The sequence below is a fragment of the Trinickia sp. Z7 genome (assembly GCF_056498045.1).
Genome location: NZ_JAUEQW010000007.1, coordinates 1 through 57,671, shown reverse-complemented (window position 1 = coordinate 57,671; position 57,671 = coordinate 1). Strand labels below are relative to the sequence as shown.

General features: G+C 64.4%; 50 protein-coding genes (1 of these 50 running past the window's edge). 31 read left to right on the top strand and 19 right to left on the bottom strand.

Features of this window, described 5'->3' with window-relative positions:
* The 8 genes from pgeF to QQS38_RS14195 all read left to right on the top strand — a co-directional run.
* Positions 1-364: the 3' end of a peptidoglycan editing factor PgeF gene (pgeF, locus tag QQS38_RS14230; RefSeq protein ID WP_479646200.1), read on the top strand. Its footprint begins 449 nt before the window's first position; 364 of the gene's 813 nt are visible here — the last part of the coding sequence; the start codon falls outside the window, past its left edge; the stop codon is at positions 362-364.
* 413 nt (positions 365-777) lie between these two features.
* On the top strand, positions 778-2,634 hold the full coding sequence (gene phaC, locus QQS38_RS14225) for a class I poly(R)-hydroxyalkanoic acid synthase (protein WP_479646199.1): 1,857 nt from the start codon (positions 778-780) through the stop codon (positions 2,632-2,634).
* Between the two features lie 87 nt (positions 2,635-2,721).
* Positions 2,722-3,903 carry an acetyl-CoA C-acetyltransferase gene (locus QQS38_RS14220; RefSeq protein WP_479646020.1) on the top strand — a complete coding sequence of 394 codons (1,182 nt, stop codon included), beginning with the start codon at positions 2,722-2,724 and terminating at the stop codon, positions 3,901-3,903.
* Between the two features lie 101 nt (positions 3,904-4,004).
* Complete coding sequence (locus tag QQS38_RS14215) at positions 4,005-4,745, top strand: 3-ketoacyl-ACP reductase (RefSeq protein ID WP_479646019.1); 741 nt, start codon at positions 4,005-4,007, stop codon at positions 4,743-4,745.
* 147 nt (positions 4,746-4,892) lie between these two features.
* Positions 4,893-5,462 (top strand): polyhydroxyalkanoate synthesis repressor PhaR, encoded by a 570-nt coding sequence (gene phaR, locus QQS38_RS14210; protein WP_479646018.1) that lies wholly within the window; start codon positions 4,893-4,895, stop codon positions 5,460-5,462.
* A 271-nt stretch (positions 5,463-5,733) separates the two neighbouring features.
* Positions 5,734-7,140, top strand: a complete 1,407-nt coding sequence (gene rimO, locus QQS38_RS14205; RefSeq protein ID WP_479646017.1) for a 30S ribosomal protein S12 methylthiotransferase RimO — start codon at positions 5,734-5,736, stop codon at positions 7,138-7,140.
* 152 nt (positions 7,141-7,292) lie between these two features.
* Positions 7,293-7,877, top strand: coding sequence for a hypothetical protein (locus tag QQS38_RS14200; protein WP_479646016.1), 585 nt, complete (start codon positions 7,293-7,295; stop codon positions 7,875-7,877).
* Complete coding sequence (locus QQS38_RS14195) at positions 7,874-9,061, top strand: cystathionine beta-lyase (RefSeq protein WP_479646015.1); 1,188 nt, start codon at positions 7,874-7,876, stop codon at positions 9,059-9,061. Before QQS38_RS14200 ends, QQS38_RS14195 begins: the two co-directional genes overlap by 4 nt.
* A 128-nt stretch (positions 9,062-9,189) precedes the next feature.
* Here the strand turns inward: QQS38_RS14195 and serB are convergent, their stop codons facing one another.
* A complete protein-coding gene (serB, locus tag QQS38_RS14190; protein ID WP_479646014.1) occupies positions 9,190-10,029 on the bottom strand; it encodes a phosphoserine phosphatase SerB in 840 nt (279 codons plus the stop codon).
* 374 nt (positions 10,030-10,403) lie between these two features.
* Here serB and QQS38_RS14185 point away from each other — a divergent pair, with 374 nt between their 5' ends.
* On the top strand, positions 10,404-10,964 hold the full coding sequence (locus QQS38_RS14185; protein WP_479646013.1) for a DUF6013 family protein: 561 nt from the start codon (positions 10,404-10,406) through the stop codon (positions 10,962-10,964).
* A gap of 11 nt (positions 10,965-10,975) precedes the next feature.
* On the opposite strand, the gene QQS38_RS14180 is transcribed toward QQS38_RS14185, so the two are convergent.
* Positions 10,976-11,785 carry an ABC transporter permease gene (locus QQS38_RS14180; protein WP_479646012.1) on the bottom strand — a complete coding sequence of 270 codons (810 nt, stop codon included), beginning with the start codon at positions 11,783-11,785 and terminating at the stop codon, positions 10,976-10,978.
* Positions 11,782-12,474 carry an ABC transporter ATP-binding protein gene (locus QQS38_RS14175; protein WP_479646011.1) on the bottom strand — a complete coding sequence of 231 codons (693 nt, stop codon included), beginning with the start codon at positions 12,472-12,474 and terminating at the stop codon, positions 11,782-11,784. Before QQS38_RS14175 ends, QQS38_RS14180 begins: the two co-directional genes overlap by 4 nt.
* A 241-nt stretch (positions 12,475-12,715) precedes the next feature.
* Here QQS38_RS14175 and QQS38_RS14170 point away from each other — a divergent pair, with 241 nt between their 5' ends.
* Both QQS38_RS14170 and QQS38_RS14165 read left to right on the top strand, forming a co-directional pair.
* Positions 12,716-15,064, top strand: a complete 2,349-nt coding sequence (locus tag QQS38_RS14170; RefSeq protein WP_479646010.1) for an AsmA family protein — start codon at positions 12,716-12,718, stop codon at positions 15,062-15,064.
* Positions 15,065-15,216: 152 nt separating this feature from the next.
* Positions 15,217-16,809 (top strand): ABC-F family ATPase, encoded by a 1,593-nt coding sequence (locus tag QQS38_RS14165; protein ID WP_479646009.1) that lies wholly within the window; start codon positions 15,217-15,219, stop codon positions 16,807-16,809.
* A gap of 46 nt (positions 16,810-16,855) precedes the next feature.
* Here the strand turns inward: QQS38_RS14165 and QQS38_RS14160 are convergent, their stop codons facing one another.
* Positions 16,856-17,266: a hypothetical protein gene (locus QQS38_RS14160; protein ID WP_479646008.1), complete on the bottom strand. Its 411-nt coding sequence runs from the start codon at positions 17,264-17,266 to the stop codon at positions 16,856-16,858.
* Between the two features lie 379 nt (positions 17,267-17,645).
* On the opposite strand from QQS38_RS14160, the gene QQS38_RS14155 reads away from it, so the two are divergent.
* On the top strand, positions 17,646-19,076 hold the full coding sequence (locus tag QQS38_RS14155) for an aldehyde dehydrogenase family protein (RefSeq protein WP_479646007.1): 1,431 nt from the start codon (positions 17,646-17,648) through the stop codon (positions 19,074-19,076).
* Positions 19,077-19,378: 302 nt separating this feature from the next.
* Complete coding sequence (locus QQS38_RS14150; RefSeq protein ID WP_479646198.1) at positions 19,379-20,023, top strand: OmpW/AlkL family protein; 645 nt, start codon at positions 19,379-19,381, stop codon at positions 20,021-20,023.
* Between the two features lie 69 nt (positions 20,024-20,092).
* Here the strand turns inward: QQS38_RS14150 and QQS38_RS14145 are convergent, their stop codons facing one another.
* Positions 20,093-20,296: a DUF1289 domain-containing protein gene (locus QQS38_RS14145; RefSeq protein WP_277427040.1), complete on the bottom strand. Its 204-nt coding sequence runs from the start codon at positions 20,294-20,296 to the stop codon at positions 20,093-20,095.
* Positions 20,297-20,676: 380 nt separating this feature from the next.
* Between QQS38_RS14145 and QQS38_RS14140 the strand changes: the two genes are divergently transcribed.
* From QQS38_RS14140 to QQS38_RS14125, 4 genes are all read left to right on the top strand, one after another.
* Complete coding sequence (locus tag QQS38_RS14140) at positions 20,677-21,774, top strand: polyamine ABC transporter substrate-binding protein (RefSeq protein ID WP_479646006.1); 1,098 nt, start codon at positions 20,677-20,679, stop codon at positions 21,772-21,774.
* Positions 21,775-21,866: 92 nt separating this feature from the next.
* Positions 21,867-23,030 carry an ABC transporter ATP-binding protein gene (locus QQS38_RS14135; protein WP_479646005.1) on the top strand — a complete coding sequence of 388 codons (1,164 nt, stop codon included), beginning with the start codon at positions 21,867-21,869 and terminating at the stop codon, positions 23,028-23,030.
* A complete protein-coding gene (locus tag QQS38_RS14130) occupies positions 23,027-23,956 on the top strand; it encodes an ABC transporter permease subunit (RefSeq protein ID WP_479646004.1) in 930 nt (309 codons plus the stop codon). Before QQS38_RS14135 ends, QQS38_RS14130 begins: the two co-directional genes overlap by 4 nt.
* A complete protein-coding gene (locus tag QQS38_RS14125) occupies positions 23,956-24,774 on the top strand; it encodes an ABC transporter permease subunit (RefSeq protein WP_479646197.1) in 819 nt (272 codons plus the stop codon). Before QQS38_RS14130 ends, QQS38_RS14125 begins: the two co-directional genes overlap by 1 nt.
* 44 nt (positions 24,775-24,818) lie before the next feature.
* Here QQS38_RS14125 and QQS38_RS14120 read toward each other — a convergent pair whose 3' ends face one another.
* The 4 genes from QQS38_RS14120 to QQS38_RS14105 all read right to left on the bottom strand — a co-directional run bounded on the left by QQS38_RS14120 (position 24,819) and on the right by QQS38_RS14105 (position 32,397).
* The gene (locus QQS38_RS14120) at positions 24,819-25,943 is read right to left on the bottom strand and encodes a hypothetical protein (RefSeq protein WP_479646003.1); all 1,125 of its coding nucleotides are present in this window, start codon (positions 25,941-25,943) and stop codon (positions 24,819-24,821) included.
* Positions 25,944-26,609: 666 nt separating this feature from the next.
* Positions 26,610-28,082 carry an efflux transporter outer membrane subunit gene (locus tag QQS38_RS14115; RefSeq protein WP_479646002.1) on the bottom strand — a complete coding sequence of 491 codons (1,473 nt, stop codon included), beginning with the start codon at positions 28,080-28,082 and terminating at the stop codon, positions 26,610-26,612.
* 2 nt (positions 28,083-28,084) lie between these two features.
* The gene (locus QQS38_RS14110; protein ID WP_479646001.1) at positions 28,085-31,297 is read right to left on the bottom strand and encodes an efflux RND transporter permease subunit; all 3,213 of its coding nucleotides are present in this window, start codon (positions 31,295-31,297) and stop codon (positions 28,085-28,087) included.
* Positions 31,294-32,397 carry an efflux RND transporter periplasmic adaptor subunit gene (locus QQS38_RS14105; protein WP_479646196.1) on the bottom strand — a complete coding sequence of 368 codons (1,104 nt, stop codon included), beginning with the start codon at positions 32,395-32,397 and terminating at the stop codon, positions 31,294-31,296. The genes QQS38_RS14110 and QQS38_RS14105 overlap by 4 nt, the downstream gene beginning before the upstream one ends.
* Positions 32,398-32,679: 282 nt before the next feature.
* Here QQS38_RS14105 and QQS38_RS14100 point away from each other — a divergent pair, with 282 nt between their 5' ends.
* Positions 32,680-33,312, top strand: coding sequence for a TetR/AcrR family transcriptional regulator (locus tag QQS38_RS14100; RefSeq protein ID WP_479646000.1), 633 nt, complete (start codon positions 32,680-32,682; stop codon positions 33,310-33,312).
* Positions 33,313-33,362: 50 nt separating this feature from the next.
* Here the strand turns inward: QQS38_RS14100 and QQS38_RS14095 are convergent, their stop codons facing one another.
* The 6 genes from QQS38_RS14095 to QQS38_RS14070 all read right to left on the bottom strand — a co-directional run bounded on the left by QQS38_RS14095 (position 33,363) and on the right by QQS38_RS14070 (position 39,338).
* Positions 33,363-33,578 (bottom strand): DUF2795 domain-containing protein, encoded by a 216-nt coding sequence (locus QQS38_RS14095; RefSeq protein ID WP_479646195.1) that lies wholly within the window; start codon positions 33,576-33,578, stop codon positions 33,363-33,365.
* A 92-nt stretch (positions 33,579-33,670) separates the two neighbouring features.
* A complete protein-coding gene (locus tag QQS38_RS14090; RefSeq protein ID WP_479645999.1) occupies positions 33,671-33,934 on the bottom strand; it encodes a hypothetical protein in 264 nt (87 codons plus the stop codon).
* Positions 33,935-34,068: 134 nt separating this feature from the next.
* On the bottom strand, positions 34,069-35,406 hold the full coding sequence (locus tag QQS38_RS14085; protein ID WP_479645998.1) for a C45 family autoproteolytic acyltransferase/hydolase: 1,338 nt from the start codon (positions 35,404-35,406) through the stop codon (positions 34,069-34,071).
* Between the two features lie 156 nt (positions 35,407-35,562).
* Complete coding sequence (locus QQS38_RS14080) at positions 35,563-37,296, bottom strand: ClcB-like voltage-gated chloride channel protein (RefSeq protein ID WP_479645997.1); 1,734 nt, start codon at positions 37,294-37,296, stop codon at positions 35,563-35,565.
* Positions 37,297-37,428: 132 nt separating this feature from the next.
* Complete coding sequence (locus tag QQS38_RS14075; RefSeq protein WP_479645996.1) at positions 37,429-38,163, bottom strand: glutathione S-transferase; 735 nt, start codon at positions 38,161-38,163, stop codon at positions 37,429-37,431.
* An 86-nt stretch (positions 38,164-38,249) separates the two neighbouring features.
* Positions 38,250-39,338: a YeiH family protein gene (locus QQS38_RS14070; RefSeq protein WP_479645995.1), complete on the bottom strand. Its 1,089-nt coding sequence runs from the start codon at positions 39,336-39,338 to the stop codon at positions 38,250-38,252.
* 112 nt (positions 39,339-39,450) lie between these two features.
* On the opposite strand from QQS38_RS14070, the gene QQS38_RS14065 reads away from it, so the two are divergent.
* From QQS38_RS14065 to QQS38_RS14035, 7 genes are all read left to right on the top strand, one after another.
* Positions 39,451-40,359: a LysR substrate-binding domain-containing protein gene (locus tag QQS38_RS14065; protein ID WP_479645994.1), complete on the top strand. Its 909-nt coding sequence runs from the start codon at positions 39,451-39,453 to the stop codon at positions 40,357-40,359.
* Positions 40,360-40,566: 207 nt separating this feature from the next.
* Positions 40,567-41,331, top strand: coding sequence for a sugar phosphate isomerase/epimerase family protein (locus tag QQS38_RS14060; protein WP_479645993.1), 765 nt, complete (start codon positions 40,567-40,569; stop codon positions 41,329-41,331).
* A 67-nt stretch (positions 41,332-41,398) separates the two neighbouring features.
* Positions 41,399-42,358, top strand: coding sequence for a sugar kinase (locus tag QQS38_RS14055; RefSeq protein ID WP_479645992.1), 960 nt, complete (start codon positions 41,399-41,401; stop codon positions 42,356-42,358).
* Positions 42,359-42,392: 34 nt separating this feature from the next.
* A complete protein-coding gene (locus QQS38_RS14050) occupies positions 42,393-43,682 on the top strand; it encodes an MFS transporter (RefSeq protein WP_479645991.1) in 1,290 nt (429 codons plus the stop codon).
* A 5-nt stretch (positions 43,683-43,687) separates the two neighbouring features.
* A complete protein-coding gene (locus QQS38_RS14045; protein WP_479645990.1) occupies positions 43,688-44,677 on the top strand; it encodes a 2-hydroxyacid dehydrogenase in 990 nt (329 codons plus the stop codon).
* A gap of 245 nt (positions 44,678-44,922) precedes the next feature.
* Positions 44,923-45,990, top strand: coding sequence for a LacI family DNA-binding transcriptional regulator (locus QQS38_RS14040; RefSeq protein ID WP_479645989.1), 1,068 nt, complete (start codon positions 44,923-44,925; stop codon positions 45,988-45,990).
* Positions 45,991-46,075: 85 nt separating this feature from the next.
* A complete protein-coding gene (locus QQS38_RS14035; protein ID WP_479645988.1) occupies positions 46,076-46,441 on the top strand; it encodes a DUF3022 domain-containing protein in 366 nt (121 codons plus the stop codon).
* A gap of 49 nt (positions 46,442-46,490) precedes the next feature.
* Here the strand turns inward: QQS38_RS14035 and QQS38_RS14030 are convergent, their stop codons facing one another.
* Entirely contained in the window at positions 46,491-46,931 is a 441-nt protein-coding gene (locus tag QQS38_RS14030) for a PGDYG domain-containing protein (protein WP_479645987.1), read from the bottom strand.
* A gap of 89 nt (positions 46,932-47,020) precedes the next feature.
* The gene (locus tag QQS38_RS14025) at positions 47,021-47,533 is read right to left on the bottom strand and encodes a Spy/CpxP family protein refolding chaperone (RefSeq protein WP_479645986.1); all 513 of its coding nucleotides are present in this window, start codon (positions 47,531-47,533) and stop codon (positions 47,021-47,023) included.
* 300 nt (positions 47,534-47,833) lie between these two features.
* Here QQS38_RS14025 and panE point away from each other — a divergent pair, with 300 nt between their 5' ends.
* The 3 genes from panE to QQS38_RS14010 all read left to right on the top strand — a co-directional run bounded on the left by panE (position 47,834) and on the right by QQS38_RS14010 (position 50,603).
* The gene (gene panE / locus QQS38_RS14020; protein ID WP_479646194.1) at positions 47,834-48,766 is read left to right on the top strand and encodes a 2-dehydropantoate 2-reductase; all 933 of its coding nucleotides are present in this window, start codon (positions 47,834-47,836) and stop codon (positions 48,764-48,766) included.
* A 36-nt stretch (positions 48,767-48,802) separates the two neighbouring features.
* Positions 48,803-49,267 (top strand): Lrp/AsnC family transcriptional regulator, encoded by a 465-nt coding sequence (locus QQS38_RS14015; protein ID WP_277427062.1) that lies wholly within the window; start codon positions 48,803-48,805, stop codon positions 49,265-49,267.
* Positions 49,268-49,505: 238 nt separating this feature from the next.
* On the top strand, positions 49,506-50,603 hold the full coding sequence (locus QQS38_RS14010; protein ID WP_479645985.1) for a saccharopine dehydrogenase family protein: 1,098 nt from the start codon (positions 49,506-49,508) through the stop codon (positions 50,601-50,603).
* 254 nt (positions 50,604-50,857) lie between these two features.
* On the opposite strand, the gene QQS38_RS14005 is transcribed toward QQS38_RS14010, so the two are convergent.
* Positions 50,858-51,448 carry a P-loop nucleotide/nucleoside kinase family protein gene (locus QQS38_RS14005; protein ID WP_479645984.1) on the bottom strand — a complete coding sequence of 197 codons (591 nt, stop codon included), beginning with the start codon at positions 51,446-51,448 and terminating at the stop codon, positions 50,858-50,860.
* 350 nt (positions 51,449-51,798) lie between these two features.
* Here QQS38_RS14005 and QQS38_RS14000 point away from each other — a divergent pair, with 350 nt between their 5' ends.
* A complete protein-coding gene (locus tag QQS38_RS14000) occupies positions 51,799-52,833 on the top strand; it encodes a glycosyltransferase family 4 protein (RefSeq protein WP_479645983.1) in 1,035 nt (344 codons plus the stop codon).
* Here QQS38_RS14000 and QQS38_RS13995 read toward each other — a convergent pair.
* Entirely contained in the window at positions 52,830-55,277 is a 2,448-nt protein-coding gene (locus QQS38_RS13995; RefSeq protein ID WP_479645982.1) for a penicillin acylase family protein, read from the bottom strand. The two genes, QQS38_RS14000 and QQS38_RS13995, sit on opposite strands and share 4 nt — an antisense overlap.
* A 179-nt stretch (positions 55,278-55,456) precedes the next feature.
* On the opposite strand from QQS38_RS13995, the gene QQS38_RS13990 reads away from it, so the two are divergent.
* The gene (locus QQS38_RS13990; RefSeq protein WP_479645981.1) at positions 55,457-55,906 is read left to right on the top strand and encodes a nuclear transport factor 2-like protein; all 450 of its coding nucleotides are present in this window, start codon (positions 55,457-55,459) and stop codon (positions 55,904-55,906) included.
* A 102-nt stretch (positions 55,907-56,008) separates the two neighbouring features.
* Complete coding sequence (locus tag QQS38_RS13985) at positions 56,009-57,499, top strand: FAD/NAD(P)-binding protein (protein WP_479645980.1); 1,491 nt, start codon at positions 56,009-56,011, stop codon at positions 57,497-57,499.
* Positions 57,500-57,671: the final 172 nt, after the last annotated feature.

The following is a 57,671-nucleotide window of genomic DNA, read 5'->3' as shown; positions in this document are numbered from 1 at the left end:
GAAGACGGCGCAGCGCGTTGCAGCGCTCGCGCAAGGCGATGCCGCCGATCTACACGCCTATCTGGGGCCGGCAATCGGCTCGAAGGCGTTCGAGGTGGGCGATGAAGTGCGCGAAGCGTTCCTCGCCGCGGCCGAGCCCGCCGAGCGCGAGGGGACTGCGCACGCTTTCGTCCCCCATCCGCATTCGCCCGGCAAGCATTGGGCGGATCTCTACGCCCTTGCGCGGCAACGCCTAGCACGGGTGGGTGTCACGCGCGTGACAGGCGGCGACGCGTGCACGGTGTCCGAGCCCGAGCGTTTCTATTCGTATCGCCGCGATCGGGTGACGGGGCGCATGGCGGCGTTGATTTGGCTTGCCCGGTGAAGGCGCCGATGCGACCCTGCGGCGCACAAGAACGGCGGTCCCGCGCGCCTACGTGGATGCCCAGGTGCGCCCGCCGCCGGGTTTGTGATAGGGCGCGCCTGCCCGCCCGGGCTTGGCTTGCGCGCGATCGATCGGCATCGGGAAAACGATAATAAAAAAGCTATCGCGCTGCGGCAAAATCGGTCCAAAGCATTGACATGCCTCATGGCGGGGAGCAAGAATGACCGCTCGCAAGGGTGAGCGCAGCGAGAGTCGCAAGGGTTCGCCCATGTGCGCTCGGTGCCCGCCTCTCATTCAGTCTTCCTAGACTCACGGCCAAAGCGGGTATGACTGCATCAAAACGTCGATCGACTTCTTCTCACACCGAAACTCATCAGAGCCGCGAGCAGCAAGCGCAAGCAGGCAATGCGGACATGCAGCGGATGTTCGAGGCTTGGATGGGCGCGTGGCGTTCGTTCGCCGATCCGAGCAAATGGCCCGCTGCGGCTCAGGCCGCCCAGATGCAGGGGATGGCCCAGCAGGCGTCGAACGGCAACGCGGGCGCCTCGCCGTTTCCCTTTTCGTTTCCCTTCGCCATGCCGCCGGTGCCGGCGGGCGGGTTCCCCGCGATGGGGCTGCCCGCGATGATGGCCGATGCGGGGCAGGCGTTCGCGGGCATGCATTTGCCGGCAGCGTCGATTCCGCCCGAACGATTGAGCCAGTTGCAGGCCGACTACTCGCGCGATTGCCTCGCGTTGTTGCAACAGGCGAGCGCGGCGGACAAACCGCCGCCCGAGCTGCCCGACAGACGCTTTAGCGCCGACGCCTGGAAAGCGACGCCGGCCTTCGCTTACGTGGCGGCGTGGTATCTGCTCAACGCGCGTTATTTGCAGGCGCTTGCCGACGCCCTCGACACCGATGTGAAGACACGCGAGCGAATTCGCTTCGCCGTGCAGCAGTGGACGGCCGCCGCCTCGCCCAGCAACTTTCTCGCGCTCAATCCCGAGGCGCAAAAGACCCTGCTGGAAAGCCATGGCGAAAGCTTGCGGCAAGGGGTGATGAATCTGCTTGCCGACATGCGGCGCGGCAAAATTTCGCAGAGCGACGAATCGCGCTTCATCGTCGGCAAGAACATCGGCTCCACCGAGGGCGCAATCGTCTACGAAAACGAGTTGATGCAGTTGATCCAGTACAAGCCGCGCACGCCGAGCGTGTTCGAGCGGCCGTTGCTGATGGTCCCGCCGTGCATCAACAAGTTCTACATTCTCGATTTGCAGCCCGAGAGCTCGCTCGTCGCGCATGCGCTCGAGTGCGGCCATCAAGTCTTCATGATTTCGTGGCGCAACGTCGACGCATCGCTCGCAGGCAAGACCTGGGACGACTACACGACCGACGGGGTGCTGGCCGCGATCGACGTGGTCAAGCGCATCAGCGGGCGCGAGCAGATCAATACGTTCGGCTTTTGCATCGGCGGCACGATGATCGCGACGGCGCTGGCGGTGTTGGCGGCGCGCGGCGAGCATCCCGCTGCCTCGATGACGCTGCTCACCGCGATGCTCGATTTCTCCGATACGGGCGTGCTGGACATCTTCGTCGACGAAGCTCACGTGCGCATGCGCGAGCAGACGATCGGCGGCCTCAACGGCGCGCCGCCGGGACTCATGCGCGGCGTGGAGTTCGCGAACGCATTCTCGTTTCTGCGGCCAAACGATTTGGTGTGGAACTACGTCGTCGACAACTATCTCAAAGGCCGCACGCCCGCTCCGTTCGACTTGCTGTATTGGAATAGCGATTCGACGAATCTGCCCGGGCCGATGTATGTCTGGTATCTGCGCAACACCTACCTCGAGAACCGGTTGCGCGAACCCGGCGCCGTCACGGTGTGCGGCGAGGCGCTCGATCTGTCGCGCATCGACGTGCCGACCTTCATCTACGGCTCGCGCGACGACCATATCGTGCCGTGGCGCACCGCATATGCTTCGGCGCCTTTGCTGACGGGCCCGCAGCGTTTCGTGCTGGGCGCTTCGGGACATATCGCGGGCGTCATCAACCCGCCGGCCAAGGGCAAGCGCAGCTTCTGGTGTCACGAGGGCAACGAAAGGGCGCTGCCCGAGAATCCCGACGACTGGTTCGAGGGCGCGGTCGAGAAGCCCGGCAGCTGGTGGCCCGAGTGGATGGCATGGCTCGACCAGTACGGCGGCAAGAAAGTGAAGGTTCGCGCGCAGCTCGGATCGGCCGAATATCCGGTCATCGAGCCGGCGCCCGGGCGCTATGTGTTGGAGCGGGATTGATCGGGCGATCGATCGGGGACGTTCGAAGGTTTTTAACTACGATGCGTGGCCTTAAGGGTTAAGGCCGCCTCATGCAAGGAGTCTCAAATGACTGACGTAGTGATCGTATCGGCTGCTCGCACCGCGGTCGGCAAGTTCGGCGGTTCGCTCGCGAAGATTGCCGCGCCCGAGCTGGGCGCTGCCGTGGTTCGCGCGGTGCTCGAGCGCGCGGGCGTCAAGCCCGAGCAAGTAAGCGAAGTCATCCTGGGGCAAGTGCTCGCGGCCGGCGCGGGCCAGAACCCGGCGCGTCAGGCGCTGATCAAGGCGGGCCTGCCGAGCGCGGTGCCGGGCATGACCATCAACAAGGTGTGCGGCTCGGGCCTGAAGGCCGTGATGCTGGCGGCGAACGCCGTCATCGCCGGCGACGCCGACATCGTCGTCGCGGGCGGCCAGGAAAACATGAGCGCGGCGCCGCACGTGCTGCCGGGCTCGCGCGATGGCTTCCGGATGGGGGACGCCAAGCTCGTCGACACGATGATCGTCGACGGCTTGTGGGACGTCTACAACCAGTACCACATGGGCGTCACGGCGGAAAACGTGGCCAAGGAGTACGGCATCACGCGCGAAGAGCAGGACAAGTTTGCGGCCCTCTCGCAGAACAAGGCCGAGGCGGCACAGAAGGCGGGGCGCTTCGACGATGAAATCGTCCCGATCGAGATTCCTCAGCGCAAAGGCGAGCCGCTGCGCTTTGCTACCGACGAATTCGTGCGCCATGGCGTGACGGCCGAGTCGCTCGCGGGTCTGAAGCCGGCGTTTTCGAAGGAAGGCACGGTCACGGCGGCCAACGCGTCGGGCATCAACGACGGCGCTGCCGCCGTGCTCGTCATGTCCGCCAAGAAGGCCGAGGCGCTGGGCTTGACGCCGCTTGCGCGGATCAAGGCGTATGCAAGCGCCGGCGTGGACCCGAAAGTGATGGGCATGGGTCCGGTGCCGGCCTCGCGCCGTTGCCTCGAGCGGGCGGGCTGGTCCGTGGGCGAGCTCGATCTGATGGAGATCAACGAAGCGTTTGCGGCGCAGGCGCTGGCAGTCCACAAGCAAATGGGCTGGGACACGTCCAAGATCAACGTGAACGGCGGCGCGATCGCGATCGGCCATCCGATCGGCGCATCGGGCTGCCGGATTCTCGTGACGCTGCTGCACGAGATGCAAAAGCGCGATGCGAAGCGCGGCCTTGCCTCGCTTTGCATTGGCGGGGGGATGGGCGTAGCGCTGGCCGTCGAGCGCATCTAAGAAGAAGCGCGCAAGCGTCGCCGCGCGGCCGCAGGGCGCGGCGACAAACACAAGGGGCGCCGCGAGGCGCCCCGCGAAAAATCAGGAATGGAGCGTGATTCATGACACAGCGTATTGCGTACGTAACGGGCGGTATGGGTGGCATCGGCACCGGTATTTGCCAGCGCCTGCATAAGCAGGGCTTCAAGGTGGTCGCCGGCTGCGGACCCAATTCGCCGCGGCGCGTCACTTGGCTCGAGCAGCAGAAAGCGCTCGGCTACGATTTCATCGCCTCCGAGGGCAACGTGGGCGATTGGGAATCCACGAAGGACGCGTTCGACAAGGTCAAGGCCGAAGTGGGCGAAATCGACGTGCTCGTCAACAACGCCGGTATCACGCGCGACGTCGTGTTCCGTAAAATGACGCACGAGGATTGGACGGCCGTCATCGATACCAATTTGACGAGCTTGTTCAACGTCACCAAGCAAGTGATCGACGGCATGGTGGAGCGCGGTTTCGGCCGCGTCATCAATATTTCGTCGGTGAACGGTCAAAAGGGACAGTTCGGCCAAACGAACTATTCCACGGCCAAAGCCGGTATCCACGGTTTCACCATGGCGCTGGCGCAGGAAGTGGCGACCAAGGGCGTGACGGTGAATACGGTGTCGCCCGGCTACATCGGCACGGACATGGTCAAATCGATCCGCGCGGACGTGCTCGAGAAGATCATCGCCACGATTCCGGTTCGGCGTCTTGGCACCCCCGACGAAATCGCGTCGATCGTCGCGTGGCTGGCCTCGGACGAATCGGGCTTCGCCACGGGGGCCGACTTCTCGCTGAACGGCGGTTTGCACATGGGCTAACGTGTTTGCGCCGGCGGCGATTCGGATGGCTGTCGGCGCAAAACGCGTTAAAGTGTATGGGTTTCAGGGGTCCGGTTCGCTGCGGGAGACGCGGTGGGCTTGAGGAGCGCCGTCATTGCGCTGCGTTGCGTTCATAAAAGGCATTACATGTCGACTACAAAGAAAACAGCCGAGCGATTCATCAAAAAGTACCCGAACCGTCGGCTTTACGATACGGAGACGAGCACCTACATCACGCTGAGCGACGTCAAGCAGCTCGTGCTCGATCAGGAGGACTTCAAGGTCATCGATGCGAAGACCAACGAGGACCTGACGCGCAGCATCTTGCTGCAAATCATCCTCGAAGAGGAGAGCGGCGGAATGCCGATGTTCTCTTCGTCCATGCTCTCGCAGATCATCCGTTTCTACGGTCACGCCATGCAAGGCATGATGGGCACCTACTTGGAAAAGAACATCCAAGCGTTCATAGAGATTCAAAACAAGTTGGCCGAGCAATCGAAGAATCTCTACGAAGGCAATGCGCTCAATCCCGAGGTCTGGTCGCAGTTCATGAACATGCAAGCGCCGATGATGCAAGGCATGATGACGAGCTACATCGAGCAATCGAAAAACATGTTCGTGCAAATGCAAGAGCAGATGCAGAACCAAGCCAAGACGATGTTCAGTTCATTCACGTTCAACAAACCTGGCACGGGTCCCGAGCCGGAAAAGAAGTAGCGCGTCGCGGCGGCGCGAGTCCACACCGCGCGTTCGTCCGCGGGTCGACGCCGCATCCGAGGTGAGCCGTCCTTGCACCGGCAAAGGGCGGTCGCAGTTGGCGCCGTGTCGTATAACGGCTGAGCGCGAATGTGCTTCGCGCGAGGTTCCGGCAGCGATCGTGCAAGCCGGCAGGGCCTCGCGGTACAATACGCGGCTATTCTGGGGCGTCGTGCACTAGTGCTTGCCGCGCGATCTGTCCCGTAGTCGTCGCCATTCGCCGGATCACCTCATGCCGCACACGCCCGCTTCCCCCGCCTCGACCTCCGCCGCAACTGAGCCGGCCGCACCAAAGGTCGGCTTCGTCTCCCTCGGCTGCCCGAAGGCGCTGGTCGATTCCGAGCAAATCATCACGCAATTGCGCGCCGAGGGCTACGCGATCTCGGGCACCTACGACGGCGCCGATCTCGTCGTCGTCAATACCTGCGGCTTCATCGACGAAGCCGTGCAGGAGAGCTTGGACGCTATCGGCGAGGCGCTCACCGAAAACGGCAAGGTCATCGTGACGGGCTGCCTCGGCGCGAAGAAGAGCGCGAGCGGCGAGGGGCTCATCGAGCAAGTGCATCCGAAGGTGCTCGCCGTGACGGGGCCGCATGCGCTCGGCGAAGTGATGCAGGCCGTGCATAGCCATTTGCCCAAGCCTCACGATCCGTTCGTCGACCTCGTGCCGGCGGCCGGCATCAAGCTCACGCCGCGCCACTACGCGTATCTGAAGATTTCCGAAGGCTGCAACCATCGCTGCACGTTCTGCATCATCCCGTCGATGCGCGGCGATCTGGTTTCACGGCCCGTAGCCGAAGTGATGCTCGAGGCCGAGGCTTTGTTCAAGTCGGGCGTCAAGGAATTGCTGGTCATTTCCCAAGACACGAGCGCCTACGGCGTCGACGTGAAGTTCCGCACGGGTTTCTGGGAAGGGCGGCCGCTCAAGACGCGCATGACCGAACTCGTCGGCGCGCTGGGCGAGCTGGCGGCGCGGTACGATGCTTGGGTGCGGCTGCACTACGTTTATCCGTATCCGCACGTCGACGAAATCATCCCGATGATGGCCGAAGGCGCGCTCAAGGGGCATGTGCTGCCCTATCTCGATGTGCCGTTCCAGCACGCCGACCCCGAAGTGCTCAAACGCATGAAGCGGCCGGCCAACGCGGAGCGCACGTTGGAGCGCGTCGCCGCGTGGCGTCGCATGTGCCCCGAGTTGACCATCCGCAGCACGTTCATTGCCGGGTTCCCCGGGGAGACGGAAGCCCAGTTCGAAACGCTGCTCGAGTTCATTCGCGCGGCGGAACTCGATCGTGTCGGCTGCTTTGCGTACTCGCCCGTGGAAGGTGCGACGGCCAACGAACTCGACGGTGCGCTGCCCGACGAGGTGCGTGAGGCGAGGCGCGCGCGCTTCATGGAAGTCGCCGAGGAAGTGTCCGCGCGGCGGATGAAACGCAAAGTCGGCAAAACGCTCAAAGTGCTCATCGACGAAGTCAATGCCGACGGCGGTATCGGCCGTACGGCGGCCGATGCGCCCGAGATCGACGGTGTGGTCTATGTCGCTCCCGCGACAAAGGCGTCCAAGCGCTACAAGGCGGGCGAGTTCGTCTCCGTCCGAATCACGGGCGCCGACGGCCACGATCTTTGGGGCGAAGTCTGACGACGTGCCATGGCGGTTCAACGCCACGCCTCGCCTTTCGAGGGGAATCGGCGCGAATTTCGAAACGAGGGTATGGACGGATGATCGGGTGGTTCGATAGGCAATCTCGAGAGCGAAGCACGGCGCGCAAGCGGGCAGGATGTGCGATTGCGATGTGGCTCGGGATGGCGGCGCCGATCGGACTCGCGTCCGGTCCCTCGTGGGCCCAAAAGCCACCGACTCGGGCCGCCGTCGCCGTCGCGCAGCAGGCCCAGGACGCGGCCGCCTGGGTGGGGCAAGGCGCCTCGGATGCGGCCGAAGCGGTCTCGCAACAGTCGGCGGACGCGGCGGGGGCCATGGCAAGGCAATCCGCCGATGCGGCAGCCGAAACCGTGCCGCGCGCACCCGCTGCACTCGCACCCAATCCCGAATTCGCACGATTTCCGCGTTACAGCGGGATGCTCGGCTCGCGCCGCATCGTCTTGCGTCTCGGCAAGAAGACGGACGAACCCTCGGGCGTGCATGGCGAATATCAGTTCGCCGATACGGGCCAGGTCGTGCTCGTGGCCGGCGACCGTGAAGGCGACGTCCTAGAAATCGAGGAATCGACCGACGGCACGTCGATCACCGGCAACTGGGTCGGGCGCTTCGCCGCCGACGGCTCCCTCGCCGGAGAGCGCATGAACCTCGACGATTCCGATTCCCAGCCGTTCGATCTCCGCCCGCTAGCGGGCTCCTCATCGACACCCTTACCATGACCGACTCCGCTTCCTCTCGCGCACGCCAAACCCGTATCGTTCATCCCGACCTCGAACTCGCGCCCGGTTTCGAGTCGTTCTCGACACCGGTGATGCGCGCATCGACGGTCGTTTTCCCCGATTTGGCCGCCGTGCGCGGCGCCGATTGGCGCAATGATGCGCAGTGGCGCTACGGGCTGCATGCCACACCCACCTCGGCGGCGCTCACGCAGCGTCTGGCGCAGATCGAAGGCGGCAAACATGCGCTGCTGCAGCCGTCGGGCTTGGCCGCGATTTCGAACGTGTACTTCGGCATCGTCAAGGCCGGCGACGACGTCTTGATTCCCGATAACGTCTATTCGCCCAATCGCGAGCACGGCAATTGGCTTGCGCATGACTTCGGGCTATCGGTGCGCTACTACGATCCGATGATCGGCGCCGGCATCGCCGATATGATTCGCCCGAATACGCGGCTCATCTGGATCGAGGCGCCGGGATCGGTGACGATGGAGGTGCCCGACGTACCGGCGATCGCGGCCGCGGCGCGGGCGCGCAATGTCGTGACGGCGATCGACAACACCTATTCGGCCGGCCTCGCGTTCCGGCCGCTCGAGCATGGCGTCGACATCTCCGTGCAAGCGCTCACGAAGTACCAGTCGGGCGGCAGCGACGTGCTGATGGGCGCCACGATCACCGCCAGCGACGAGCTTCATCACGAGCTCAAGCGCGCGCGCATGCGGATGGGGATCGGGGTGTCGGTGGACGATTGTTCGCTCGTGCTGCGCAGCTTGCCGAGCATGAAGGCTCGGTTCGAAGCGCACGATCGCAGCGCTTTGGCCCTTGCCCATTGGCTCAAAACGAGGCCGGAAATCGCAGCGGTGCTGCACCCCGCGCTAGCGGATTGCCCAGGCCATGCCTGCTTCATGCGCGATTTCTCGGGCGCGGGAGGGCTATTTTCGGTCGTGTTCGACGAACGCTACAGCGCGACGCAGATCGATACCTTCGTCGAGGCGCTCGAACTGTTCGCCATCGGCTGGAGCTGGGGCGGCGCACATAGCCTGGCGATGCCCTACGACGTGGCGTCGATGCGCTCGGCGTCGCAATGGCCGCATCGCGGCACACTGGTGCGTTTTTATGTCGGGCTCGAGGAAGATGCGGATTTGCGCGCCGATATCGAACATGCCATGGTGGCCGCGCTAGGCTGAGATGCCTGCAACGAGCGCGGGCCTCGTTCGCCCTCGCGCGACGCGGGGCGTCGCGCCATCGGTTCAGAGGCTATCGGTTCAGAGGCTATCGGTTTAGGGGCTATTAGCGAGCGCCGGCGCGCGGGCGCTCAAAACAAGCGCAGCAGCCCGTCCAGGCCGACGTAATTGAACGCCACGTTGGCCGCCGCGCGCACGACGGGCTTCGCGCGAAAGGCCACCGAGAGGCCGACCTGCGCCATCATTTCCAAGTCGTTGGAGCCATCGCCGAGCGCGATCGCGCGAGAGGTCGGGATGCCGAGCTTCGCGCAGGTTTCGCGCACGGTTCGCGCTTTGACGCTTGCGTTGACGATCTCGCCCGTCACTTTGCCGGTCAGCTTGCCATCGACGATTTCGAGCGTATTGGCGTGCGCGAAGTCGAGCCCAAGTTGCGCTTTGAGCCGCTCGGTGAAGAACGTGAAACCGCCCGAAACGAGCAATGTGCTCAAGCCGGCGGCTTTGGCGCCTGCCAGCATCGCCTGCGCGCCGGCCGACAAACGCAGCCGCTCGGTGAACACGTGTTCGAGCGCCGAGGCGTCGAGCCCCTCGAGCAGCGCGACCCGGGCACTCAAGCTTTCGTTGAAGTTCTTGATCTCGCCGCGCATGGACGCTTCCGTGATGGCCGAGACCTCGGCCTTGAGCCCGCAGAAATCGGCGATCTCGTCGATGCATTCGATCGTGATCAACGTGGAGTCCATGTCCATCGCGATCAGCCCGAAATCTTCGAGCGAACGGCCCGGCGGCACGTAGGCGTAATCGAGCGCGTGGGTCGCGCAGTACGATTCGACATCGAGACGCTGGTGCGGGTCTGCATCGTCGATGCGCACCGCATGGGCGTCGATCGGATGCACTTGGGCGCCGCGAGCGAGCGCGACGAGCGGCTTGACATGGGCTGCCGCGAGCGGCTCGGGGCTTTGGACGACGAGATTCATGGAAGATGACGATGCGCTGAAGGAAACCGGCCGCCGCCGCGGGCGGAAAATCCGGCTATTGTAGCCGGTCATTGTAGCCGGTCGAGGCCCGCGCCGGCTCTTGTTGGCCGTTGCCCGCAAGCCCTTTAGCGAACCGATACCGTGCTTGCGTCATGCCGCCGCGATGCTAGGCAAGAGGCGAGGCAAGCGCTTTGCCGCGGAATCGTCCATGCCGGTCACGCAGCGCTCGCCTCTGAACTCGATAACGATGCCGGACGCAAGCGGGGCAACCCCCGAGCCTCGAAAGCAGTCTTTCGCGCGAGTTGGGATTAGACTGACGAAGCGTCGTTGACCAGTCGGCGTGCGCGGCTTAGCCGAGCGCGCCCAGCCAGGAGATGAGCATGAGGGTTCGTTTGAAGCCGGTAGCCGTTTTGCTTTCGGCCGCAGCATTCGCGGCTGCGGGTCTCGCCACGCTCGCACAAGCGGCGCCGCCCATTACCGTGACATCGAAGACGCCGGCCGATGGGCCGATTCAATACACCGTCAAAATCGCTTCGAAGATCTATGGCAACGCTCAGGAGACGCGCACCATCCGGTCGGGCCAAACGGACGATTACACCTGGATGACGGCGCCGCCGGGCGGCGCCGTCGCCGTACCTGAGCGATGCCCGAACTACAGTTCGTTCTCACTCGATGGCAACGGTTCGGCGCAGCGGGCGGTGCGCATTCGGCTGGCGCCCATCGTGGCCGAGAACGGCACGGCGAACGTGCAACTCAGTGTCCAAGCCAGCACGCCGCACGGCAAAACGAATGCGAAAGTGGCCGGCAAGACGATTCAATGCCCCGGCATTCAAACGTTGAGCCAGATCGTGCGCTTTACGATGTCGACCAACGGCAGCGCCAAGACCGTAACGCTCAGCGACGGATCGCAGGTCACGGTTTCGGCCAAACGCTAGCACACGCGTGATCACCGGGAGCGGGTTCGCTCGACGAGCTCGCCGGCGTTGAATCGATGGTCGGGACTGAATAGCCGCCGGTAGGTGAACAGCACCGCCGCGACCGTACCCAGGGCGGATGCGGCGGCGATGAGGAACATGATGACGATCTGATAGCGCACGGCTTGCAGCGGCGACTGCCCGGCAAGCACCTGGCCGGTCATCATGCCCGGCAAGCTGACCACGCCCACGACGGCCATCTGGTTCAGCGTCGGTATCATGCCCGCTCGAGCCGCTTGACGCGCGGGGCCGCGCGCGGCCTCCCAACGCGTAGCCCCCAAGGCCAGCGCCATTTCGACGCGATCGCGCCGCGCCGTCAGTTCCTCGGTCATGCGCTCGATCGCAAGCGACACGCCGGTCAGCGTATTGCCCAGGATCATGCCCAGTATCGGGATCGCGTATTGCGGTTGGTACCACGGATGGATCCGCATGACCGCGAGGAGGCCGACGGCGGTCACGAGCCACGCGCTCATCCATATGGATGCGAGGCTGTCCAGCCGCTGCCCGCGATAGGTGCGAGCGCCGCGCGCGGCGCCTGCAAAGCCTGCTACGACGGTCATGAGCGCCATCAGCCCAAGGACCAGATACCAGCGATCGACCGCGAACACCCAGCCGAGCACATAGCCGATCGCAAGCAATTGCACCACGGTGCGCACGGCGGCCAGCGCCAACTGACGCCCAAGGCCAAGCGAGAGCGCGACGGAAAGCGCGCCGTTCACGACGATGAGCAGCGACGCAATGCCGACGTCAACTAGGCTCAGTGTGTGCAAGACGGGGTTCAAGCGAGATTCTCCTGACGCCCCGCGAGACGGCCCGCGCAAAGCGTGAGTTGGCGTCGACCGACGCGGGCCGCTTGCGCCGGATCGTGCGAAACCCAGATGAACGCGCGCGCTGCACTAGCGGTTGCGAACCAATGGTCCACGAGGGTTTCGATTGCAAGCACCGTTTCGGGGTCGAGCGAAGCGGTGGGCTCGTCGAGCAGCAATACTTCGGGATCGAGTTGAAGCACGCGAACGAGCGCGGTCACCTGGGCCTCGCCGCCCGACAGTTCGCTCGCTCGCTTATCTAGAAAGTGCGCGCCCCGGCCTGCTGCGCGGGCAAGCTGTTCGGCGCGTGCCCGGTCGAAGCGCAAATCTTGGTAGGCATGGAGCGTGTAGGGGTAGCGCAGATTGTCTTCGACCGTGCCGTCGATTACGGCCGGGCGCTGCCGGACGTAGGCGACGCAGCGTCGAAAGCGCGGGATCTCGCGGCGCTCGATGGTGCGCCCGTGCCATAGCACTTCGCCGCCGTCGAGCGCATCGAGCAAGGCCAATGCGCGCAGGAATACGCTTTTTCCGGAGCCGGAAGGACCGGAGATCACGACGCGCTCGCTTGCGGCGAGCGAGAAATCGGTTTGCGCCAGCAGTGTGCTGGCCGTATGCGGGTCGCGGCGCACGACGCCGCGCGCTTCCAACAGGATCGGAGCGGTCATGGGGCAAGAATCGTCGACGAGACAATGTGGCGCAAAATATTTCCCTTTCGGCAGCTGCCGCGAGTGAGGGAGAAACGCTCTCGCTCGCGGCGCGCGCAGCCGGCGCAACGGCGCTGAGCGGCGAGCCTAGCACAGCGGGCGGCACGAGTATTGCTGCTTCATTGAGCTAGGAGGGCACGGCACGCCGCAGGAGGCCGCCTGTCACGCTGCCGCAACACGAACAATCATCCAGAAGAACCGCATGGCGCACCCGTCTACCGTCGCTCGCACCACCGGCAAAATCCTCGCCTGGATCGTCGTCGCAGTGCTCGTGCTGTGCGCGGCGATCGCCGTGTTCGTCGTCACGTTCGACTGGAATCGAGCGCGGCCCTGGGTGGACGACAAAGTCTCGCAGGCAATCGGGCGGCCCTTCGCCATCCACGGCGACTTGCGCCTGAACTGGCAGCGCCCCGTAAGCGAACACGGTTGGCGCGCATGGGTGCCCTGGCCGAGATTCTCGGCCTATGACGTGACGGTCGGCAACCCTTCGTGGGCGGCCTCGCCGACATTCGCCAAGCTCGATAAGATCAGCTTCGATGTCGAGGTGCTGCCGTTGCTGGGGCACGTTATATCGGTCCCGTCGATCGACCTCGTCAACCCCTCGATCGATCTCGAACGACTCGAGGACGGACGCGAGAACTGGACGTTCGATTTGCCCAAGTCGAAGGGGCCGTCGCGCTGGACGTTGCGTCTGGCCGATCTCGGGTTCGCGCAAGCGCACATTGCACTGTCCGATCAGATCAAGCAAGTGGACGTGCATGTCGACGTCGACACGCTCGGCAAACCGCTGGCGATCGGCGATGTGTTGAAACAGCAGGAGAGTGCGTCGCACGGGGCGGCCGGCGAGATCATCGGCCAAAGCGGCGCGCGCCGGCTCGCCGCGCAGACGCAGAGCGCGGCGGCTGCTCAGCCAGCGTCGGCGCAGATCGCCGCGTCGAGCCTGGCCGGTTCGGCGAGTTCAGCCACTTCGGCCCGTCCGACGATTGCGCCGAATGCATCGAGCGCTGCGGCCACGTCGAGCATGCCGCCGGTTTCGAGCGCCGCACGGGCGCAGGACGTTTCACCGGCAGCGGCCGCTCCGGGCCCGACTGCCCCTAGCGCCGCACCGCTCATCTACACGCTCGCCTGGCAGGCCAAGGGGAGCTATCGCAAGACGGACATCTCCGGTTCGGGCAAACTGGGCAACGTGCTTGCACTGCGAGACCCGCAGCGGCCGTTTCCGCTCCAAGCGGATGTGAAAATAGGCGACACGCGTCTCGCGCTCGTCGGCACGTTGACCGATCCGGTGCATCTATCGGCGCTCGATCTGAGGTTGTGGCTGCAGGGTCAAAGTCTCTCGCATCTTTATTCCATTACGGGCGTTACGCTGCCGCAAACCCCGCCGTATGCCACCGACGGGCATCTCGCCGGGCGCCTGCAAACCGGCGCCAACGTCTTCACCTATAGCGGTTTCACGGGCCGCGTGGGCCACAGCGACGTCGAAGGCACGCTGACGTACGAATCGCGGGCGCCGCGCCCCTCGTTGACGGGACACGTCTCGTCGAAACTGCTGCAGTTCTCGGATTTGGGTCCCATCATCGGCGCCGATTCCAACGCGAATAAGGTGCGGCGGGGCGAAGCCGTCAAACAGCCGGCGGATCGCGCAATTCCGGTGGAGCCGTTTCACACGGACCGCTGGAAGGCGATCGATGCCGACGTCGTTTTCAAGGGCGAGCGCATCGTCAAGAGCCCCTCGTTGCCGATCACGGACGTCGATGCGCACATCGTGATGAAGGATGGCGTGCTGTCGTTCCATCCGCTGCGCTTCGGGGTTGCGGGCGGTACGCTGGCATCGGATTTCGATCTGGACGGCGGGAAGGCGCCGCTGCGCGCGCGCATGCAGTTATCGGCGCGGCATTTGAAGCTCAAGCAACTGTTCGCGACACAGAAGCCGATGCAATCGGCGCTGGGCGAAGTGAACGGCGATGCGCAACTGTCGGCCACCGGCAACTCGCCCGCCGCGCTTGCCGGGACGCTGAACGGCGAGGCGAAAGCGCTCGTCACGCAAGGCAAGGTCAGCCTCTTGATCATGGAGGCGGCGGGACTGAACGTCGCCAACGTCGTGTATGAAAAGCTGTTCGGCACGCGCGATATCGACATCAACTGCATGGCGGCCGACTTTACGGCGACTGACGGCGTGCTCGATACGCGCACGTTTGCGCTCGATACGACCGACGCCGTGATCGGCATGGACGGCAAGATCAATTTACGCGACGAGAGCATGGACCTGACGATCCATCCTCATACGAAAGGGTTCCGCGTCTTTACCCTGCGCTCGCCGCTGTACGTGAAGGGCACCTTCAAGCATCCCGACGTCGGGGTCAGCAAAACCGCGATCGCTTTGCGGGCCGGTGCGGCGGTGGGGCTCGGGCTGCTCAACCCGTTCGCGGCGTTGATTCCGTTGATCGCGCCGAGTCGCTCCGAGCCGACGCCATGCGCCGCATTGCTCGCGCAAATGCGTCAACCGCCGCACGCGCCGCCGCCGGGCGTGCGGCCGGGGCCGGCGCATTGAGCCCATTGAGCCGCATTGAGCCGCATTGAGCTTATCCACGCAGCGACGCGAGCCGCGCTCGGCTGACATTCCGCTGGCGCGAACCGGTGAAGTCGGCGAAAGCTTGGTAAAATACGCGGTTTTTCGCCGATCACCATTCAAAGGGACGCGCTGTGCTGTCTACCGCCAATATCACCATGCAATTCGGGCCGAAGCCCTTGTTCGAGAATATCTCGGTCAAGTTCGGCGAAGGCAACCGCTACGGTCTCATCGGCGCGAACGGCTGCGGCAAGTCGACGTTCATGAAGATTCTCGGCGGCGATCTGGAGCCGAGCTCCGGCACGGTCATGCTCGAGCCGAACGTTCGCCTGGGCAAGTTGCGCCAAGACCAATTCGCTTACGAAGACATGCGCGTGCTCGACGTCGTCATGATGGGCCACACGGAAATGTGGGCCGCGATGAGCGAGCGCGATGCGATTTACGCCAATCCCGATGCGACCGACGACGACTACATGCACGCGGCCGAGCTCGAGGCCAAGTTCGCCGAGTACGGCGGCTATACGGCCGAGGCGCGCGCGGGCGAGTTGCTGCTCGGCATCGGCATCGCCATCGAAGATCACAACGGCCCGATGAGCAACATCGCGCCGGGCTGGAAACTGCGCGTGCTGCTCGCTCAGGCGCTGTTCTCGAACCCCGACGTGCTGTTGCTCGACGAGCCGACCAACAACCTCGACATCAACTCGATCCGCTGGCTGGAAGATATCCTCAACGAGTACAACTCGACGATGATCATCATCTCCCACGACCGGCACTTCCTGAACCAGGTCTGCACGCATATGGCGGACATGGATTACGGCACGCTCAAGATCTACCCGGGCAACTACGACGACTACATGCTCGCGTCGACGCAGGCGCGCGAGCGTCAAGCCGCCGCCAACGCGAAGGCCAAGGAGCGCATCTCCGATCTGCAGGATTTCGTGCGCCGCTTTTCGGCGAACAAATCGAAAGCCCGTCAGGCCACGAGCCGCTTGAAGCAGATCGACAAGATCAAGATCGAGGAATTCAAGCCGTCGTCGCGCCAGAACCCGTTCATTCGTTTCGAGTACGAAAAGAAGTTGTACAACATCGCGGTGGTGGCCGAGCGCATCACGAAGCGCTACGAGCGCACGATTTTCGAGAACTTCGATTTGAGCGTGCAGCCGGGCGAGCGCATTGCGATCATCGGGGAAAACGGAGCGGGCAAAACCACCTTGCTACGTGCGCTTTACGGCAATTTGACGCTCGACGGCGGTTCGGTCAAATGGGCGGAAAATGCGAACGTCGGTTACATGCCGCAGGACACGTATGAAGAGTTCCCGAACGACGTCACGTTGACGGAGTGGATCGACGATTACCGCAAAGAGGGCGACGACGAACAAATGGTGCGCGGCACGTTGGGGCGGTTGCTGTTCAACGCCGACGACATCAAGAAGTCCGTCAAGGTCCTTTCGGGCGGCGAGAAAGGGCGGATGATCTGGGGCAAGCTCATGCTGGGCCGCCATAACGTGCTGCTGATGGACGAGCCGACGAACCACATGGACATGGAGTCGATCGAGTCGCTGCAGATTGCGCTCGACAAGTACGACGGCACGCTTATTTTCGTATCCCATGACCGCGAATTCGTGAGCGGTCTGGCCAATCGCATCATCGAAGTGCGCACGGACGGTACGCTGTACGACTTCGGCGGCAATTACGAGGAGTTTCTCGCGAGCCAAGGCGTGCAGTAAAACGCAGCGCCGTTGGATTGTTCGTACCCGGGGCACACGCGATTGGCTAAGGCGCCAGATAGAGGACTTTCTGCTCACGTGCTCGTTTCAACGATTCCTCTTTGATTTTCGGGAAGTGGCGGTGGGCGTGGCTCAAAGCTTCGCGCTCCTCGTCGCTTCGTACCGACACGAAAGGGTGACGAGACAGATGAATGACTTCGGCTCGCACCCGTTCCTCCAGTGCTCCTTTCGGACCTGTGTTGGCTAAGGTGTACTGAGCGTGACGTCTCGGCACTTCGCGACCGACGTTCTCGGCAAGCGCATGGAACTGCGTGATATGTCCGAAGGTGCCGCTGTTGCTGCGATAGTAGACGCTCGGCCGTTGACCGGGGCTCCCGGTGCTGCCGATGATGTTGTGCGTTCGGCATAGCTTTGCCGCATTGGCTTCGATGCGGGCTTTGAGCTCATTCCATTTCACGGCTCGATCGATGGCAGCTTTGCGCTCGGGGCCGAAACTGTTTCGAAGAAAGAACGTTTTGAAGCGCGCCCATCTTCCGCGCGTTCTCCCCATCGCGGCGTCTACCTCTTCTCTGAATTGGGCATACTGCGCTCTGTACGATGGCATCGTCGCCTTGCTCCGGTTCTGCCGATCCTAGCGGTCGCTTTATCGAGCGAGATGTCCAATCTGGCATACGCGAATCTCGAGCGTCAACATCGCGACGATCCGACCCAGCGCGCGTTCGGCCGACCTGCCGCTCACGCGCGAATCTTGGGATCGGCATTGGCTCGCGAGGCCGCGCGCGCCTCACCCTGCCGCGTAGAATAGGCGAGTCGAAACCCAATCGGTGAGAACTCGCATGAAGACCTACGATCACCTGTACATCGGCGGCAAATGGCTCGCGCCTTCGGGCACGGGCACGATAGACGTCGTCGATTCCGGCACGGAAGTTATCATGGGCCGCATTCCCGAGGGACTGGCCGCCGACGCCGAAGCGGCCGTCGAAGCGGCGAAGCTCGCATTCGACGGCTGGGCTGCGACGAGCGCATCGCAGCGCGCCGAATGCCTCGAAAAGATCGCCGCGAATTTGAAGGCGCGCACCGACGAGCTTGCCGCGACGATCTGCGGCGAAGTGGGGATGCCGCTCAAACTGTCGCGCGCGATTCAAGTGGGCAGCCCCGTCTATAACTGGAAGGCTTACGCCAAACTCGCGCGGCAGTTCCCATTCGAAGCACGGGTCTGCAATTCGCTCGTGGTGCGCGAGCCGGTCGGCGTAGTGGCCGCGATCACGCCGTGGAATTATCCGCTCAACCAGATCACGTTGAAGGTCGCAGCGGCGCTCGCGGCCGGTTGCACCGTGGTGCTCAAACCCTCGGAGATCGCGCCGCTGAACGCGTTCATGCTGGCGCAAGCGATACACGAGGCGGGGCTGCCGGACGGCGTGTTCAATCTCGTGAGCGGCTACGGGCCTGTCGTCGGCGAAATCATCGCGAGTCATCCGTTCGTCGATATGGTTTCGTTCACGGGTTCGACGCGCGCGGGCAAGCGCGTGGCCGAACTGGCGGCGGCCAGCGTCAAGCGCGTGGCATTGGAATTGGGCGGCAAGTCGGCGTCGGTCGTGCTCGACGATGCGGATCTCGAGAGCGCGGTGAAGGGCACCGTCGCGGCGTGCTATCTCAATTCAGGGCAAACCTGCTCGGCGCATACGCGGCTCATCGTGCCCGCCGCGCGCTACGAACAAGCGCGCGAACTGGCGAAGGCGGCCGCCGAGACATATGTGGTCGGCGATCCGCGCGATGAAAACACGCGCTTGGGACCGCTGGCCTCTGCCGCCCAATTGAAGCGCGTGCGCGATTACATCGAACGGGGCATCGCTGAGGGCGCCGAACTCGTGACGGGTGGCGCCCAGATGCCGGACGGATTGTCCAAGGGCTATTTCGTGAAGCCGACCGTGTTTGGCCGCGTGCACCCGAAGGCAACGATCGCGCAAGAGGAAATCTTCGGGCCGGTCCTGTCCATCCTCACGTACACGGACGAGGAAGAAGCGATCCGCATTGCCAACGATACGCCGTATGGCCTTGGCGGCGCTGTATGGGCAGGCAGCGACGAGCGCGCCGAGCGTGTTGCCCGGCGGATTCGCACGGGGCAGGTCGACATCAACGGGGGAGCCTGGAACATGGAGGCGCCGTTCGGCGGGTTCAAACAGTCGGGTTACGGTCGCGAAAACGGCGCTTACGGCCTCGAAGAATATCTCGAATACAAGTCGATGCAATACAAAGCGGCGAACTAAGCGGCGAACTAAGGCGACCCGTTAGCGCTGCGCCGTGCCGCCATGCGGCGCTGGCCAGCCTGTTCGTTGCCGGCAGCGGCCGATGTTGGGGCTGCCGGACGACATCGACGTCCGTCGTCATGGGTGAAGAAGGGCCGCATGTCCGCGCGGCCCGCTGTCGCAGGCTAGCGTTAGCCCTAACTTGACTAGGGTCAAATTCCCTCGTCGATAACCCCTAAATCATGTAGGGGTTTAGACGACAGGGAGTTGATATGCAAACCGAAGGTCTCACCCTCATCAAACGCTGTGCGGCGCTCGTCTGCATGCTTGGCGCACCGTTCGCAGCGACGAACGTTTTCGCAGCGGATGCGTCTTCGCCGGCCAACGTGCCTGCCGCAGCGGCGTCCGACGCCGGCGGCGGCGCATTGCACGCCGGAGATTGGCTCGTGCGGCTGCGCGCGATCAGCATCGAGCCGGCTGCACGCACGAACGAGACGCTCTCCGCGCTGAACGTCGGGGTGAACAATGCGATCGTGCCCGAGCTCGACTTCACCTACATGATCCGCGACTATCTCGGTGTGGAGTTGATCCTCGCCACGTCGCGCCATCAGGTGACGTCCAGCCTCGGCAACCTGGGTGGCGTGGGCGTCCTGCCTCCGACGCTCTTGCTGCAATACCACTTCAACCATCAGGGACGCATCAGACCGTACGTCGGCGCCGGTTTGAACTACACGCTGTTCTACAACAATGGCCTCAGCGCAGGCGGCCAATCGATTTCGATCGACAATCACAGCTTCGGACCGGCAGTGCAAGCGGGCGTGGACGTGCAGATCACGAAGAAGCTTTATGTGAACGCCGATATCAAAAAGATTTGGATGAAGACGGGTGCATCGCTTGGCGGCGCGTCTCTCGGGACGCTGCATATCGACCCGTTGGTCGTGGGCGTGGGCATCGGCATGAAGTTCTGACCGCTGCGCGCTGCGCTTCGTATCTCCAACGCCGGCAAGTCCGGCGTTTTTCATTGGTGCAAACCGCTCTTAGTCCTTGTCGTTGCGAAAGCGCATCGCCGTGCCTTCGCGCTCGATACGCTCCCACACCGCGCGCTTTTCGACATCGCTCATGAAGACCCAATTGGAGACCTCCATGGCGGTGCGCCCGCATCCTTTGCAGATTTCGTCGAACAAGGTGGAGCAGACCCCGATGCAGGGACTATCGGGTAGGGCGTGGAGGTTGGAAGCCATCGAAAGCGGTCTCGAAAACGGGCGTTGCCCGTATGGTATCCGAGGCTGACGGCGCTTCGACAATCACCCTGCGCGTAGGGGGGATGCACGGCTGCAGGCTACCCGAAAGGCCGAGGCAGGTTTTATTCCGGTAGACATGGGGCGATAACCCGATAAAATTGCGCCCGATTTGTCGTTGCGCGAGAGTCCGCGGCAAGCATGCGTCCGGTGTTCTCGATGAGGCTGTGCCGTTTGTGCGACAGCCGGTCCGATCCGCTCGCATTTTTATGTCGCGCGCCAATGATTGATGGTAGCTTTCGGGTTTTTCACGGGAGTCGCGCGCAGGGCGTCGCGGCATGGCGGGGTTGAGGCCGGCGAACCGGTCCGCATCGGAGAACGGGATGAAAAAACAGGCAATGGGCGCGCTGGCTGCACTCTTTTTGTGCGCGGCGCCATGGGCGGCGTCGGCGAAAGATACGCAGCTGAACGTCTATAACTGGTCCGATTACATCGCCAAGGACACCATCTCCAACTTCGAGAAGCAGACCGGCGTCAAAGTCCGCTACGACAACTACGATAGCGACGACACGCTGCAAGCCAAGCTTCTGACCGGCAATTCCGGCTACGACATCGTCGTCCCCACGAGCAACTATGCAGGCAAGCAAATCGCCGCGGGCATCTTCACGCCCTTGGACAAATCGAAGCTGCCGAATCTCAAATACCTCGACCCGCAATTGATGGCGCTCGTCGCCGGCGCGGACCCGGGCAACAAGTATGTGGTGCCTTGGGCCTGGGGCACGACGGGCCTCGGCTACAACGTGACGAAGGCACAGCAAATCCTCGGCAAGAACGTTGCGCTCGACAATTGGGACCTCCTGTTCAAGCCTGAGAACATCTCGAAGCTCAAAGCCTGCGGCGTCTCGGTGCTCGACGCGCCCGATCAGGTCTTCGCCGCGGCGCTGCACTACATCGGCAAGGATCCTGTGAGCACGAACCCGGCCGATTATCAGGCCGCGCTCGCGATGCTGAAAAAGATCCGCCCGTACATCACGCAGTTCAACTCGTCCGGCTACATCAACGATATGGTCGGAGGCGACATTTGCTTCGCTTACGGCTGGTCGGGCGACGTCGTGATCGCCAAACATCGCGCGCTGGAAGCGAAGAAGCCTTACAAGATCGAGTACTACGTTCCGAAGGGCGGCGCACCCATATGGTTCGACGTGATGGCGATCCCGAAAGATGCCGCGCACAAGGAAGCGGCTCTCGAGTGGATCAACTATATCGAGACGCCCCAGGTTCACGCAGCGATCACGAACGCGGTGTTCTATCCGAGCGCGAACGCGGAAGCGAAGAAGTACGTCGATCCCAAGATCGCCAACGACCCGGCCGTCTACCCGCCGGCCGATGTCGTCAAGACGCTCTTTTTGCTCAAGCCGCTGCCACCGGAAATTCAACGGTTGCAGACGCGGCTTTGGACTGAGTTCAAGTCGGGCCGATAACCTCATCGCCGCACGCGGCATGCAGTCATCAAGCCCCCGGAGACGTTGCCGGGGGCTTTGTACATCAAACGAGTGGAGTCAAGCAGGACATCATGAGCGATCAGTCGAGCTCACAGCCGCCCGCCGGCGCGCGACCCGCCACTGCAACGTTCGCCGACGATGCATCGGCGGACCATTTTGTGCAGATCGTCGACGTCGTCAAGAAGTTTGGGGAAACCGTCGCGGTCAGGAATGTCGATCTTTCGGTAGCGAAGGGCGAACTGTTCGCGCTGCTCGGCAGCTCGGGTTGCGGCAAATCCACGTTGCTGCGAATGCTCGCGGGGCTGGAATCGGTGACCTCGGGCAAGATCTTGATCGACGGAGAAGACTTGGCACTCATGCCGCCGTATCGCCGGCCGATCAACATGATGTTCCAGTCGTACGCGCTCTTTCCGCACATGAGCGTCGAGTCGAACGTCGCATTCGGGCTCAAGCAAGAAGGCGTGGCGAAGGCCGAATTGAAGGCGCGAGTGCAAGATGCGCTCGATCTCGTGCAGATGGGGCGTTTCGCCAAACGTAAGCCGCACCAGCTCTCGGGCGGGCAGCAGCAACGCGTCGCGCTCGCTCGCTCGCTCGTGAAGCGGCCGAAGCTGCTGCTGCTCGACGAGCCGATGTCGGCGCTCGATAAGCAGATCCGCCAGCGCACGCAGATCGAGCTCGTGAACATTCTCGATCGGGTGGGCGTCACTTGCATCATGGTGACGCACGATCAGGAAGAGGCGATGACGATGGCCGACCGCCTCGCGGTCATGAGCGAAGGCCAGATCGTGCAGCTCGGCACGCCGCATGAAGTCTATGAATATCCGAACTCGCGGTTCTCGGCGGAGTTCATCGGCTCCACCAATTTGTTCGACGGGCATGTCGTCGAAGACGAGCCCGATCACGTGTTCGTCGAGACAACGCAGTTGCCTTGCCGACTGTACGTCAATCACGGCATCACCGGGCCGCTCGGCATGCCCGTGACGATTTCGGTCCGCCCCGAGCGCATCGCGCTGACGCGAAAGCCGCCCGAAGGCGCGTACAACTGGGGGCGCGGCACGGTCTCGAACATTGCCTATATGGGCGGGTACTCGCTCTATCATGTGAAGCTCGATTCCGGTAAGACGGTCATTGCCAACGTGTCGAGCCTTGCGCTAACGGAAATCGATTCTCCCACGTTGGGCGATGAGATCTATGTGCGTTGGAGCGCGTCGGCCGGTGTGGTGTTGACGGCATGAAGACGCTTCTGCTCGCGCTCTCGACATGGCCCGCTCGCAAGCTGAAGTTGACGGGCGGCACGGCCGTCGTTGCGGGGCCGTTCCTCTGGTTGCTGATGTTCTTCTTCGTGCCGTTCTTGCTCGTCGTCAAGATCAGCTTCGCGCAGTTGCAACTGGGTATCCCGCCGTACACCGAACTCGTCGCATTCAAAGACGGCGTCGTCCAGGTTTCGCTGAACGTGGCGCATTATGCGTTCCTCTTCACCGATAGCCTGTACTTCGCCACTTACGTCAACTCGGTCGTCGTCGCGGCCGTCACGACGCTGATCTGCCTGCTGCTCGGCTATCCGATGGCGTACTACATCGCGCGCTCGAACCCCCAGTCGCGCAACCTCCTGATGATGGCCGTGATGCTGCCGTTCTGGACGTCGTTCTTGATTCGCGTCTATGCATGGATCGGCATCCTCAAGAACAACGGGCTGCTCAACAACTTCCTCATGGCGATCGGGTTGATTCACACGCCCATCGAGCTATATCGGACGAACGCGGCCGTGTACATCGGCATGGTCTATTCCTACCTGCCGTTTCTCGTGATGCCGCTTTACGCCCACCTCGTGAAGATGGACTTGACGCTGCTCGAAGCGGCCTACGATCTCGGCGCCAAGCCGTGGAAGGCCTTCGTGCAGATCACCTTGCCGCTATCGAAGAACGGCATCATCGCCGGCTGCCTGCTCGTCTTCATTCCCGCGGTGGGCGAGTACGTGATCCCCGAACTCCTCGGCGGTGCGAATACGTTGATGATCGGCCGCGTCATGTGGAACGAATTCTTCAACAATGCCGATTGGCCGATGGCGTCTGCCGTCACCTGCGCAATGGTTTTGCTATTGCTCGTGCCGATGGCGATGTTCCAGCACTTTCAGGCCAAACAACTGGAAGCGCGGCGATGATCAAACCGAATCGCTCTTTGCAACTGACCGCACTTGGGATTGGGTTTGCGTTTCTCTATATTCCGATCCTGAGCCTGATCGTCTATTCGTTCAACGAGTCGCAACTCGTGACGGTCTGGACGCATTTTTCGATGCGCTGGTACGCTGCGCTCGCGCAGGACGACGAACTTATCGCCGCATTCTGGCTTTCGCTGCGCATCGCGCTGTTGACGGCGTTCGCATCGGTATTCATCGGTACGTGGGCCGGCTTCGTGCTCGCCCGGATGGGCCGGTTTCGCGGTTTCACGCTGTTCTCGGGCATGATCAACGCGCCGCTCGTCATTCCCGAAGTCATCCAAGGCATTTCGTTGCTGCTGCTTTTCATCGAAATGGGCAAGTGGCTGGGATGGCCCGAAGGGCGAGGGCTCGTGACGATCTGGATCGGTCACGTCATGCTGTGCATGTCGTATGTCGCGATCATCGTGCAGTCGCGCGTGCGCGAATTGAATCCATCGCTCGAAGAGGCCGCGTTGGACCTCGGTGCGACGCCGTTCAAGGTCTTCTTCGCCATCACGCTGCCGTTGATCTCGCAAGCCCTGATGGCAGGGTGGCTTCTATCGTTTACGCTGTCGATCGACGATCTCGTGCTGTCGGCGTTTTTGTCCGGGCCGGGTTCGACCACGCTGCCCCTCGTCGTCTTCTCGCGCGTACGGCTGGGGCTCAATCCCGAGATGAATGCGCTGGCGACATTATTTATCGGGGTGGTCACCATTGGCGTCATCGCGATCAATTACTTCATGCTCAGGGCCGAGAAGAAGCGGTTGGCGGGTAGCGTGTAAGGCATTTTGTCGGCTTGCCGCGGGCGCGGCGGTTTTGGTTCGAATCAAAGCTCGTCAAAGCCGTACGGTGGCGAACCCAAGCCGTAGAATTGGGCCAATCCTTGGAACCATGCCAGTTGGTCTTCGGCCTGCGGCGGTTGTCCAGCCTGCGGCGGTTGTCCGACTACCGACGGTTGGCCGACCTGCTGCAGTCGTTCCAACTGCAGTCGCTTTGCCTCCCGACGTTGCTGCCCGTCCAACTCTCCCAGCACGCCTTGCAGCGTTTCATACACAGCCAGCGCTCGTTCCTCTTCCTCTGTAGCGGCCTCATCGACAGGGTAGTCCACGATCGTCGACTGATCCGCAGGGGTCGGATACAAGCAGTTATGGAAGTGATCGCCCGTCCAGTACCAGTCGCTTTGATTCAAATGCGCCCACGTGTTCGTCTCGTAATCGGAGAACGCGGACCACATGCACTCGCGGAATCTCGCGTAGCGCGCTTGTTTCTCACTCGATATGGGAGCGCCTAGGGCCGGTTTGCTGCGATAAAGGCCCATCTTGTTGGCGTATCCCAAATGGTGCCCGGCAAGGATGGCATATGCCTTACGAGGCCAAGGGTCGATGACCACGAAGTATGGGTCTGGCCAATGCCGTTTGCCGACGCGGCAAAACGTATGACCCGGAACGCCGATCAACTGCACCAGATAGTCGGGCTCGTATCGTTCGCGTGCATACATAAACGTGAGTGCGGCCATTTGATCGCAGTTTCCCGCTTCGACCGTCAGGGCTGCGTGCGCGCGCAGTCTCGGTTTTTCGTTCATCACCTTGCTGCGCAGGTCGTCCATTGCCCTTTTGACATCCTTGTTCGAAACCTCTGCCGCGCTCGCTTCAGCCGCCGTCGGCCCGAGCGCGGCTGTCAACGTACGCTGGAATGTCTGTTTCAAGGCATCCGCCTCGGGCGCCTCTTTATCCTCGATCTGTTTCGCATAAGCCGCGAGCCGCGCGTCGACCCAGGCGGCACGTTGCGCCGGTTCCCATCGCTCGATATAGCGCCGCAGCTCGTCGTCCAGGTAGAAACTGGCACGGTTGTACAGAAACTGCACTCTTTTAGTCGCCTCGTCGCCCTGGTGTTGTGAAGCGGCGAAATTCCAAGCTTGGTTTGCGCTCCCCCGATGAAGGAACGTCTTCACGTCGCGGATAATCTCGTTCGCCTTACGTATTGCCTTTTCGTGCTCGGCTGAAACGGGCCAGTAGGTAGAGTTCGGCGTCACGTCCTGGTGCCGAATGGCGGGAGGCGGCGCAGGCGTGGTCGTGGTGGCCGTCGTGGATGCCTGCCCTGATGCCCCGGTCCAAGCCGCCTCGGCGGCCGGTGCCTGCTGGCCGTTGGCGGCCGCGGCGCCCTGCGTGGCTCGTTGCTCCTCTACAACCGCGAGCCGAGGCGGTGTTCGGCCGGGGCGTGCGTTGCCAACATACTGACCGCGCCGCAATCGCCGCAGCGGCGGCGCCGAGGCCGGGGGGCTGTCGTAAACATCCTGTGCTCGATGACCGCCTACCGAGAGAGACTGCGATGCGGCCCGCTTGCGTCGGGGCACGAGGGGTGTTCGGTGCGTTACGGGTGACCCTGGCATTCGCTTCCTCGACTGAGGCCACCGATGGCGCGGTGGGAACGGGGACCCCGATCGTATGCCGCCATAGAGGTCCCGTACTCCATCAAAGCCGCTCGGGTCGGTTTTTCGTACCGCGGATGCTTTCGGGCATGAAACCGGCACCTCGTCGGCGCAAGACGCTCCGTCAGCTTAGCTTGCCGGTCGCTTGAACGGTCGATCGAATGCGCCGAGGCATGCGTTCATTTCCTACTATTCAGGAATGCGCCGCTCCGGCGACTCACCCATTGCCTGGAACAATGCGGCCGTATCGATCAACCGTTGCCCCGTCGCGCGAATCGCGCTGAGTTCGGCATTGCGGTATTGCTGCTCGCTGGCTTGCACGGCTGCCGGCGACACTGCGCCCAAGCGCCCCCGCGCCGCCGTTTCGTCGAACGCGCGCCGTGCCGCGTTCGTTTGCTGCTCGGTCGCGGCTGCCGTCTGCGCATCGTGTTCGAGCGCGGCCAACGTATCGGCGACATTCTGGAACGCCGACAACACCGTTGCCTTGTATTGATCGGCCGCCGCTTCGTAGAAGTCGATCGCGGCGCGCCGTTGCGCCAGCAGCGCGCCCCCATGAAACAGCGGCTGGGTCAGCGAGCCGCCGATGCTCCATAGCGCACCGGCTCCCGAAAGCGCCGTCGGCCAACTGAACCCGCCTTGCCCCATCGACGCCGTCAGCGACAGGCTAGGGAACAACTGCGCCGTCGCGACGCCAACTTCGGCCGCGGCGGCTTTGAGCGAAGCTTCGGCCGCGGCGATGTCGGGGCGCGCATGCAAAAGCTGTGACGGCACGGCAACGGGCACGCGCTCAGGCAATGCGATCGTCGAGAGCGAGGGCACGCTCGGCGCGGCGTCCGGCGTGCGGCCGATCAGTACCGCCAACGCGTGCAACGCGGCTTGGCGCTGTTGCTGCAGCGCGGGCAAGCCGGCCGCGAGCGCCGCTGCATTTTGCTCGGAGGTCAACGCTTGTACGTGGGGCGCCGCGCCCAAGTCATAGCGCCGCACGTCCTCGCGCGCCGTTTGTTGCGCGAGCGCAATCAGCCGCTGCGTGGATTCGATCTGGTCGCCGAGCGCCGCCGCAGTGATCGCCGTCGTGACGATGTTGGCCGCCAGCGCACGCCGAGCCGAATCGAGCTCGAACGCTTGCACGTCTACGCGCGCATGAAGCGCCGCATTGGCATAGCGCACGGCGCCGAACAAATCGAATGTGTAATGCGCTTGGATCTGACCGACGAAAACGTTGTAGCGCACGGTCGGCGGGCCGGCTTCGGGAATACCGAGCGCGCGTTCGCGCGTCGCCTGCGCACCCGCATCGATGGTCGGCAGCAGCGATGAGCCGATTTGCGCGCGCAACTGTTCGTGCGCGCCTGCAAGGGTTCGCTCGGTTGCCGCCAGCGTCGGGCTGTTCTGCAAGCCTTCATCGACAAGGGCATCCAATTGCGGCGAGCGGTACGAGCGCCACCACTGCGGCACGGCTGGCGCGCCGGCATCGAACTGCTGCGCGACGCCCCCGGCAACCGCCGTTTGCGCGGGCAGTGCGGTTCGTCCGTAGTGCGCAGGAGAGGGCATGGCGGGCGGCTCGCCGTTCGGTCCCAAGGAGCAACCGGCCAAAGCGAGGACGGCCGCGAGCGCAAGCGCAGAGCCGAGCGCTTGGCGTTCATGAACGATGCGCAAGATGCTCATGGTCAATTTCCCGTATGCGCTTGCGCGTCCGGCGACGGATCGCGCTCGTCGAGCCGCACTCTGAACGACATGGCGTAGAGCGCGGGCAAATAAAAGAGCGTCAGCACGGTGGCGCTCGTGATGCCGCCCATGAGGGCGGTGGCCATGGGCCCGAAGAAGTTTGAGCGCAAAAGCGGAATGAGCGCGAGCACCGCAGCGGCCGCGGTGAGCGTAATCGGCCGGAACCGGCGTACGGTAGCACCGACGATCGCATCGAAGCGTTTGTGCCCCGCCGCGATGTCCTGCTCGATCTGATCGACGAGAATCACCGAATTGCGCATGATGATGCCTAACATGGCGATCACCCCGAGCATCGCCACGAAGCCGAATGGCTTGCCGAAGACGAGCAGCGTCGCGACGACGCCGATCAGCCCGAGCGGCGCGGTCAGCACCACCATCAGCACGCGCGCGAAGCTTTGCAGTTGGATCATCAAGAGCACCAAGACGGCGATCGCCATGAGCGGCATTTGCGCGTTGATCGAGTTTTGCCCCTTGGCGCTCTCTTCGACGGAGCCACCGACGTCGATTCGATAGCCGAGCGGCAGCGAGGCGCGGATCGGCGCGAGCGCCCGGTCCACGTCGTGCGTCACGTCGATGCCCTGCGCGTTGCCGCGCACATCGGCCTGGACCGTGATCGTCGGCTGGCGATCGCGTTCCCAAATGACGCCGTATTCGAGCGTGTTGCGCATATGTCCGAGCGAGGCGAGCGGCACGGGGCCGTTCGGCGTGGGCATCGCCAAACCCAGCAAGCGGGCGGGATCGACGCGCTCGCGCTTGGGCGCTCGCAGGTCCACGCTGATCAATTTGTCGCGCTCGCGAAGCTGCGTGACGGTATAGCCCGAGAGGGTCATCGCGAGGAAGTTGGACACGTCTTGCGAGGTCACGCCGAGTTGGCGCGCTTTGTTCTGGTCGAGTTCGAACGTCATCGAGCGCTCGGCCGGCTCGTCCCAGTCGAATTGCACGCCGCGCGTGTGCCTGTCGGCGCGCATCGTCGACGCCACTTTTTCGGATATGGCGCGCACCTTCGCAATGTCGTCGCCGCTCACGCGGAACTGGACCGGGTAGCCCACGGGGGGGCCGTTTTCCAGGCGCGACAAGCGCGTGCGCACCCCCGAGAAGTCGTTTTCGAGCCGCGTCTCGAGCCAACGTGCGAGCTGCTCGCGCGCTTCGACCGATTTGGCCGTGACCACGAACTGCGCGAAGTTCGGTTGTTGCAGTTGCTGATCGAGCGGCAGGTAGAAGCGCGGTGCGCCCGTGCCGACGAAATCGACGAAGTGATCGATCTCGGGGCGGCCGTCGAGGGTCTTCTCGAGCCGTTCGGCTTGTCTGAGCGTCGCCTCGAACGATGCGCCTTCGGGCAGGCGCACGTCGACCAGCAGTTCGGGGCGATCCGAGCTCGGGAAGAACTGCTGTGGCACGAGCGAGAAGGCTGCGAGCGAGAGGACGAAGAGCACGACGGTGATGCCGAGCACCACGAAGCGGCGCTTGACGCACCACTCGATCCAGATGGCCAGCCGCCGATAAAAGCGCGTGTCGTAGATTTCGTGCTCGTGGTCGTGCGCTTCGCCATGGGCGCGCTTGCGCTCGGGCAGCAGGTGGTAGCCGAGCAGGGGGATCAGCACCACCGCGGCGAACCACGACGCGATGAGAGCGATAGCCGACACTTCGAAGATCGAGCGCGTGTACTCGCCGGTGCTCGATTTGGCGAGCGCGATGGGCAAGAAGCCCGATACCGTGACCAGCGTGCCGGTCAGCATGGGAAAGGCCGTGCTCGTATAGGCGAACGCCGCAGCGCGCGTGCGCTTCCAGCCTTGCTCGAGCTTCACGGCCATCATTTCGACGGCGATGATCGCATCGTCGACGAGCAGGCCCAGGGCGAGCACGAGTGTGCCCAGCGATACCTTGTGCAGGCCGATGTCGAACATCGACATGACGAGCGCGGTAACGGCCAGCACGATCGGGATCGAAATCACGACCACCATCCCCGTGCGAAATCCCAGTGAAACGAGGCTGACGATGAGCACGATCGCAACGGCTTCGCCGACCGCTTCGAGGAAGTCGTCGACCGAATGCGCCACGGCTTTGGGCATGCTCGAGACTTGCTCTAGCTTCAAGCCCGCGGGCAGATGCTCGCGTAGTTGCCCGCTCGTGGCGTCGAGCGCTTTGCCCAGGCGGATCACGTCGCCGCCCGGCTGCATCGTCACGCCGATGCCAAGCACGGCACGCCCATGATTGCGCATTTGCGTCACGGGCGGATCGTCGTAGCCGCGCTTGATCGTGGCGATGTCGCCGAGCCGCACGTTGCGATGGCCGATCGCGATCAATGTGTCCGCTAGCGCCCGCACGTCCTTGAACTGGCCGTCCGGACGCACGAATACACGGTCGTCGGCGGTCGTGACGGTGCCGGGCGAGGCGACGGCGTTTTGCGATGCGATCGCTTGCGCGAGTTGCTGCGGCGAGATGTTCAGGCGCGTGAGCTCGGCGTTGGCGATCTCGACGTAAATGTGCTGGTCTGGATCGCCGAAGTAGTCGACCTTCGCGACGCCGGGCACGCGCAGGAGCACGGTGCGCAACTCGTCGGCGTAGTCGTGAAGCTGTGCCGCGGAAAAGCCGTCGCCTTCGAGCGTGTAGACGTTGGTGTAGACGTCGCCGAATTCATCGTTGAAGAACGGCCCCACGGCGCCTGGCGGCAATGTCGCCGCAATGTCGCCGATCTTCTTGCGGACTTGATACCAAGTCGGCTGCACTTCCTTGACGGGAGCCGAGTCCTTCATCGAGAAAAAAATCATCGATTCGCCGGGGCGCGAGTAGCTGCGCTGGAAGTCGATGTACGGCGTTTCCTGGAGCTTGCGCGCGATTCGGTCGGTCACCTGTTCTTGAACTTGACGCGCGGTCGCGCCCGGCCATAGCGTACGGACCACCATCACCCGGAACGTGAACGGTGGATCTTCCGATTGCGCAAGGCGCGTATAGGCAAGGATGCCCGCGATGGTTGCGAGCGTGATCAGAAAGACGACGAGCGCTTGATGTCGGAGCGCCCACGCCGAAAGGTTGAAGCGGCCCTCGTCATGAACGCTCGTTTGCGGATCCGCATGCAAGGCCGGCGCGCCGGCGGCAGCGGTCGACGCGGACGGAGCAGGCGGGGCGGCCGAGTCGCGGCGATCGGACCCGCTCATGATGCGAAGTCCTCGGGATGCAGCGGCGCGACGACGCGCACATGCTCGCCCGCGCTCACGGTGTGAACCCCTTGATAAACGACGCGGTCGCCGTCGCTCAAACCTTGCGTCACGGAGAACGTGCGCTCGTCGTAGCGCCCCACGGCGACACGCCGCAACTCGAGCGTGTCGGCGCCCGAGCGAACGACCCAGACGGCTGGATCGGCGCCCTGGTGGAACAATGCGGTGACGGGCAGTGTGAAAGGATGCGCACCGGGCCGCGCTTGCACTTGAGCGAAGGCGATTTGCGCGGTCATGCCGAGCCGCACGCGCGCATCGGGCGCGGCCAGCGTGAGCTTGACGCGATAGGTGCGGCTTTGCGGATCGGCGGCGGGGGCGACTTCGCGCACGCGCGCCGTGAACCGCTGACCGGGGATGGCCGGCAGGCTGACCTGCGCCGCGCTGCCGACGCGCAGGTACGACAGCGCGCTTTCGGGCGCGTCGCACACGACGTCGACCTCGCCCGTCCATGCGAGGCCATAGACGGCTTGGCCCGCCGTGACGTTCTGCCCCGTATCGGCCTGCTCGGCCGTGATCACGCCGGCATGATCGGCGATCAGCGCCGCGTAGGCGAGCTGATTGCGCGCGAGCGACAGTTGCGCCAGGGCGGCGTCGCGTTGCGACGCGGCCGAGGCGTAGGCGTCCTGCGTCTGCTCCAATTGAGCCGGCGCGATCAGGTTTTCGTGCGCTTGGGCGCTGTCTCGCTCGAGTTGCTGCTTGGCATAGATGAATCGATGCTGGGCTGCGTCCAACTGCGCTTGCGCGTTTGCCAGATTCTTTTGCAGATCGGCGGGATCGAGCCGTGCGACTACCTGGCCCGCTTTGACGGTGTCGCCCAGCCGCACGTCGCGCTCGATGATCTTGCCGGCGACTCGGAACGAAAGCGGCGTGTTGTAGCGCGCTTGGACGTCGCCGGGAAGGGTGGCTTCGGGAGGGGCGCCATCGGGATGGACGGCGACGGCAACGACGGGCCGCGGCGGCGTCGCAACGCCGGCGCGCTCATGGCAACCGGTCAAAGCGAGTGCGCCGCCGATGGCAAGGGTCGCTGCGCAGCGGCGCATCGCGACGTGCCAGCGGGTGAAGGGAGAATCGTCGAATTGCACCCGCGCCGTGCTAGGCGCGTCAACACCGGGACGTGTCACGATGACCCCAGAGAGAAGAGCTACATCGAATCGGGACAAGCTGCATCGGCTTGCAAGAAGGAGGCGCCGCCGCACGGTTCGCCACTGCCATGCGGTGCAGAAAGCGGCACCGCACGGCAACTACAGCGTTGCATTCTAATACAACAGTGTATTTGAATGCAAAGATGAATTGATCGGGCCGGTGGTGCTAAACTTCGCTTTATGAAACGAAAACGCTTGACCCGCGAAGAAAGCAAGGAGCAGACGCGCTTGCGTCTGCTCGATGCTGCGCAAACCATTTTCATGAAGAAAGGCTATGTCGCGGCCAGCGTCGAGGACATCGCCAACGCGGCCGGCTATACGCGCGGCGCCTTCTATTCGAACTTTCGCGGAAAGGGCGAGATCTTGATGGAGCTGTTGCTGCGCGACCACGAGCGCATGCAGTCGGATCTGCATTCGATCATTGACGACACCGCCACCCGCGAGGAGATGGAAGCGCGCGCGCTCACGCTTTACAGCCAGTTTTTTCGCGAAGACGATTGTTTCTTGTTGTGGGCGGAAGCGAAACTGCTCGCCACGCGCGACGCGAAGTTTCGTGCGCGCTTCAACGCGTTTTCTCATGAGAAGCGCGAGTTTCTCAGCGGCTATATCCGCATGTTTTCCGAGCGCGTAGGCACACCGTTGTCGTTGCCCGCCGAAGTGCTCGCGCTCGGGTTGATCGGCTTGTGCGAGGGGGTGCACGCGTTTCGTATGTGCGACCCGCAGCATGTGACGGACAACCTCACGGAAGCGGTGCTGGCCGGTTTCTTCTCGAAGGTCATGTTCGGGCACGATGGCGGCCCGAAGCAGGCCTGAGCCGCAGCGCGGCGAGCCGCACGCGAACCGAGCCGCCTTTCGGCCTGCCGTCAGGACCCGAGGCCCGGTCCGTAGTTGCTGCTGATCAGGCGCGCGACCGCATCCACGTCGGCGTAATCCTGCTCGGGCAAGCCGTCGAGGATCGCCAACAACTCGTTGCTCGCGCCGGCCTGCCGCGCTGCATCGACGATATGGTCCTTGTTGGCCGGGTACGGCACCGCGTGCAGCACATCGGCGATCTGCAGGTCGATCGATTCGTTGGGCACGGATGCGGCGCTCGACGCCCGTTGCGCCGCGGTGCGGGTCGAGTTGCCGTCGGGCGTGCCGGACGCCGAGTTCGAGGGTTTTTCGCGAGCGCTCATGTGCGGGCCTGCCGCTCGTGGGCGGCGAAATGATTTGCGAGTTCGTGCTGCTTCGGTAGCGTGATGCGCGTCCAATGCCCGCGCTTGTTCGCCATGTCCGGTTTGACGTCGGGGGCGGGCGGCGCGACGGGCGCGGCGTTCGCCCGCACAGCCGCCAATGCCGCGCGCGCGGTGACGCTGTCGAGCGCCGTGGTATGTATCGGTGCCGCGAAGCACGAAGCCGAGAGCAATGCCATAGTTGCCAGTGTCGAGACTTTCATCGCTCGACCTCCTTCCTCGAAAGAGCGTGCACACCGCCGATGCAGCCGGACCGTCCGTCCGATCGAAATCGTCTTGCACCGACATTCGGTACAGCACGCCTCGTGCCTAATCCCCTATCTGCCCAGATAGGGGGTTACCGCAGCACCTCGAAGCGCGTCCACGGCCAGGAAGGCCGGTCGCGCATGTAACCGTTGAGCCAATTCCACTGCGGGTGGCGCTTCATGAACGCTTGCGCGTCGAACGGCCTGCCGCACGGGTGCCCCCAACGCGCCCAAAATGCCAGGTCGCGCGCCATTTCGCTGTCCACCACTTTGCCGTCGTTCGCGCCCCATGGGTTGAACGGGCCGTGATCGGATGCGCCAAAGCGCGCATCGTCGAGTTCCAAGTGGCCGCAGATGGTGCGCGAGCAGGGGTTGTCGTCCCGGTTCAGATAGACATCGTGGTGATCCGCTAGCATTTGCTTGGCGAGTTCGAGGTCGATCTTGCCATGGTGCAACTCGGCCAATTGCATGAACCGCAACCGGCGCGCTCCGTTCTTGCGCACATCGGTGTAGTCTTCGCCTTCCCCGATGCATTCCTGATTGCGAATCTTCAAATCCGTGGCGGTGTTGTCGCCGCTGTAAAACCCGTCCTTCGTGATCTCGAAGCCGGAATAGCGCAAGCCGAGCTCGTAACGGGCGATCTCGCCAGTCTTCGTGTCGCCGAGCAACCAGCTGTTGGCATAGCCGCCGTTGTTCGACAACGAGAACATCTCGCACCAATCGCCGATGCTGTTGGCGTATTGCGTGGCGCGGCGCGATCGATAGAACTCGGGGGCGCCGGCGCTGTTGTAGCCGGCGAAGTTCGAAATCGTCGTTTCGGTAATCATGAGTCCTGCCGAGGTGACCCAAAAATCGGTCAGGCTCGAAATGCAGCCGGGCAGCCCTTGCATGAGCATCCGGTGCCCGGAGTCGGGCACGATGTCGAAGACGACGTTGAACGCATCGCCGGCCGCATAACGGTCCCACGAGTTGTGCGCCATGACGATGCGGCCGTCGCGCGTGGCGCTTCCAGTGGCGATGAAAGCGCTGCAGTGGTGCCCGCGCCGTCCGCGCCAGGGCTTGGCTCCCAAGTGCGGGTCGCGCGCCGCCACTTGCGCCGGCCACCAGCTCTGCAGCAAGTCCATGTATCCGTTCCACGCCAGGACTTCCTCGAACGGCAGCTTCGCGCCGTCGGCGATGCCCTGGATCTCGTCCGCGAATTCGGTGTCGAGCTTCGGGGAAAACTGCGCGAGCGCCGCTTTCGTGAAGGTCTCGAAATCTTCCCCCGTGTCCCAGCGAGCCAAATACTTGGCGGTGCGGATCGCGTTCTTGATCTCGGCCGCTAGCAATTGGCCGTGCTGCTCGCCCCGATCGTAGGGCTCGCCTTCGATATGCACGAAAATCCAACCCGCTTGGTCGCGGCGCACGGCATCGAGGGAGGGTTCGCTCATCTTCGCTCCGAATCGACTAATCGATCGAAAGGGCTGCGCTCGGCGCCATTGGGTGCGGCGCGCGGCAGGCTCGGCGGCCTGCTTTCATTGTAGAAAATATGTGGCGCTTTGCCATCGGCTCGTGCGCGAGTTGCGCGCCGGGCGCCGGCGCCCCGGTCAGATAGAGGGATTCATCCGACGGTAGGCATCCAGCAGCGACGTCTTGTAGACGGCGCCGACGAGCGTCGGCTCCTGGGTGCTCGCGACGACCGGCAAGCGCTCTCCTTGGAACGCGAGGAAGCGCTGCAACGCCATGGCGATCGGCATATCGGGCGTGAGGACCGCGAATTCCGGTTGCAGGTAATCGGCGGCAGTGCGCGCGGACGTGTCGCGCTTCTCGAGCAGATCGGAGGTGATGTCCTTGAGGGCCACGACACCGCGGAAATGTCCCGCGTCGTCGGTGACGTAAAGGTACTTCACGGGGTATTCGAGGAACACGCGCGTCATGTCCTGCACGCTTGCGCCAAGCGGCACCACGGTATCGGCCGGTTTCACGAGCTCGCGCACCTGCGCCGCACGCAGCCGCACCCGTTCCTGCTCGTCGGCGTGGCGGCGCAGCGTGATTTCGTACATTGAAGTCTTGTTGATCGCACGTGCGACGAAATACGCGACGACGCACGACAGCATCAGCGGCAGCACCACCTGATAGCTGAGCGTCATCTCGAAGATCATGAGAATCGCCATCAGCGGGGCTTGCGTCGCACCGGCCAGGAACGCACCCATGCCCACCATCGCATAGGCGAACGCGCCCGACGTTCCATGCGGCCAAAAGCTGTGGATCAGCAAGCCGAACAGCGACCCGAGCGTCGCGCCGACGAACAGCGTCGGCGTGAAGACACCGCCCACCGCGCCCGAGCCCACCGTGGCCGCCGTCGCAACGATCTTGCAGACGAGCACGACGACGAGCGCCGTCCAGGTCCACGGCGAATGCAGGATCGAATTGACGACGCTGTAACCGTTGCCCCACACCTCCGGCGTCCAGACCGAGATCATGCCGACGATGAGACCGCCGAGCGCCAGGCGCAGCGGCAAGGACAGGGGCAGGCGCCGAAAGCGCGCGCGCGATGCCTCGATCAGGTGCAGGAACTGCGGCGCGACGAAGCCGCACAGGAAACCGAGCGCGACGAACAGCATGACTTCGGGGCCGGCGACGGCAGGGAACTCGGGCATCTCGTACGGCGGCTTATAGCCCGAGAACTCGCGCATGACGATATTGGCCACGACGGACGAAACGACGACGGGCCCGAAGTTTTCCATCGCGATCGAGCCGAGCACGATTTCCGTGACGAAGAACGCGCCGGCGATGGGGGCGCTGTAGGCCGAGGTGATCCCCGCGGCGGCGCCGCAGGCAACGAGCAGACGCAGGCGCGGCGGATCGAAATGCACCCAGCGGCCGACGACCGACCCGGCCAGCGCGGCCAGTTGCACCATGGGCCCCTCGCGCCCGATCGAGCCGCCGCAACCGATCGTGAATAGCGACGAAACGCTGCGCCAGAGGCTTTGCCAGACGGGCACGACGCCATCGCCGATCGAGATCGCTTCCATGTAATCGGAGCTCGCATGCTTATCCGCGCTGCGGCGCGCGACGACGAGAAAGCCGCCCGCGACTAGCCCGCCGGCCGCCGGCAACCAGATTCGAATCGTCCACGGCAGCGCACGCGCCATCGCGACGAAGCTGCCCGTATGGCGCGTGAACGCCCATTGGAAGGCATCGATCGCGTGCCGGAACGCGACCGTCGCAAAGGCGCCGAGCACGCCGACGACCACGGCCCACACGAGCATGGTGTGAGCCTCCGAGAGGCGAAACAGCGATTGGGCGCGAGTGCGCAGGCGAAGCAGGAATGAGAGCACGGAAAAAGCGTGGGCTTGCGGTTCGAGGGCATCGGGACGAGCGCAAGGATAGCACCGGCCCGACTCGCTCGATGCGTCTGCCGCGCCTTGGGCGGATGGGCTGACACCCGGTTCGCTCTGCCGCGCCATGCATTAGTGCGCCGGGGCGTCCAATTCGGGGTAATGCCTGAAGATGCCGGTTTCGTTGAACGGCAGCCGGCGCTCGGAAGCCAAGTAGGCCGCGATGTTCGGGCGCGCGGCAACCGCTTGGCGCAGCGCGGCTAGACGCGGGTAGCGCGAGGCGAAGCGGGCAGTGGCGCGCGGAAACGCGTAATGGAGCCCCTCCATCACTTGAAACATCGACAAGTCGGCGTAAGTCAGCGCACCGCCCACGAGGTGACCATCGCCTTGCGGGTTTTGCGCCAGCGTGCGCTCGAAATAGCGCAGGAACTTCGGCAGGCGGTGGGCAAGAAAATCGGCGGCGCGCGCTTTCGCCGGCTCCTTTTGCTCCTCGTAGTACTGGCCGCTTGCGATCGGATGGTGCGTGTCGTGAACCTCGGTCACGAGATCGGCGAGCGTCAACTGCAGCCCATGCACCGCGTAGCGCGAGTCGTTTTTCGGCGCAAGGCCCAGCTTCGGGCCGAGGTAGAGCAGGATGTTGGCCGTCTGCGAGACGATGAGATCGCCGTCCTTCAAGAACGGCGGCGCGAACGGCACGTAAGGTTCGGTCTTGCTGTTCGGTATCTCGAGGAGAGCCGACTCGCCTTGCCCTTGCGCATCGGCGCCCCGCGCAATGTCGACGTACGGCGCTTGCGCCTCTTCCAGCGCAAGCCGAACGAATTCGCCGCGACCTTGCAATCCGTCCCAGTAGTAGAGTTCGTAAGGCATTTTCATCCTTTCGAAAAGGCGGCGGCGCGCCGAGCGCCCATGGCCGCTCGACGCGCTCGTAGTCCGCTCGCTAGTTCCAAATCACGTTACGCGAATAGGCGCTCGACGCCCCACGTGAGGGCTAGGCCGCCGACCATGAGCCAAAGATAAAGGATAAAGCCCGTGGCCAATGCGCGGGGGCCGGCTTTGCGCACGTGCGCCACTTGCGTCTCGATCCCGAGCGCCGTCATCGCCATCGTCAGAGCGAACGTGTCGAGCGTATTGACCGCTTGGGTCGCGGCTTGCGGCAGCACGTGCAGCGAGTTGACGAGCACGCAGGCGAGGAAGCCGAGGGCGAACCAGGGCACGGCGAGCTTGCGCGCCGCCGGAGCGCGGCTGTGCTTGCCGCCCGCCGCTGCCGGCGCGGCGCTGCGGGGCACCCGGGCGAGCCACACGCCGAGCACGAGCAACACGGGCACGAGCAGCATCACGCGGGTCATTTTGACGATCGTGGCAATGTGCGTGGCTTCGGGGCTGACGTTGCTCGCGGCGCCGACCACTTGCGCCACCTCGTGGATCGTGCCGCCGAAAAATAGCCCCACGCCGAGCGTGTCGAGATGAAGCCAACCGGCGCGGTACATCAGCGGGTAAAGGAACATCGACAGCGTGCCGAACAAAACGACGCTGCCCACGGCGACGGCGCTTTTTTCCGGCTTCGATTGCAGCGTGGATTCGAACGCCAGCACGGCAGCCGCGCCGCAGATCGCGCTGCCCGCTGCGTTGAGGATGGCCGTATCGCGGTCGAGCTTCATCAGTTTCATGCCGAGCCACGTGCCGATGATCAGCGTGCTCACGACGACACCGACCGAGACGGTCAGCCCGGCGAGTCCCACCTGCGCGATCTCCTGCAAGCTGACGCGAAGCCCGAACAGGGCGACGGCGATGCGCAGCAGCTTGCGCGCGGAGAAGTTGACGCCGGCCGCCCAGTGGAGGGGCATGCCAGCGCGCAGCGTGTTGCCGTAGACGGCGCCGGCGGCGATGCCGACGATGAGCGGGCTGATGCCGAGCGCAGCGATGGCGGGCCATGCCGCCAGCCGCGTGACCGCCGCGGCGAACAGCGCGACGAACAGAATGCCGTTGAGCGTGCCGTGCGCTTCGACTCGCGCCGGCGCAGCTAGGGTGGGAGAGCTGGACATCGTCTTGTCTCTTCGGGGCGTTTTTGATGGGCTAATCCTATCTGGGAGATAAGCTTATGAAAAATCGTCATTTGTGACGTAACATATCGGCTAAACCGATACATTTAGCGCCATGACCCCAGATCAACTGATAACGTTCGCGGCCGTTGCCGAACAGCTGAACATCAGCCGCGCCGCGCTCGCCTTGCATCTATCGCAACCGGCGGTCTCGGGGCAGCTTCGGCAGTTGCAGGACGAGTTCGGCGAGCCGCTCTATCGGCGCGACGGCCGGGGCGTGCAGCTCACGCCGAGCGGCGCGCAACTCGCCGACTACGCGGCGAAGCTGCGCGATACGTTCCGCCAAGCCCAGGCCTATCGCGACGCACTTCGCGGCGTGGCGAGAGGCACCTTGCGCATCGCGGCGAGCACGACCATCGCCAGTTATGTGCTGCCGTATTTGATCGCCGAGTTTCAACGCCGCTTTCCGCAGGTGGAAGTGCAGACGGCCGGGGGCAACACGGGCGAGATCGTGGCCTGCCTTGCCTCGCTGGATGTGGCGATGATCGAGGGGCCGGTTGGCTCGGGTTTACCGGAAGGAACGGGCGTGCGCGTTTGGCGCGAGGATGAAATCGTCGCGATCGTGCCGCGGGGCCATGCGCTGGCGACCGAGGCAGCGCAGCATGGGACGGCCCCGACGCTCGCGCAGGTGGGGGCCTATCCGCTCGTCATGCGCGAGGAGGGCTCGGGCGTGCGGCAGTTCGTCGAGCAGTCGTTCGAGGCTGCGGGAGTCGCGCCGCGCGTGGCGCTCGCGGTAGCCGGCGTGGAGGGGGTCAAGGAAGCCGTGCGCGCAGGCATGGGCGTCGGCTTCATCTCGGCGATGGCGATGCGGCATGAGGATGGTGCGCTCGCGGCGCTTTCGCTCGGGCCCGCGCCTCTGACGCGCCATTTTTCCATTCTGGTTCCACACGAAGGCGCGCCTTCGCGCGTCGCCACCGGTTTCTTGGCGTTGTGCGAAAGCGATGCGGGAGTCGGGGCGCGGTGAGGATGCCTCGGCGCGGCGCGACGTGCGCGCGAAGCGCGCCTTAGGCCTAGTCGCCAGATGCGGGGTGTAGGGATTTCCAGGATGGCGCAGTCACGGGCCGGGAGTGCAAGATCGGTCCCGGTCGAGCGGTTCGCTCGTTTTTTTGGAATTTATTTGGAACCGGTTCCATTCGCCTTTTCACCCTTTCATATGAACGAAACGCGGACTATGACTGAAGTGGCAATCGTGGCGAACGCGTTCGGCACGCAGGCGGTGCGTCTCCGGGGGCACGACGCGTGGCTCGATTTCACCGCGCGGGCGGGCGCGGCGGGCTTCGAGGTGCGCCGCGAGTTGTTCGCTCATGAAGCCGATGCATCGCCCGAGGCGTTGCGCGCGCTGGGGGCCGCCATTGCTGCCCAGGGGTTGTGGGCGGTCTATTCGACGCCCTCCGAACTGTATGGCGACGACGGGATGCTCGACGCGGCAGCATTGTCCGAGGCGCATGCGCAGGCGGATGCACTGGGCGCGCGCTGGTTGAAGCTGCAATTGGGCGGCTTTCGCGGCCAAGCGCATGCTGGCGCGATCGCCGGCGTGAGCGCTGGACGCCGCGCGCGGCTAGTCGTCGAGAACGGACAAAGCGAGCACAGCGGCGCGATCGCTCAGTTCGTCGATCTATTCTCCGCGCTCGAGCGCGAAGGCGCCCCGCGGCTGCTCGGGATGACGTTCGACATCGGCAATTGGCTGTGGGCCGGTCAGGCGCCGCTCGATGCGGCCCGCGCGTTGGCGAGCCATGTCGAGTATGTCCACTGCAAATCGTCGCAAGGCGAGGGCGCGAGGCGCTTTCCGATCGCGCCTTCGATCGAGGATCCGCTGTTTGCCGCCGTCTTCGGTATGCTGCCGCGCACCGCGCCGCGCGCGATCGAGTTCCCGCTCGACCCGAGCCGCCCAGCCGGCGACGCGAGCAATTGGGTCGCATGGCTCGCGGTGGCGTGAGACACGGCCCGCGTGGTTACTTGGCAAGCGGCCGGATGGCCCGCTTTATCGACACTTGGAGGAATCGATGTCTATTTCGCTCGACGTATTGACCTACGGGGAGGCCATGGCGCTTTTCGTCGCCGACGAAACGGGGCCGCTCGAGTCCGTTGGGCATTTTACGAGGCGGATCGCGGGGGCCGATCTGAACGTCGCGATCGGCTTGTCGCGGCTCGGCTTCGGCGTAGGCTACGTGAGCCGCGTCGGCGCGGACGCCTTCGGCCGTTACGTGCTCGCCACGCTCGCGAGCGAGGGCATCGATGCGAGTCATGTGAGCGTCGACCCGCGCTATCCGACCGGATTCCAAATGAAAGGCAAGCAGACTGACGGTCGCGACCCGGCCGTCGAGTACTTTCGCAAGGGATCCGCCGCGAGTCACCTCTCGCTCGACGATTTCGACGCCGCTTACGTGAGCGCCGCGCGCCATCTGCATCTGACCGGCGTCGCGCCGGCGATCTCGGCCACGTCGCGGGAATTGGCGTTTCGCCTCGCCGAATCGATGCGCGCGCAGGGCAAGTCGATCTCGTTCGATCCGAATTTGCGTCCGACGCTGTGGCCGTCGCGCGAGACGATGGCCGTGACGCTCAACGCGCTGGCGGCGCTCTCGGACTGGGTGTTGCCCGGGCTTGGCGAAGGCCTCGCGCTCACCGGCTACGACACGCCGGAGGACATCGCGCGGTTCTACCTCGACCTGGGATCGCGCGGCGTGATCGTCAAGCTCGGCGCGCAGGGCGCTTATTTCCGCACGGCGGACGAGTCCGGTTACGTTGCCGCGCAGCCCGTCGCGAACGTCGTCGACACGGTCGGCGCCGGCGACGGCTTCGCCGTCGGCGTCGTCAGCGCATTGCTGGAAGGCCGTGATTTACCGACGGCCGTGACGCGCGGCAATCGGATCGGCGCCCTCGCGATCCAAGTCATCGGCGATTCCGAGGGCCTGCCCACACGCACCGAGCTCGAGCGCATCGAAACTTCCGCTGCATCCGCCTAACCCCGGCCCAACTCGGCCCATGGAGGAGACAACCATGCCCACGACACTTTCCCCGCGACGCTGGTGGACGATCATGCCGATCGTTTTCATCACTTACAGCCTGGCCTATCTCGATCGCGCGAACTACGGCTTCGCATCGGCGGCCGGCATCAACAAAGATCTCGGCATCAGCCCCGCTCTGTCGTCGTTGATCGGCGCGCTGTTCTTTCTCGGCTACTTCTTCTTTCAGATTCCCGGGGCCGTCTACGCGGAGCGGCGCAGCGTGCGCCGGCTCGTATTCGTCAGCCTCGTGCTGTGGGGCGGCTGCGCGGCGCTGACCGGGATCGTCAGCAACGTCGCCTCGCTGATCGTCATCCGGTTTCTGCTAGGGGTGGTCGAAGCCGCCGTCATGCCGGCCATGCTGATCTTCATCAGCAATTGGTTCACCAAGCGGGAACGCTCGCGCGCCAATACGTTCTTGATCCTCGGCAATCCGGTCACCGTGCTGTGGATGTCGGTGGTCTCCGGCTACCTCGTGCATTCGTTCGGCTGGCGCCAAATGTTCATCGCGGAAGGCGTGCCGGCGATCGTCTGGGCTTTTTGCTGGTGGTTCGTCGCGCGCGACAAGCCGCGCGAGGTCGCTTGGCTCGACCAAGCCGAGAAGCAAGCCCTCGCGGATACGCTCGCGGCAGAGCAGGCGGCGATCAAACCCATGCGCAACTATGCCGAAGCGTTTCGCTCGCCGGCGGTCGTCATGCTGTGCGCACAATATTTTTGCTGGAGCATCGGCGTCTACGGCTTCGTGCTTTGGCTGCCCTCGATCCTCAAGAACGGCTCGACGCTCGGCATGGTCGCAACCGGGTGGTTATCGGCGTTGCCTTATCTCATGGCGACCATCGCGATGCTCGCCGCTTCGTGGGCCTCCGATAAGCTCAGCGTGCGCAAAGCCTTCGTGTGGCCTTTCCTGCTCGTCGGGGCGGCGGCATTTGCCGTCTCGTACGCGCTGGGCTCGACACATTTCTGGTGGTCCTACGCGTTGCTCGTCGTGGCAGGCGCCGCGATGTATGCGCCTTACGGACCGTTTTTCGCCATCGTGCCGGAGTTGCTGCCGAAAAACGTCGCGGGCGGCGCGATGGCGCTCATCAACAGCATGGGCGCGCTCGGCTCGTTCGTCGGCTCTTACGTCGTCGGCTATCTGAACGGCACGACCGGCTCGCCGGCCGCGTCGTACGCCTTCATGAGCGCGGCGCTCGTGGCCGCCGTCTTGCTGACGCTGGCGGTCAAAGCGCAGAGCGCGAGCGACGTGGTGCTCGCGGGCACGCGAGCCCATGCGCACGGAAAGTGAATTCGATGACGCCTAAAATCGTCGTTTATAAAACGTTGCCCGAAGACGTGCTCGATTATTTGCGCGAGCACGCGCAGGTCGTCGTCGTGGACAGTGCGGGCGGCGCTTCCCATCAAGCGCTGGCCGACGCGCTCGGCGAAGCCCTCGTCGATGCGGACGGCGCGATCGGCGCAAGCGTCAAGGTTACGCCGGCTATGATTGCGAATGCTGCGCGGCTCAAGGCAATCTCGACGATCTCGGTGGGGACCGACAATTTCGACCTAGACGACTTGACGCACCGCGGTATCGTCCTCGCCCACACGCCGGACGTGCTGACGGAGTCGACCGCCGATACCGTGTTCGCGCTGGTGCTATCGACGGCGCGGCGCGTGGTCGAGCTGGCCGAGTGGGTGCGGGCAGGGCACTGGCGCGCGAGCATCGGGCCCGCCCAATATGGCGTCGATGTCCACGGCAAGACGATCGGGATCGTCGGGCTGGGGCGCATCGGCGGGGCACTCGCCCGTCGTGCCGCCCTCGGCTTCGGCATGCGCGTCCTCTATACGAATCGGCACGCCAACGAGGCGGCCGAGCGCGCCTACGGCGCACGCTGGGTGGAATTAGACGCGTTGCTCGCGCAGGCGGATTTCGTGTGCCTGCAAACGCCGCTCACGCCGCAAACGCGCCATCTGATCGGTGCATCGCAGCTGAGCGCGATGAAACGCAGCGCGATTCTGATCAATGCGTCGCGCGGGGCCATCGTCGACGAAGGCGCGCTGATCGAAGCGCTCGCGAACGGCACGATCGCCGGGGCCGGCCTCGACGTGTTCGAGCGCGAACCGCTTGCCGCGGACTCGCCCCTGCTCGCGATGCGCAACGTCGTCGCGCTACCGCATATCGGTTCGGCCACTCGCGAGACGCGTCACGCCATGGCGCGCTGCGCGGCCGAAAACCTCGTAGCCGCTTTGGCCGGAACGCTCCGTCTAAACGTTGCCAACCCCGAAGTTTTGGCGCTCTAGGGGTCGCGCTGGCGCGTAAAATCGGGCCACGCGGCACCCGTACCGGCCCCGGGCCGCCGACACGAGTGGCCGGGCGTAGCGCCGTGCGCTATGATGCCGCGACTGGAAGTTTCGTAAAGCGCGCCCCGGCGCGCTTTTGTCTATGCGCCCGCGTGCGGCGCGGGGCGCGAGCCTTCGCCTTCGAACAGGAGATCGTTCTTGATTCAAGCTATTGATCGCGCGCGCTCGGCGCGCGCCTCCATCCGATGAGCAGCGGCCCTCTGGGCACGGTGCGTCGTGCGACGATCAGCGATGTCGCGCGCGAGGCCGGTACCGGCAAGACGAGCGTGTCGCGCTACCTGAACGGAGAAACGAACGTTCTCTCGTCGGATCTACGCGCGCGCATCGAAGCGGCGATCAAACGGCTCGACTATCGGCCCAACCAAATGGCCCGCGGGTTGAAGCGAGGGCGCAACCGGCTGATCGGATTGCTGGTGGCCGATCTCACGAATCCTTACATCGTGGGCGTCGCGCGCGGGGTCGAGGCCGCTTGCCATGCGCTCGGGCTGATGCCGCTCGTTTGCAACGCCGCCAACGAAGTCGAAATGGAACGGCGCTACTTGCAGTTGATGACCACCTATCGCGTCGAAGGCGTGATCGTCAATGCCCTTGGCGTCAAGGAAGAGACGCTGCGCCCGCTCGGCGAGGGCGGCACGCCGGCCGTGCTCGTCGACCGGACGATCGAGGGGCTCACGGCGGATATGGTGGGGCTCGACAACGGCGAGGCCGTTCGGCTCGGCATGCGTCATTTGCTCGAGCAGGGGTTCGACGACATCCGCTTCGTCGTCCAGCCTTTCGAGCACGTGAGCTCGCGGCGCTTGCGCGAGGCGGCGTTTAGAGAGGCGCTCGAGCAAGCGCGAGGGGCGGCCTCGCCGCGCGGCCAGACGATCGTGCTGGATCTGAACGATGCGCACGCGCTTGCGCGCACACACGACGCGCTCGATCGGCATTTGGACGAAGCGTCCAAGGCGGGCGGGCGCCGCGTGGCCTACTTCGCCGCGAACGGGCCGGTCGCGCTTTCGCTGGCGTTGCATCTGCATACCCGCTATGGTTCGCATTGGCAGGAACGCGTCGCATTATTGTCGATCGACGACCCCGAATGGGCGGAACTCATTGGTGTGAGCGCCATTCGACAACCCACTTACGACATCGGTTATCGCGCCGTGGAGTTTCTGCACGACCGGATCGAGGGCGCGGCGCTACCTGCCCGTGAAGCGATGTTGCAGGGGGAGCTCATCGCGCGCCGCTCGACCGTGTGGCGCGACGACGATTGACGGTACACGTTCGTGCCCGACTTGCGCCCGGTTTCCGCCGGCGCGCTATTGAATCGGCCCGACCGACTCAGCACTGAGCCTCATGATGGAAACTTACCGATTCGAATGCACTAGCGGGGACGTGGAGACGCTCGCGCGCGTGGTCAGCGATCTTTTCCCCGAGCAGACGGTGTTCGCCGAGCGCGTGGACGATGCCGGCACGCCTTCTTTAGCGATCCAATGGGTGGCGATGCGCTTCGGGGCAACGGCGCGCCGCATGACGCTGACGATCGCCTTCGCCGCAGCGGCGTTCGCGCGCTACCGCGCGTTGCCGCCGCGCGCACAAGCGCGCAGCTATGCCGTGTTGCGTGCGTACGTGGAAGCGGCGCTCGGTTCGCTCGAGGAACAGTACGCCGCGGGCGAAACCGTTGCGCGCGAAGTGACCATCGAGCTGGGCGACGAGTTCGCCTAGGAGAGCGGGTGTGCCCGAACGCCGGGCGCTCCGCTCCCGCGCGCGGCTGTCACAGAGGCCCGGCGGCGCGATAGACTTGCGCGAACCGATCGACGCGCACGACGCCGTAATCGCCGGGCGCATACTGCAAGACCCAATCGCCCGCCGCGCCGCTCAGCACGTCGCCTGCGGCCCGGCGCGGGATCGAGAACGGGGCGTTCATGCGCTTGGCGAGCACGACAGTGGGGAGATTGCGGTATCGCCCCGGCGCACCGTGGGCCAAAGCGGCTTCGGCTGGGACGTATTTGGCGTCGAAGCGGCGGCGCTCGACGACCCATCGCGCGCCGCCGGTGCCCGTGATCAGCGCGTCGCCGCTCTCGTATCGGTTCGCGCCTTCGAGGCTCATCAGTTCGCCGCGCGCGGACGCGAATTCGACCGCGACGACTTCGTCTTTCACATATCGCCCTGCGGCGGGATCGTCGCGCAAGTCGATGTCATTCAATTCGATCATGGGAAATCAGCCAAATGCCGAGAAGGCGTGAGCGTAGCGGGAAACCGCGTGGCGCGCACGCCTTTCGTCATACCCCGGCGACACTTCGGTCAGGGCTTGGAGGGCGCGCCCGATTTGCGACCGCGCTCGTGCTCATGCTGACGGAAGGTCGTATCGGCAAGCTTCTTCTGCTCGGGCGACATGCTGTCGTAAAGCGGCTCGAAGGCGTCCACGAGCTGCTTCATGTCGTCGGCGTGCGCTTGAGCGAGCAGGGCGTATTGCTTCATGTTGTCGAGCGCGGATTGGCTTGCCTCGGCCTGCATGCGCTGACGGTACAGCCGGCCCATGTTTTGGCCGTTCGCGCGCATGACGTCGGCAAACGTCTTCCACTGTTTCTCTTGCGCCGGTGTGATCTTGAGTTGGGTATGCAGATACGCGATGCGTTCTTCGACATGGGCCTCGCGTTTGGCCGCATGGGTCTCGGCCCCCGGGCCGCTGGACGCGCTCGGCTGCGCGGCGGAAGCGGCCGCCGGCATCGACGCTTGAGCAAATGCGCTGCTCGATCCAAGCCCCCAGCCGGTGGCGAGGGCGCAAGTGAGAATGGCGATCGTCGTTCGTTTCATCGAACCTCCTGCAGTCGTGTGGTCGTAGGCGGAACCGGCCATGCTTGCTTTGCTGCATGTGCACGGATTTGGAGGCAGTTGTACCACCGCTCGAACCGTCGCATCGAACGATGAGACATACGCTTACATTTGAAACGTATTCGCCCTATGGAAGGACCTGGGCGAAAAACTTGGAATCTACACCCGCCGCCCATCGCCGGTGCGCGCTCGCGCCGCGCTTCAGCGGGGGGAGCGCGGCTGTATTACAGTGGCGCTCTCGCTCGCGTCACGGTGGCGGCGGGCAATTATCGAGGAGCGATGATGCGGATTTTGGTCGTGGGTGCCGGTGCGGTTGGTGGGTATTTCGGCGGGCGCATGGCGTTGGCCGGTCAAGACGTGACCTTTCTCGTGCGCGAGGCCCGCGCCCAGGAACTGGCGGCTAACGGCCTCGTCATCAAGACCCCGCGTGGCGAGACGAAGCTCGCCAACGTGAAGACGGAGTCGAGTTCGGACATCGACGCGCCTTACGATCTCGTGTTGCTCAGTTGCAAAGCGTACGATCTCGCCGGTGCGATCGATTCGTTCGCGCCGGCCGTTGGCCCCGCGACGGCGATTTTGCCGCTGCTCAACGGCATGCGCCATCTCGACGTGCTCGGCGAGCGCTTCGGCGCTACGAGCGTTTTGGGCGGCGTGTGCTTGATCGCTGCGACCCTCGATGCCACGCGGGCGATCGTGCAGATGACCGACATGCACGCGATCGTTTTCGGCGAGTTGGACGGCGCACAGCGCGCACGCACCGCCGCCATCGCGGCAGCGCTGAGCGCTGGCGGCTTCGACGTCGATCTAACCGATGCGATCGTGCAACAAATGTGGGAGAAGTGGGTCTTCCTGGCGACGCTGGCGGCCAGCACGTGTTTGTTCCGCGCGAGCGTCGGCGCCATTTTGAGTGCGCCGGGCGGCGAAGCGGCGATGCGCGCGCTCTTCGACGAGTGCGGCGGTATTGCCGCCACTCATGGACATGCGATGCGGGCGCCGTTCGCCGAACGCTCGCGCGCCATGTTGTTCGCGCCGGGTTCGTCGTTGACGGCATCGATGCTGCGCGACATCGAGAACGGCTCGCGCACCGAGGGCGATCATGTCCTCGGCGATATGCTGGCTAGACGCGAAGCGCCGGCAACGAACGACGGGCGGCCTTCGCTGCTCGAGCTGGCTTACACGCACGTAAAAGCCTATGAAGCACGGCATGGGCGATAATTCGAGCCTTCTTCTCCCTCTAGCCGCCACCACCCGATGAGACCTCCGCGCCTGGACCAGCTCGACGAGCTCGACCGCAATCTCGTGACTCTGTTGCAGGCCAACGCGCGCGAGAGCGTGGCCAATCTGGCGCGGCAACTCGGCGTGGCGCGCACGACCGTGCTCGCTCGCATCGAGCGCCTCGAACGCATGCAGGTGATCGCCGGTTACGGCGTGCGGCTAGGGCAGGACGTGCTCGATGCGAGCATCAATGCTTATGTCGGCATTATCCTCGCGCCGAAATTCGGCCCGAGCACATTGAAACGCCTCGAAAAAATACCCGAAGTCCAACTGCTTTGCGCAGTGAGCGGCGAGTACGACTATGTCGCCTGGCTGCGCGCCCCCTCGCCGGACCGTCTCAACGAACTGCTCGATCAGATCGGTGCGCTCGAGGGCGTCGAGCGCACGACGACCTCGATCATCCTGGCACGCAAGATCGATCGCACCTCGTTCGGCGGCTGATCGGCGCCTCCGGCTGGGCGAGGCGACATGCCTTTGCGCTTCGTCGATCGCGAAAACGGACGAAATGTCGTGCGCCTTCGACTTTTCGTCGAAAACTCGCACCGGTGCGCAGCACTTTGCACCTATTTTCCGTGTCCGCGGCTCTCTACACTGTTTCGAACGCAGCAGCGCCGCTACGGCGCGCAGGCCGCAAGGCCTTTGCCACGACAACTCGAAACGTCAAACTAAGGAGAACCGCATGAAAGTCGCTATCGTCGGTGCCGGGCTGATCGGCCACACCATCGCCCATATGCTGCGTGAAACCGGCGACTACGAGGTCGTGGCGTTCGATCGCGACCCGCAGGCGCTCGAGAAGCTGGCCCGCGAGGGGATCGCGACCGAACGCGTCGATTCCGCCGATTCGAACGCGATCCGTGCCGCCGTCCAAGGTTTCGATGCGTTGATCAACGCACTGCCCTATTACCTGGCCGTCAACGTTGCGGCCGCCGCGAAAGCGGCGGGCGTACATTACTTCGACCTGACCGAGGACGTGCGCGCCACGCATGCAATTCGCTCGCTCGCCGAAGGCGCGGCGCAGGCCTTCATGCCGCAATGCGGCCTTGCGCCGGGCTTCATCGGCATTGCCGCGCACGAATTGGCCAAGCGGTTTTCGGAAGTACGCGAAGTCAAGATGCGCGTGGGCGCGTTGCCCGAGTTTCCGACGAATGCGCTCAAGTACAACCTGACGTGGAGCGTCGACGGCCTCATCAACGAGTACTGCCAGCCGTGCGAGGCGATTCGCGACGCACGCACGCAATGGGTTCAGCCGCTCGAAGGGCTCGAGCACTTTTCGCTCGACGGCACCGAGTATGAAGCGTTCAACACGTCCGGCGGCCTCGGCACGCTGTGCGAGACGCTCGCGGGCCGGGTCGAATCGCTCGATTACAAATCGGTGCGCTACCCGGGCCACCGCGACCTCGTGAAGTTCTTGCTGGAAGATCTGCGTCTATCGAGCGACCGCGACACGCTCAAGACCATCATGCGGCGAGCCGTGCCGTCCACCTCGCAGGATGTCGTGCTGATTTTCGTCACGGTGACGGGCATGCGCGACGGTCAGCTCATCCAAGATGTGTTCACGCGCAAGATCTTCGCAAAGACCGTGTGCGGCATGCCCATGAGCGCGATCCAAATCACCACGGCCGGCGCGATGTGCGCGGTGCTCGATTTGTTCCGCGAAGGCAAACTGCCGCAATGCGGGTTCGTGCGGCAGGAACAGGTGTCGCTGCGCGATTTCCTCGCGAATCGATTCGGCCGGCTGTACGAAGGCGCAACCCTGGAGGCACTGGCGACTGCCTAACGGCACCCGCGACCGTGCGGTAGCAAACATCCTCGCCGCTACCGGGCGCGGCGAGAGCGCATATGCCCGCCGGCGCAACGCCGGGACGAGGCAGCCTGAGAGAAGCGGCGCAGCCGTGCGCGCCGCACCGAGCAAGCGGCACTGAGCAGGGCCTCGAGAGAGCCGCTTCAGAAGAGAGCAGCCACGCATGCGGCGACGCATGCGTGGCGAGCCTCCCGCCTTGCCCGTCGATGAGCTGGCAGCCCGCTAGGCGCCTATTCTCCCGAATCCGCGACGATCTGGCGCAGCAACGCGTCGAACTCGGCCGCCGTCGGCGCCGTATTGTCGAACATGATGAGGCCCTCGCGCGCCGCGCCGCTCGGCACGAAGCGCCGCTGCCTGTATTCGTCCCAGTGTGCGAGCTTGTAGGCGTCGTTCGGATTGTGGCGCGCGATGATGCGTGCGTGCGCCGTGGCCTCCGAGGTATGGACCCAAACGATGCGCAGCGTCACGTCCTCGCCCACGCCGAGCCAAGTGCGATCGAACAGCTTGCGCTCGCGCACCTCGCGCGAGAGCGGGCCGACGACGAGCGCGCTCACGCCCAATTCGAGGTTCTCGCGAGCGGTGTCGAGCAACCCCTGATACTCGGGCTCGCGCAAGTGTTGCAGGTAGAGCGGGCTGTCGCGATCGTTGGGGTCGCCCGTCAGTGCGCCCATCGCGGCCGCGCTGTAGCGGCCGTAGAGCGTGTCCTTATCGAGCAGGCAAAAGGCTTCGCCGGTTTCCCGCATGAGCGGCCCGACGAGGCGCTTGGCGAGGGTCGTTTTGCCTGTGCCGGCATGCCCGCAGAAAAATACCAGGTGAGTCACGAACCGGGTTCCTTGCTAAGAGAGTGCCGGGCAAGCGTGCCGTGAAGCGCGCACCCGACGCGGTGCGGTCGGTCGAGCAGCCGATGACGAGCGGAGCCCAAAGCGACAGAGGTATAGGTTCACGCATCTTAGCAGTCCGGCCACGGGGTGCCGCTATCGATCCGCACCCGCGCCGACGCACGGCATCGGCGGCATGCTGCCAGGGGGACGGCGCGAGTAGCCGTGCCCCTGGGCGGGTCCGACTGCGGCGGGCCGCGCCCGGCGCTGCTGGCATGTGCCATGCTGCGGCGATGACGCTGCGCCGCCGCGAACCGACCCTGGCGGCGTATTCGTGAGATCGTGAGGCCGCCATGCGCATCGCCCAAGTCGCTCCGTTGTACGAATCCGTTCCGCCGCACGGCTATGGCGCGACGGAGCGAATCGTCCACTATTTGACCGAAGCGCTCGTCGATCTTGGACATGACGTCACATTGTTCGCGAGCGGCGATTCGACGACCTCGGCGGAGCTCGTGCCGATCTGCGAGCGCGGTTTGTGGCGCGACGAGCGCGTTTGGGACACGCTCACGCACCACGTGCGCGAAGTCGAAGCCGTCGTGCAACGCGCGGATCGCTTCGACGTCGTTCACTTTCACATCGATCCGCTGTACTTTCCCATCGCACGGCTCTTGCCGTGCGCGCACGTCACGACGGTTCACGGGCGGCTAGTGCCGGCCGATCACGGGCCGCTGTTTCGCACGTTTTCGGAGGCGCCGCTCGTCTCGATCTCCGAGAGTCAAAGGCGACCGATTCCGTGGGCCAACTGGCAAGCGACGATTCATCACGGCCTGCCGTTCGATGCGTTTTCATGCAACGACGAGAGCGAGGACTATTTGCTGTTCATCGGGCGGATGATGCCCGAGAAGCGGCTGGACCTGGCCGTCGAAATCGCGCGGCGGGCGGGGCTGCGCCTGAAGATGGCCGCGAAGGTTCACCCCGGGGAACAACGCTACTTCAATGAGGAGATCGCCCCGATGCTAGCGGCCAACCGCGACGTCGTCGACTATGTGGGCGAGGTGGGCGGGGCTGCGCGGGTCGAACTGCTGTCGCGGGCCCGTGCGCTCGTCTTTCCCATCCAATGGCCGGAGCCGTTCGGGCTGGTCATGATCGAGGCGATGGCCTGCGGCACGCCGACGATCGCGTTCGGACGCGGGGCGGTGCCCGAAGTGCTCGAGGACGGCGTGTCGGGGTACATCGTCGATGGGGTCGATGCGGCTGTGGCTGCGCTGTCGCGGCTCGATGCGATCGACCGGCGCCGCTGCCGGCGTGCGTTCGAGGCGCGCTTCACGAGCGCTCGCATGGCGCGCGAGTATCTGAACGTCTATCAAGCCTTGCTGCGCGGCGGCTAGCCGTGGCCCGTTTCCTTCGAGCGATCGACTTCGGTCGATTTCGGTGTCCGCCCTGGCGACAATATGAGCAGGTGAGCGCTAGGCCCCGGCAGCAGAGGCGTCGCCTGTCCGGCCACCCACGCCCGATGACCGGCAAGAAAATAGCCACTGAGCATGTGACCGCTTTGTCCGCCGGGCATGTTGAAAATCCCTTGCGCCTCGTGCCCCGGCGAGACGACCATCCGCTCCGATTGGCCGAACGCCGAGGCCGCGACCCTCGGCATATTGCCGTCGCCGGCCAGGGGGGCCGCGGGCGCCGCGAGCCAGCTCGACAGAAGCGGGAAGGCCGCGCCGAACGGGTGAGCGATGCGCGCCGTATTTCTTCGCCCCCACGTGGCGTCCTGCAAGCGGGCCGAATTCGCCGTCAACAAGGCAATCGAGCGATCGATGGCGGCAAGTTCCACCTCTCGCCATGAGTTTCGCGTGCGCGGAAGCCATCCGGCGGGCTGCCGATCGACAAGCTGAGCCACGACGGCGGGCCAGCGAGACGTCGCTTGAGCGAAGCTCGCATGCGGATCGAGCTTATGCATCGCGGCATCGGCCTGGCCGAACAACTCGCCGTACAAGCTGTTCAGGTAAGCCCGGGTCAAGCGGTATGCCACCGAATCGACGCAAGCGCATCCGTCCCACCCTTCGCGCAGCAAGCGCCGGTATTCGGCTCGCCGAGGATGGCCGTCCACGGCCTGCGCATCGAGGACGCGCAATGCACGGTCGCGCCACGGGGCCATGAACAGCGCGCGATCGTCGAGGCTCGGCGCGTAAGCGGCGGCTTCATCGAACGCCGGCCGCGCGGCAAGATCGTCGCGAATCTGACGCGCCCGCGCCCCGAGGTCGGCGCCGCCATCGCCGATTGCGTCGTAACCGGGGCCGGCGAGTTGCCGGGAATTGGCCGACCATAATTGGCCGGATGCGGGGTCGAGAATCGATGGATGCCGGCTTGCGGCCAATAGCGAGCGCCATCCCTTCGCGGGAGCTTGGGCGGCGTAGGGGAAGGTATCGTCAAAGCTCGCGCGCCGGTCGGGCATCGCACCCGCGACAGTCCAGCCGATATGGCCGGCCATGTCCCCGGCCACGAGGTTTTGGGCCGGGATGCCCGCCGCTTGGCCCGCTGCCAATGCTTGCGCAACGTCCGCGGCCCCTTCCGCGCGCAGCGGGTCGAAGTTCACTGCACCATCGTCCTGCGCAACCCATCGAACCGCATAACGCTTGCCGCCTGCATTCCAGACTGGCCCTAGGTCGGTCTCGGCGACGCGCAGCGTTTCGGCGCGTCCGTCATTGACCTGCAGCACTTCGTCGTGGAACCGAAGCGGGGTCCAACCGGCCGATGTCCGGTAGGCATTTGGATGATCGGCGTCGAACGCCAATTCGACGAGATCGAGATAATCTCCGTAGCTGTTGGTGAAGCCCCATGCCACCGCGCCATTACTGCCGGCGACCACCGCGGGCGTGCCCGGCAACGTCACGCCGACGATGCGGCGCCGTTGGCCCGACGGTGCGGGGTATTGCAGCACGGCTCGATACCAGATGTTCGGCAAGCGCAAGCTCAGATGCATATCGTTGGAAACGATGGCGCTACCCGTGGTCGAGCGCTTGCCCGATAGCGCCCAGGCGTTGCTGCCGATTTGCGTCCCGAAGGGAAGGTCTGCAATGCTTTGCGACGCCGAACCGCCGAGCCAGTCCGGTGCGGCGCCGTCGATTGCATGCGCGCCGCAGGTCACGGACGGCGCATCGAGCGGCGCATCCCATTCGCTGCACTCGGGCAACAACGTTTTCAACGCTTGGGGATCGGTATGTTCGCGCACCCACCCGCGCGCGAACTCCCGATGCAGCAAGCTGCCTTGCAACTCGAAGTACATCGACCAGATGACGAGCAAGCTGTCTTCGGCACGCCAAGGTTGGGGCGCCGTGCGCAGCACGATGTATTCGAACGGGCGCACGCGAAGGGCGGCGAGCCCGGCATTGACGCCCTCGGCATAGCGTTGGAGAAGAGTGCGATCGGACGGTGCAAGCCTTGCGAGCGCTTTGCCGGCGAGACGATCGAACCCGTAGATGCGGCGCTCGCGATCGATCTCGAGCGCGGGCGGGCCGATCAGCGCCGCCAGCGACCCCTGTGCGGATCGTCGCAGCAAGTCCATTTGGAAAAACCGTTCCTGGGCGTGGACGAATCCCGTCGCGTACGCAACATCCTCGCGCGTCGCACCGGCGATGATGGGCACGCCCTGCGCGTCACGGGCGATGGTGACGGGCGCGCGCAATGGAACCGCATCCTGCGTGCCGTCCAGCATCGGCAGGCTCAGCGCTAGCGTGATGACGCCGCCAAGCAATACCAGTGCGGTCAACCCGACGACCGCCACCGCGCAACGCACGGCGATGCGGACTCGGCGCCCCTTATGCGCGACTCTCATGGTTCGATGTCCTTGGTTTCGATCGTGCGGCGCGCATCTTCGCACGTGCGCCCGTGCGTGCGCTACCGGCTCGCAATGCTTCGATACGCGTCGAAACAAGCTGCGCCCGCCCACGGCTATAGTCTGCGTTCCTGTCGTGCGCCCTCGAATGGAGGCTGGCGACGCCTCGGAGATACTCGATGAATCACACCGCCGACGCCAAATTGATGTTGCACATTTTCGAGACTTGGCACGATGCGGTCCGCAAACGCGATCTGAAGTCTACCGCTGCGCTGTACGCCGAGGATGCGGTTCTCGAAACGCCGTTGGCGCTCGCGGTCTACCCCGAGCGGCAGTCGGGCGTCGTCATCGGCCGCTCGACGATCCTCACGTTCTTCGAAGACAGCATCCGCAAGTTTCCGAGCGATCTTTCCCAGTGGTACCGAACCGGCGTGTTTTTCGTCAATGGCAGGCAACTGACTTGGGAGTATCCGCGCGTTGCGCCGGCCGGCGATCAGGTCGATCTCATGGAGATGATGGACATCGGCGAGCACGGCCTGATTGCGCAACATCGCGTGTACTGGGGCTGGAACGGCGTGAAGCTGCTGGCGCGCGCCCTGAGCGCTGCCGGCGAGCCCGCGGTCCGCTAATGACCGAGCCGGTTCGAATACGGCTAGCGTGCGCGGCGTCGAGGACATGCTAGGCCGACGGCGGCGGTGACTTTCAATTCGACTTCGATTCCTAGGAGCGTTATGGCTGCAGGGCAGGGGGAGCGCCGCCTGGCGATCGTGGGCAGCGGCGCAAGCGGCGTCGCCGCGTTCGTCGCGGCGGTGCGGTACAGCGTTGCGCGGTCGATCGCGCTCGTCGATCCTAAAGGCGTCGGGCGTGGCACCGCGTTCGCGGCAAAGCATCCCGCGCTGCTTTGCAATACGTCGGTAGAGACGATGTCGATCGTCGAGGACGACCCCGATGACTTCCTCGCGTACCTGCAATCGGTCGGCGTAATCGCGACGCGCGACGGGTTCGTTCCGCGCGCGTACGTGTCCGGATACCTCGCCTCGCGATATGAACGATACGCCGCGCTGGCACGAACCTCCGGCGTCGAACACCGGCTCGTGACCGCCGCCGCGCTTCGCATCGAACGCAACTCGGCTGGCGAGTATCGGGTCGTGCTCGAGAACGGCATGACGTTGCATGCGACCGATGTCCTCATCTGCACGGGGCATGGGGCGCCGTACGTCCCCGACGCCGTCAGGCCGCATCTGGGGAAGCCGCGCTTATTCGAGAGTCTGTACCCGGAAGGGCGGGTGCTGGACGAACTCGATTCGGGCTCGCGCGTGCTGGTGCTCGGCAGCCGGTTGTCGGCGCTCGATTCCGCGTTGCTGCTGTGCGCGGCCGGGCATTCGATCGACATCGTGTCGCCGTCCGGGCGTTTGCCTGCCGTCCGCACCGCGACGCCGCGTACGTGTCCGGTGCCGGTCGATGTAGCAGCGCTCGCGCGGGTGGGCTTGGATTCGGCTGCCCCCACGCTGTCCTGGCGGTTCTTGCGGATACTCGCACGTGCGGCGCGCGCGGTACGGGACCGTCCGTTGAGCGCTCAGGTGGAGCGCGCCCGCGCGCCGATCGAGCGCATGCGGCGCGAGGCCGAGCTCGCGCGGCACGGCGCGACCGACTGGCAAGAGATTCTCGTTGCGCATATGGACGCTGCGCAGATGTGCTTGCGTGATGCGCCGGTCGAGCGGCAGCGTCATGCGCTGGCGGAAAGTTCGCGCATCGTCGGACGCTACTTGTTCGCCTGTCCGCTGCAAAGCGCCGACAGGCTGATCGAATACGCGCGGGCGCAGCGCTTGACGGTCAGGGCGGCAACGCCGGCGGCTCTCGATAGCGGCGCTCGATGGACCGTGCGCTGGGACGACGGCCGACGGGACGATTACGATGCGATCGTCTGCGCGACCGGTTTTCGCAAAGCGCCGCTGTATGCAAGCGCGCACGCGATCATGCTGGGCGAGCAAGCGGACGTTGCCGGCGCGAGCTTGCGCGTCGCGCCCGACTTACGCGTGTCGCTGCCTGGGCTTGCCAACCCCGAACGCATATGGACGCTCGGCCTTGCGTCGCAATCGGGCGCACCGATCGTCAACGCGGTATACCAAGCCGTGCGGCAGGCACACGAGCTTTGCCGGTCTTGGCAAGCGGCCGACGCAGCGGACGCGCTGCCGCGATTCTTAGCCGAGGAGGCGGAATGAAGCTTTATGGAGATCGCGGATCGAGCAATACGCGCCGCGTACTGAGTCGGACCTGAATAATCGTGCGAGGCGTATGCAGTAAGGCTGTGAAGCCGAAACGGTGTTGTTGGATTTGCAAGAAGCGGGCATATTGATGCGTGAATCCTGCAAATCCTGACGAGGTGTGGATGGG

Excerpts from the sequence above, each read along its gene's own strand:
- phaC (WP_479646199.1), top strand. The coding sequence starts at position 778 with ATGCAGCGGATGTTCGAGGCTTGGATGGGCGCGTGGCGTTCGTTCGCC.
- QQS38_RS14220 (WP_479646020.1), top strand. The coding sequence starts at position 2,722 with ATGACTGACGTAGTGATCGTATCGGCTGCTCGCACCGCGGTCGGCAAG.
- QQS38_RS14215 (WP_479646019.1), top strand. The coding sequence starts at position 4,005 with ATGACACAGCGTATTGCGTACGTAACGGGCGGTATGGGTGGCATCGGC.
- phaR (WP_479646018.1), top strand. The coding sequence starts at position 4,893 with ATGTCGACTACAAAGAAAACAGCCGAGCGATTCATCAAAAAGTACCCG.
- rimO (WP_479646017.1), top strand. The coding sequence starts at position 5,734 with ATGCCGCACACGCCCGCTTCCCCCGCCTCGACCTCCGCCGCAACTGAG.
- QQS38_RS14200 (WP_479646016.1), top strand. The coding sequence starts at position 7,293 with ATGTGGCTCGGGATGGCGGCGCCGATCGGACTCGCGTCCGGTCCCTCG.
- QQS38_RS14195 (WP_479646015.1), top strand. The coding sequence starts at position 7,874 with ATGACCGACTCCGCTTCCTCTCGCGCACGCCAAACCCGTATCGTTCAT.
- serB (WP_479646014.1), bottom strand. The coding sequence starts at position 10,029 with ATGAATCTCGTCGTCCAAAGCCCCGAGCCGCTCGCGGCAGCCCATGTC.
- QQS38_RS14185 (WP_479646013.1), top strand. The coding sequence starts at position 10,404 with ATGAGCATGAGGGTTCGTTTGAAGCCGGTAGCCGTTTTGCTTTCGGCC.
- QQS38_RS14175 (WP_479646011.1), bottom strand. The coding sequence starts at position 12,474 with ATGACCGCTCCGATCCTGTTGGAAGCGCGCGGCGTCGTGCGCCGCGAC.
- QQS38_RS14170 (WP_479646010.1), top strand. The coding sequence starts at position 12,716 with ATGGCGCACCCGTCTACCGTCGCTCGCACCACCGGCAAAATCCTCGCC.
- QQS38_RS14155 (WP_479646007.1), top strand. The coding sequence starts at position 17,646 with ATGAAGACCTACGATCACCTGTACATCGGCGGCAAATGGCTCGCGCCT.
- QQS38_RS14150 (WP_479646198.1), top strand. The coding sequence starts at position 19,379 with ATGCTTGGCGCACCGTTCGCAGCGACGAACGTTTTCGCAGCGGATGCG.
- QQS38_RS14145 (WP_277427040.1), bottom strand. The coding sequence starts at position 20,296 with ATGGCTTCCAACCTCCACGCCCTACCCGATAGTCCCTGCATCGGGGTC.
- QQS38_RS14140 (WP_479646006.1), top strand. The coding sequence starts at position 20,677 with ATGAAAAAACAGGCAATGGGCGCGCTGGCTGCACTCTTTTTGTGCGCG.
- QQS38_RS14135 (WP_479646005.1), top strand. The coding sequence starts at position 21,867 with ATGAGCGATCAGTCGAGCTCACAGCCGCCCGCCGGCGCGCGACCCGCC.
- QQS38_RS14130 (WP_479646004.1), top strand. The coding sequence starts at position 23,027 with ATGAAGACGCTTCTGCTCGCGCTCTCGACATGGCCCGCTCGCAAGCTG.
- QQS38_RS14115 (WP_479646002.1), bottom strand. The coding sequence starts at position 28,082 with ATGAGCATCTTGCGCATCGTTCATGAACGCCAAGCGCTCGGCTCTGCG.
- QQS38_RS14110 (WP_479646001.1), bottom strand. The coding sequence starts at position 31,297 with ATGAGCGGGTCCGATCGCCGCGACTCGGCCGCCCCGCCTGCTCCGTCC.
- QQS38_RS14105 (WP_479646196.1), bottom strand. The coding sequence starts at position 32,397 with ATGCGCCGCTGCGCAGCGACCCTTGCCATCGGCGGCGCACTCGCTTTG.
- QQS38_RS14100 (WP_479646000.1), top strand. The coding sequence starts at position 32,680 with ATGAAACGAAAACGCTTGACCCGCGAAGAAAGCAAGGAGCAGACGCGC.
- QQS38_RS14090 (WP_479645999.1), bottom strand. The coding sequence starts at position 33,934 with ATGAAAGTCTCGACACTGGCAACTATGGCATTGCTCTCGGCTTCGTGC.
- QQS38_RS14085 (WP_479645998.1), bottom strand. The coding sequence starts at position 35,406 with ATGAGCGAACCCTCCCTCGATGCCGTGCGCCGCGACCAAGCGGGTTGG.
- QQS38_RS14075 (WP_479645996.1), bottom strand. The coding sequence starts at position 38,163 with ATGCCTTACGAACTCTACTACTGGGACGGATTGCAAGGTCGCGGCGAA.
- QQS38_RS14070 (WP_479645995.1), bottom strand. The coding sequence starts at position 39,338 with ATGTCCAGCTCTCCCACCCTAGCTGCGCCGGCGCGAGTCGAAGCGCAC.
- QQS38_RS14065 (WP_479645994.1), top strand. The coding sequence starts at position 39,451 with ATGACCCCAGATCAACTGATAACGTTCGCGGCCGTTGCCGAACAGCTG.
- QQS38_RS14060 (WP_479645993.1), top strand. The coding sequence starts at position 40,567 with ATGACTGAAGTGGCAATCGTGGCGAACGCGTTCGGCACGCAGGCGGTG.
- QQS38_RS14055 (WP_479645992.1), top strand. The coding sequence starts at position 41,399 with ATGTCTATTTCGCTCGACGTATTGACCTACGGGGAGGCCATGGCGCTT.
- QQS38_RS14050 (WP_479645991.1), top strand. The coding sequence starts at position 42,393 with ATGCCCACGACACTTTCCCCGCGACGCTGGTGGACGATCATGCCGATC.
- QQS38_RS14045 (WP_479645990.1), top strand. The coding sequence starts at position 43,688 with ATGACGCCTAAAATCGTCGTTTATAAAACGTTGCCCGAAGACGTGCTC.
- QQS38_RS14040 (WP_479645989.1), top strand. The coding sequence starts at position 44,923 with ATGAGCAGCGGCCCTCTGGGCACGGTGCGTCGTGCGACGATCAGCGAT.
- QQS38_RS14035 (WP_479645988.1), top strand. The coding sequence starts at position 46,076 with ATGGAAACTTACCGATTCGAATGCACTAGCGGGGACGTGGAGACGCTC.
- QQS38_RS14030 (WP_479645987.1), bottom strand. The coding sequence starts at position 46,931 with ATGATCGAATTGAATGACATCGACTTGCGCGACGATCCCGCCGCAGGG.
- QQS38_RS14025 (WP_479645986.1), bottom strand. The coding sequence starts at position 47,533 with ATGAAACGAACGACGATCGCCATTCTCACTTGCGCCCTCGCCACCGGC.
- panE (WP_479646194.1), top strand. The coding sequence starts at position 47,834 with ATGCGGATTTTGGTCGTGGGTGCCGGTGCGGTTGGTGGGTATTTCGGC.
- QQS38_RS14015 (WP_277427062.1), top strand. The coding sequence starts at position 48,803 with ATGAGACCTCCGCGCCTGGACCAGCTCGACGAGCTCGACCGCAATCTC.
- QQS38_RS14010 (WP_479645985.1), top strand. The coding sequence starts at position 49,506 with ATGAAAGTCGCTATCGTCGGTGCCGGGCTGATCGGCCACACCATCGCC.
- QQS38_RS14000 (WP_479645983.1), top strand. The coding sequence starts at position 51,799 with ATGCGCATCGCCCAAGTCGCTCCGTTGTACGAATCCGTTCCGCCGCAC.
- QQS38_RS13995 (WP_479645982.1), bottom strand. The coding sequence starts at position 55,277 with ATGAGAGTCGCGCATAAGGGGCGCCGAGTCCGCATCGCCGTGCGTTGC.
- QQS38_RS13990 (WP_479645981.1), top strand. The coding sequence starts at position 55,457 with ATGAATCACACCGCCGACGCCAAATTGATGTTGCACATTTTCGAGACT.
- QQS38_RS13985 (WP_479645980.1), top strand. The coding sequence starts at position 56,009 with ATGGCTGCAGGGCAGGGGGAGCGCCGCCTGGCGATCGTGGGCAGCGGC.